This is a genomic window from Mesorhizobium loti (assembly GCF_003148495.1).
GTDB classification, from domain to species: Bacteria; Pseudomonadota; Alphaproteobacteria; order Rhizobiales; family Rhizobiaceae; genus Mesorhizobium; species Mesorhizobium loti.
On sequence record NZ_QGGH01000001.1, the window covers coordinates 62,986 to 118,052 of the forward strand.

Genomic DNA, 55,067 nt, shown 5'->3' on the forward strand with positions numbered 1-55,067 from the left:
CGGGAGACGCTCAATCTCCCGCATATGATGGGCTTGCCTAACCGCACCCTCGAACCGATCTCGAGAAGCTGGTCTTTTTGTGCCAATGACATCGAAGTTTGATCCCGCACAGGATCTGCTTCAGGCGGCAATTCCTTTGGAATTACGCGGATGCCAACCCCGAAAGGGAGAGGCTGAAGCGACAATCCTTTGGATTGCGCGGGTGGGCATTGGCAATGAGAACGATCAAGTGTCTTAAGGGCAATTGGTGGATGCCTTGGCATGCACAGGCGATGAAGGACGTGATACGCTGCGATAAGCTACGGGGAGGTGCGAATACCCTTTGATCCGTAGATTTCCGAATGGGGAAACCCACCTAAGGTACTTGGAAAATCAGAGCAGCCAGAAGGTCGCAAGGCCGACTTGCTGCTGTGGTTTCCAAGTATCGATAATAGGTAACTTACCCTGAATACATAGGGGTAAAGTGGCGAACGCGGGGAACTGAAACATCTAAGTACCCGTAGGAAAGGACATCAACCGAGACTCCGGAAGTAGTGGCGAGCGAACCCGGACCAGGCCAGTGGCGATTGAGAGACAAGCGGAACCTTCTGGAAAGTAGGGCCATAGTGGGTGACAGCCCCGTACGCGTAATGCAATCAATCGTCCTCGAGTAAGGCGGGACACGTGAAATCCTGTCTGAAATTGGGGGGACCACCCTCCAAGCCTAAGTACTCGTGCATGACCGATAGCGAACTAGTACCGTGAGGGAAAGGTGAAAAGCACCCCGACAAGGGGAGTGAAAGAGTACCTGAAACCGATTGCCTACAAACAGTGGAAGCCCAAGGTTCGTCCTGGGTGACCACGTACCTTTTGTATAATGGGTCAGCGACTTAGTGTGACGAGCAAGCTTAAACCGCTAGGTGTAGGCGCAGCGAAAGCGAGTCTGAATAGGGCGTTCAGTTCGTCGCATTAGACCCGAAACCGAGTGATCTAGCCATGAGCAGGTTGAAGGTAAGGTAACACTTACTGGAGGACCGAACCCATAACTGTTGCAATAGTTCGGGATGACTTGTGGCTAGGGGTGAAAGGCCAATCAAACTCGGAAATAGCTGGTTCTCCGCGAAATCTATTTAGGTAGAGCGTCGACCGAATACCCCAGGGGGTAGAGCACTGGATGGGCTAGGGGTCCTCACCGGATTACCAAACCTAACCAAACTCCGAATACCTGGGAGTACTAGTCGGCAGACACACGGCGGGTGCTAACGTCCGTCGTGAAAAGGGAAACAACCCTGACCTACAGCTAAGGTCCCCAAGTTATGGCTAAGTGGGAAAGGATGTGAGGATCCCAAAACAACCAGGATGTTGGCTTAGAAGCAGCCATCATTTAAAGAAAGCGTAACAGCTCACTGGTCTAAATAAGGGTCTTTGCGCCGAAAATGTAACGGGGCTAAAGCCATACACCGAAGCTTAGGGTTTGGTCCGCAAGGGCCAAGCGGTAGCGGAGCGTTCTGTAAGCTGATGAAGCCATACCCGTGAGGGGTGGTGGAGGTATCAGAAGTGCGAATGCTGACATGAGTAACGTAAGGGGAGTGAGAGACTCCCCCGCCGAAAGACCAAGGGTTCCTGCTTAAAGCTAATCTGAGCAGGGTTAGCCGGCCCCTAAGACGAGGCGGAAACGCGTAGTCGATGGGAACCACGTTAATATTCGTGGGCTTGGAGGTAGTGACGGATCATTGAGGTAGTCCAATCTTATCGGATTGAACGGGCTGCTGCGTGGTTCCAGGAAATAGCTCCTCCTTATAAACCGTACCCGAAACCGACACTGGTGGTCTGGTAGAGTATACCAAGGCGCTTGAGAGAACTATGCTGAAGGAACTCGGCAAATTGCACGCGTAACTTCGGAAGAAGCGTGACCCTTTTCTACGCAAGTAGAGGAGGGTGGCACAGACCAGGGGGTAGCGACTGTTTATCAAAAACACAGGGCTCTGCGAAGTCGCAAGACGACGTATAGGGTCTGACGCCTGCCCGGTGCTGGAAGGTTAAGAGGAGGGGTGCAAGCTCTGAATCGAAGCCCCAGTAAACGGCGGCCGTAACTATAACGGTCCTAAGGTAGCGAAATTCCTTGTCGGGTAAGTTCCGACCTGCACGAATGGCGTAACGACTTCCCCGCTGTCTCCAGCATAGACTCAGTGAAATTGAATTCCCCGTGAAGATGCGGGGTTCCTGCGGTTAGACGGAAAGACCCCGTGCACCTTTACTATAGCTTTACATTGGCATTCGTAGTGGCATGTGTAGGATAGGTGGTAGGCTTTGAAACCTGGGCGCCAGCTCAGGTGGAGCCACCCTTGAAATACCACCCTTATTACTATGGATGTCTAACCGCGGCCCGTTATCCGGGTCCGGGACAATGTATGGTGGGTAGTTTGACTGGGGCGGTCGCCTCCTAAAGAGTAACGGAGGCGCGCGATGGTGGGCTCAGAACGGTCGGAAATCGTTCGCTGAGTGCAATGGCATAAGCCTGCCTGACTGCGAGACTGACAAGTCGAGCAGAGACGAAAGTCGGTCATAGTGATCCGGTGGTCCCGCGTGGAAGGGCCATCGCTCAACGGATAAAAGGTACGCCGGGGATAACAGGCTGATGACCCCCAAGAGTCCATATCGACGGGGTTGTTTGGCACCTCGATGTCGACTCATCGCATCCTGGGGCTGGAGCAGGTCCCAAGGGTATGGCTGTTCGCCATTTAAAGCGGTACGTGAGTTGGGTTCAGAACGTCGTGAGACAGTTCGGTCCCTATCTGCCGTGGGTGTAGGAATATTGAAAGGATCTGTCCCTAGTACGAGAGGACCGGGATGGACGGATCTCTGGTGGACCTGTTGTGGCGCCAGCCGCATAGCAGGGTAGCTATATCCGGACGGGATAACCGCTGAAGGCATCTAAGCGGGAAACCCACCTTAAAACGAGTATTCCCTGAGAACCGTGGAAGACGACCACGTTGATAGGCCGGGTGTGGAAGAGCGGCAACGCTTGAAGCTTACCGGTACTAATAGTTCGATCGGCTTGATCGTTCTCATTCCTTATGCTCATCGCTCCAGAAATGGAGGATGACAGGCACGACAAAGACCAGCGAAAAGCTCCGACAGAGCCCCAGGCCTTACGCCTGATGCTATGTTGCGGCCAATCGCTAGAAACAGCTTCTCGAACAACGTGCGTTTTGCCGACCTGGTGGTTATGGCGGAGCGGCTGCACCCGATCCCATTCCGAACTCGGCCGTGAAACGCTCCAGCGCTGATGGTACTTCGTCTCAAGACGCGGGAGAGTAGGTCGCTGCCAGGTCTGCTAAACGCACGTTGGCTCACATCCAGGATCAATCCTGGATGGAGAGAAATCTTCTCTTTATGAACAAGGCCCGCCAATCGGGAAACCACGGGCCGCGTAAGCGGCCCTTTCAATTGGTGAGCCATCTACCTATTTGTAGGCCATCCTATTCGTAGGCCTCGGCTTACGTCCAATGGTGACGCGGGGTGGAGCAGCCCGGTAGCTCGTCAGGCTCATAACCTGAAGGTCACAGGTTCAAATCCTGTCCCCGCAACCAAATCCAATAGTCAAACGGCCCGCTTTGCGGGCCGTTTGCGTTTGGGGACGGACCATCGCCAGCCAACTGACCATCGCCAGCCAGCTGAACTCCTCGGCCCACAAAGAGGCCTCAGCTGACAAGGCACGACAAAACAAAGCCTCTCAACAAAAATCCAATTCAAAATAGCCCGCAGCCCGCGGGCCGTTTGCGTTTGGAGGGACTGGCTTCTCGGAGCACGCCGGAGCGCGCCATTGTTGATCAATCCTGGAGGCTTTAGGAGCCTTTGTCCTGAAAGCGGTTCCAGGCGTGCATGCGGTTGGCCACCTGCACCGCGATCGGATGGAACGGAACCGGCTTCATATTGGTGACCGGAAGCGACATCTGCTCATCCGTGCGCCGCCCTGCCGCCCAGCGGCCGATTTCCTGGCCAAGCGACATGGAGAGTGCCACGCCACGACCGGAATAGACGCCGCCAAACACAAGGCCGGGGGCGAGACGATAAAGGCGTGGCCTGCGGTCTGGCACCACCGCGAATGTCCCGTGCCAATATTCCACCATCTCCGGTTCGCCGCCAAACGCGGGAAAGGCCTTGCCCAGCATGCGCGAGACCTTGGTGCGGCCGCGATCGGCCTCGCCGAACCAGAACGTATGCGTCCCGCCGCTCACCAGCCGATTGTCGCGGTCATAGTGGAAGTAACGGATGTCGTTGCGCATGTCGGACACGGCCGGATTGCCGATAAGGATCTTGGCACGCATGTCCTCCGGCAGAGGGTTGGTCGCCGCCTGGAACACTTTTAGCGGCACCAGCGTCTTCTTGAGGCCCGGCCAGATGTCGCCGGTCAGCGCGTTGGTCGCCAGCACCACCTCCGGTGCGGTGACGCTTCCCGACGCGGTGAAGACGCGCCAGCCGCCCTCCACCTTCTCGATGCGGGTTGCGCGGGAGTTTTCGTGGATGGTCGCGCCTTCGCGCTCCAGCGCCGCGGCAAGGCCGATGGTCATGGCAAACGGGTTGATATGGCCCGAATTGTGCACCATCCAGCCGCCGAGATAGGGACTGCCGATGCGCGCGGTGGCTTCGTCACGGTCCAGGCTGGAGACATTGGCGCCGAAGGCTTTCCACTCCTCATAGAACTGGCGCGTGCGGGCAAGTGTCGCCTCGGTGTGCGCGGGCTGGATCCAGCCTTCCTGCACCTGATGCGCATCGATGTTGAAGCGCTGCATCAGGCCGAAGGCCACGCCGGCGGCATCGGCGACCATGCGGTTGTAGCGGGTGCCGACGGTCTTTCCGTATGCCGCCTCGAATTCCGAAGGCGATGCCTTGGAATGGTGGGAGATGACAAGGCCGTTGTTGCGGCCGGAAGCCGCCGAACCGATCTCGTTGCCTTCGAGCACAATGACATCGACGCCGCTGTCGCGCGCGCCGAGTGCAGCTGCCATGCCGGTGAAGCCGCCTCCGACGACCAGCACATCCGTCTTCAAATCGCCCTGCAGTGCCGGCGCCGTCTGGCGCAGATCCGCGGTCTTGCGCCACAGATGCGGCGTCTTCCAGTCGACTTCAAACATGAAGAACTTCCACGGTGGCGCCGCCGAGATAGTGCTCGCTCAAGGCGGAATGCTCGGCCATTTCCTGTGCGGGGGCGTGAAGCTTCACCTTGCCGGTGTTCAGCAGATAGGCGTAGTCGCCGCATTCAAGTGCTAGCTGCACATTCTGTTCGACGAGCAGGATGGAAATGCCGTTGCGCGACAGGTCGAGGATGATGCGGAAGATCTGATGAACGATCTTCGGGGCGAGGCCGAGCGATGGCTCGTCGAGCATCAGAAGTTTCGGCTCGGCCATCAGCGCCCGGCCAATGGCAAGCATCTGTTGCTGGCCGCCGGACATGCGGCTCGCCATACCGTTGCGCCGCTCCTTCAGCACCGGAAAGAGATCGAAGGCCTCGGCGCGCAGCGCTTCGAAGCTCTTGCCGCCGCGGCCAACATGGGCGGCGACTAGGTTTTCTTCCACCGTCAGGCGTTGGAATATCTGGCGGCCTTCCGGGCAATGGGTGATGCCCAGGCGCACGACCTGCTCCGGCCGCAGGCCGGTGATGTCGCGCCCTTCGAAGGTGATGCTGCCGGCGGTCGGACGCGCAACGCCGGAGATGGAGTTGAGCAGCGTCGTCTTGCCGGCGCCGTTCGGGCCGAGAACAACGACGATCTCGTGCGGATCGACGTCGACGTTTATGTCTTCAAGAACGCCGACGCGTCCGTATCCCGAGCTGAGCCCGGCGATCCTGAGCAGCGGCTCGGATGTCGTCGATGTCATTGGCGGTTCCCAGATAGGCGAGTTGGACGTCGGTGCTGGCCTGCACCTCGGCGGGTGTTCCCTGAAAAAGCAGCTTTCCGTGATGCATGACAATGATGTTGTCGCAGAGCGCCATCACCAGATCCATGTCGTGCTCGACGATGATCGTGATCCGGTCGGGCGAGCGCTGGGCGGCGAGCTTCGCGGTCAGATCCGCCGTCTCATGATGGTTCAGCCCGGCAGCGGGCTCGTCAAGCAGCAGCAGGCGCGGATTGCAAACCAGCGCGCGGGCGATCTCCAGCATGCGCTGGCGGCCATAGGGCAGGCTGCCGGCTTCCGCGTCGGCATGGCCTTGCAGATCGAAAAAACGCAAGATCTCCATGCATTTTTCGCGTCGGTGGTCGCGGCGGGCCGAGGCATAGGGCGGCCACACGACTTCTTTCCATGTGCCGCCGACGTCGCTCGGATAGAAGCAGACCTCGAGGTTTTCGAGCGCGGTCATCTGGTCGAAGAGACGGATGTTCTGATAGGTGCGGGCGACTCCCGAATTGGCGATCTGATATTTCTTGAGCTTGTCCAGGCGTTTGCCGTCGAGCGCTATCGATCCGGCCGAGACGGTGTAGGAGCCGGCGGTCATGTTGATGAGCGTCGACTTACCGGCGCCGTTGGGCCCGATCACACCGTGGATCAGCCCGGGGGCGAAGGAGGCGGTCACGTCATCGATGGCGACGACCTGGCCATATTCCTTTCGCAGTCTGTCGAAAACCAGGGTCATTTGCCGAACAGTCTCCGGATAAGCTTGTCTGGTCCGAAGCTGCGCGGAACGATGCCGGCCGGGCGTACGATGATCAGGAAGATCATCAACAGGCCGAGGAAAAGAATGCGCCATTCGGCGAATTCGCGCAGCACTTCCGGCAGCAGGATCAGGATTGCCGCACCGGCGACGATGCCGAGAATGTTGCCGATGCCGCCGATCACGATCATCAGCACGATCAGCACCGATTCCTGAAGCGTGAAACTCTCCGGGCTGACGAAGCGCTGGGAGGCCGCGAAGATTGCGCCCGCGATCGAACCGATCGTCGCGGAGGTGGCGAAGGCGGCAAGCTTGGCGTTGGTCGTGTTGATGCCGATGCCGCGCGCGGCATCCTGGTCTTCGCGGATCGCTGCCCAGGCCTTGCCGAGGATGGACCGCTCCAGCCGCCAGGCCACAAGGCCGGCCAGGAGCACGACGACAAGCAGGAGCCAGAAGAAATCGACCGGCCGGGCGATCTGGATGCCGAGGATCGAAGCCTTGTCGAGGCGGGCTATGCCTTTCGGCCCGCCGGTAAGCCAGTCGACATTGTTGATGATGATGCGCACGATCTCGCCGAAGCCGAGTGTGACGATGGCAAGATAGTCGCCGCGCAATCTCAACACCGGGATGCCGAGCAATATGCCGGTGATCGCACCAAGGCTGGCGGCTACCAGCAGAATGACCAGGAAGGGCAGGTGCAGGTCGAGCTGAGGGCTGGCAAGCAGTGCGTAGCTGTAGGCGCCGACCGCATAGAAGGCGACGAAGCCGAGATCGAGCAGGCCAGTATAGCCAATCACGATGTTCAGGCCGATGCCGAGCAAGATGTAGATCAGCAGGCTGTCGATGACACGGATATAGTAATTGGGCAGGAAGGGCGTCGCCGCGATCAGCGCGATTGCTACGGCAAAGACAAGGAACGCGACGGCCCGGCTTGAACGCGGCCTGGCAGCCGCGAGGCTCTCGGCGACGGACATCAGAACTCCCTCTTGTACACGATGCTTTCCTCGGACACGGCCTCGCCCAATATGCCGGCGGGGCGAACGAGAAGCACGAGTATGAGGATCGCGAAGGTGAGCACATCGCGATATTCGGTGCCCAGCACGCCATGGGTGATGACGGGCAGCAGCGCGGTTCCGCCGACTTCGACGAAGGCGAGGATGAAGGCGCCAAGCATGGCGCCGGGAATGGAACCGATGCCGCCGAGGATCGCCGCGGTGAAGGCCTTCAGGCCAATGACGGCGCCCATCGTCGGCGACATGATGCCGTAATAGCTGGCATAGAGGATGCCGCCGGCCGCGCCGAGCAGCGGGCCGACAAAGAACACCATCGAGATCGCGCCGTTGACGTTGATGCCCAGAAGCTGTGCGGTGGGGCGGCTTTCCGAAACGGCACGCACGATGATGCCGATACGGCTGCGGTTGACGAGGAAATGCAGGCCGAGCATCAACACGAAGGCGGCGACGAGGATGCCGATCTGCATCGAGGTGATGGTGCCACCCAGCACTTCATAGCGGACGACGGGAAAGAAGCTCGGAAAGGCGACCGGCTGCGGGCCGGCAAGAATCTGCATGCCGGTGACCAGCGAAAGCGAAACGCCAAGCGAGGACAGCATTGGCGCAAGCCGGGTAGAATTTCGCAACGGCTTGTAGGCAATGCGTTCAATGCCGACGCCGATGAAGCCCACCAGGAAGACAGCGACGACAAAGGCCACGGTAAGCGCAATCGCGCCCGCCATGCCGACATCGCCGACCAGCATGGAGAGGATCAGAAAGGCGACATAGGCACCGAGCATGAACATCTCGCCATGAGCGAAATTGATCATGCGCAGCACGCCATAGACCATCGTGTAGCCGAGCGCGATCAGCGCGTAGATCGAGCCGATGGTCAACGCGTTGACCGTCTGTTGAATGAGGTTTCCCAGCATGGGCCGGTGTCCTGTGCAATGGGTTCCCGATCGACGGTCCGTCGCACTCTTGTCAGGCGCGGCCGTCGACAGGCAAGAGGAGCCGCCTTTAAAAAGGCAGGCGGCTCCGGCGCCCGGCTGCTATTTCGAGCCGACAAGCTGGAACTTCGATCCCTCGACCTTGTAGAGGTACGATGGGGCGACTTTAAGTTCGCCCGTTTCGTCGAATTCCAGTTCACCCACGGCGGTCTTGACCTTGACCGCGTGCAGCGCCGTGTTTATGTCCTCGCGCGTCAGGCCCTTGGTCGTCTTCAGCACTTGTTCGAGGATCTGGCCTTGAACATAGCCATAGATCGAGTAAGGGCCGGCTTCTTCGCCGTACTTGGCCTTGTAGAGTTTGGCGAACTCGGCGATCTCCGGCGAGGCATCCATCGGCGGCACCTGGATGGCGACGAGCGTGCCCTGGACGTTGGGCTCGCCGGCCTGTTTGATCAGGTCCGGCGTATAGCCGCCGTCGGGTACGATCAGGGTGGCGGTGATGCCTTGCTCATGCATCTGTTTTGCAAAGAGCGCCAGCTGCGGCATGACGGCACCGAGATAGATGACGTCGGGCTTCTTCGGCTTGATCTGCGCCAGCACGGCGGCGAAGTCCACATCGCTTGGCGCGACCGAAATCGTGTCGATGACCTTGCCGCCGCCATTCTCGAAGTTCTTGGCGAAGATTTCGGAGATTCCCTGGCCGAAAACCTGCTTGTCGTTGACGACCAGCGCCGTCTTGGCGCCAAGCTTGCCGAGCGCGTATTCAGCCGGCAGCAGCGCGCCCGCCAGATCGTTCGCGACCGGGCGCACCATAAGCTTGTAGCCCTGCTTGGTCAGCGATGGGTTGGAGCCGAAGGTCATCGTCGGCAGCGAGCAATCCTCATAGATCGGCAAGGTGGACTGGGCGACGCCGGAATTGAAGTTGACGAGGCCGAGGACGACCTGGTCATTGTCGCAGAACTTCTGCGCCACGAGCGTTCCCTCGCGCGGATCTGCCTTGTCGTCTTCCTGTTCATAGGCGACGGTCACACCATTGACCCCGCCATCGGCGTTCAGCTTGTCGACATAGAGCTTGAAGCCATTATGCCATGTGGTGCCGAAATAGGCCTGCGGGCCGGAGAGCGGAGCGGATAGACCAATCGTGATCTGCTCGGCCATGGCCGGGCCCGCGAATAGCGATGCTCCGAGAAGGAGTGTGGCGATAAATTTTCTCATGATGGTTCCCCTTGGCTACTGGTCACAGCAGGAGCGGCCGTTCCGGTCTTCTCTCCCCTTGGAACCCATCGAAGCAGACAAAGAGACTGTCGTCAAGAAAGTGTCGACACTATTGCGTTCAATTTCGTGCTCAGATATCGATTATGCGTCGCGTGCCCTTCGCCGGCGCTTCAGATCAGCGCCGTTGCCGGGCGCGAACACCTTGAGCAGGGCGTCCTTGAGCGCCTGTTGCGTGGCGGAGACGGTCATTTCGATATGTTCGCGCAGCAGTTTCATGCCGTTTTCGGCATCCCGCCTGACGGCGGCATCGACGATGGCCGAATGGGAGGTGATCTGCGCCTTGTCATGCGAGGGATGTTCGATCTGGATGCGGCGGATGAAGCGGATGCGCGCATTGATGGAGCTGAGCTGGCCGACAAGTTCCGGATTTCCCGACAGTTCGGCAATGAGCAGATGGAAGCCTTCGTCCTCGGCCAGGATGACATCCGGCGGCTGGTCCGGGTAGGCGTCGACGATCGCTTCCCAGTAGCTCCGCAGCCGGTCGATTTCACTGTCGTCGGCGCGTTCGCACATCAGCTTGAAAGCAGCGCATTCGATGATCGAGCGGAACTCGTAGAGGTCGAGCAGGCCCTCGGTGCTGAGGCTTCTGACGAAAAAGCCGCGATTGGGCGTGAGCGAAACGAAACCCTCGGAGGCGAGCCGGTTCAGCGCCTCGCGGATCGGTGTGCGCGAAACGCCGAGGCTGCGCGAAAGCTGGACCTCATTGATGCGTTCCCCGGGCTTCAGCTTGAACTCCACCAGAAGCTTGCGGATGGTGTTGTAGGCGCGTTCGCTGCTGTCGGCAGCGCGGCGCGTTTCGGCCTCGGCGGCAAGGGACGGATCGCTATCGGCGCTGGTCTCGGCTCGTTCGGTCACGACGATTCTCATCTGATTTGTATGCAGGTTGTGTCTACACTTTGTAGAGCGCCTTTCTTTCCCAACTTCGTCTGAATGGCAAGCAGCAGGTTCAAATCCGGGGGACAACAATGATTGTAGGCATTCTTGGTGTCGGGCATCTGGCGGCGTCCATGCTGGCTGGTTTCCTGCGTTCCGGGCTCGATCCCGCAGCAATCGTGCTGTCGCCGCGCGGCAAGGCCGCTGCACTTTGCGCCCGGCATGGTTTTCGGTTGGCAACCGACAATCGCGATCTCGTCGAACGGTCCGATGTCGTCATTGTCGCCGTACGGCCGGCGCATGCGCCGGACGCGGTCGCTGGTTTGCCGTGGCGCAAGGACCAAGTGGTGGTTTCGGTTTGCGCCGGTGTACCGCTGTCGCGGTTCGCTGTCGCGCCTGCGCGCGCTGTGCGCGCCATGCCGTTCACGGCTTCCGAAATCTGTGCCAGTCCGACGATCTATTTCCCCGACATTGAGCAGGCGCAGGCGGTTCTCGACCGGCTCGGCCCCTCGATTGCGCTCGCCAGCGAAACGGACTTCGAGGTGGCGACGGTCAATGCCGCCGTCTATGGCTGGGTGCAGGATCTGATCCGCAAAACGGCGGAATGGTCGAGCACGCAAGGTCTCGATCCGGCAACTGGCCGCAGGCTGACGGCGCTGACATTCGTGGCCGCCGGGCGGCTGATTGAGGAGAAGGACCAGCCGATGGACCAAATGCTCGAGGAGCTGGTGACACCGGGCGGCATCACCGAGCGGGGCCTGCAGGTGCTTTCGGCGCGTGGTGTGCCTGCGGCCTGGGAGGAGGCTTGCACGGCCGTGCTCGACAAATTGATGGGACCAGACTGAGGCGCGGCGTCGCTGGCGCCACGCAGTCGCTCAGCGTTGCGGCCCGGGCGGATAGGTATGACCGCCGGGTGCCTGTTCGCTTGGCGCAACGATCAATTCGGCGATGTCGACATGGTCCGGCATCCGCAGCGCGGCAACAAGCACGGCGGCAATATCGGCCGGGCCGAGCGGCCGCTGTTGCGTGTACATGCGCTTGCGCAAGCCCTCGCGGTCGCCGTCGAACGCCTTCAAGTAGAAATCCGTTTCCACGCGGCCGGGGGCGATCTCGGTCAGCCGCACGCCGGTGCCCGCGAGATCGAAGCGCAGGATGCGGCCGGCCTGGGAAAGGCCGGCCTTGGCCGCACCGTAGGTCGTCGTGCCGGGAAAGACGCCGCTGGCCGCCGTGCTGGTCAGGTTGAAGATGTGGCCACGCTTGCGCGCGATCATGCCCGGCAGCAACAGGCGGATGAGCTGCAATGGCGCGGTGAGATTCAGCGCCACCACCTCGGCTGTTTCCTCCGCGCTCTGCTCATGCAGCGCGCGCACGGTCGCCAGACCGCCGGCGTTGTTGATCAGCACATCGATTTCCGCCCCACCGAGCGCAGCGGCGATCGCTTCATGATCGCGCACGTCGGCGACAAGCGGTTTTACATGTGGCCCGAGCTGTGCCTGCAGGACCTGCAGCGCGTCGCGGTTGCGCGCCAGTGCATGGACGGTCAATCCTTCCGCGATCAGGCTCTCGACGATCGCTGCGCCGATGCCTTTCGAGGCGCCGGTGACGAGGGCGGTGCGATAGGTCATGGCCATTCTCCTGAACCGTGATGATCAGAGCAATTCCAGGAAAAGTGTGAAACGGTTTTCCGTCCGGAATTGCGTCAAAACAAAGAGTTAGAGCGCGCCGTGTGCGGCCACCGTTTTCAAAATGCCGACGAGGCCAGCTTCGCGCGCGGCTTTCAGGTCTTCCTGGCTGCGCCCGCCCACCGCCGCATTTGTCGAAACCGTGATCGCGCGGATGGTCTCGTTGTCGAGCTTTGCGTCGAGCAGCGTGTCCCAGATCGCCTGATAGGTCGGGCCATATTTGCGCAGGAAGTCCTCGATGCCATCGGCATTGAGGCTGTTGGAAATGAACGAACCTTGCAGCGTCCATTTCGCGCCCGGCCCATACATGAAGGCACGATCCACGTCCTCGACCGAGGCGACGCCGTCGCGCACCAGCGCGATCGCCTCGCGCCACATGGCGCCCATCAGGCGCAAGGCGATGTGACCGGTCACTTCACGGTTGAGCGTCACCGGCTTCTTGCCGATGGCATCATAGATGGCGTGTGCCCGGGCGATCGCCTGCGGATCGGACGCCTTGCCGCCGACGATCTCGACCAGCGGCATCAGATGCGCCGGATTGAAGGGATGACCGAGCACGACGCGGCCGGGCTGGCGGCACTCGCCCTGCATGTCGGACACCAGCAGGGCCGAGGAGGATGAAGCGATCACGACCTCGTCGCCGATATGGTCTTCGATTTCGGCCAGCAGCCGGCGCTTGAGGGCCAGGTCTTCCGGACCGTTCTCCTGCACGAAATCGACGCCTTGGAGCGTCTCGGCGAGCGTCGGAAAAAGATGGATCGCGCCGGGCGCGTGCGAGGATCCTTTCAACGCATCGAGGTCGGCCATGAGTGCAGGCAGCACCTCATTGAAAGACGCTTCGCGCCGCTCTGTCGGATCGAACACGCGCACCGCGTGGCCGGCATGGGCAAAGCAAGCCGTCCAGCGCTGCCCGATCACGCCGAAACCGACAATGCCGATGGTCAGTTTTTGCATCACCCGGCCTTCCTTCCGTCAAGCGCTGCGCGGAAGGCCTCGTTGAGGTCATTCCACGGGATGAGGAGATCGAGCCAGGCGCCGATCCGTCCGGTAACCAGGATTGCCTCGTCGATCAGGGCGTCGAAAGGATATCGATCGTCCATCGCCGCCTTGAGGCGGAAAAGCAGGGCCGGCGTTTCCTCCATGTGGCAGAAGTCGCGCAGCCGGGTCGCGGTCTTGTCGAGTGCGATTGCTGCCGCCTGGCGCAGCACCAATTCGTCCTTCCTGCCGCGCTCGGCGCGGACCCACCACAGGAATTCGTGCAGCACCCGCGCTTCCGACTCCGCGGTGAAGACGGGACCTGCCGGGTGCATGATGGCGCGTGACGCGGTGACCCGGCTGATGTCGGCGGGACAGGACGCCCACAGCGCCTTGCGCGCGGCGATGATATCCTGCGGCAATGGCGACGGCGGCGATGGCTCGGACACGCTGCCATCCGACCGGCCTAGCGTGCCTTCCAGAATGCGGCGGCCCTGGTCCCGCTTCAGTGTCGCGGCAAGCTCGGCAATGCCTTCCACCGGCGCGTCGAGATGGCCGAGAACGGTGATCTCGGCATTTTCCGCCTGGAGCGGCGCGAAGGTGATTTCGAGGAACTGCCGCACCGGCCAGTAGATGAAGGCGCCGGCGGTCGCGGAAAGCACATGCGTAGCACCCTCGATATCCTCGACGATGGGAGCATGCCAATAGATATGGCTGCCAGCGATTTTGGGCGTGTGAAGCTGCAGACGCATGGGCAGGGCCAAAAGCAGCGCACGGCGCGTGCGCTCGGCATCGCCGGTCAGGCGCAGCGGCCAGCTGCGCCCTTCAGCCGAGAAGATCAGGTCCATCTTACTTTCCGGGATTGAAGAAGGAGACGGGTTTGAGGATCTGGTTGCGCATGTCGAGAAGATAGTCGGTCTCGATCACCTTGCGCCGATACGCCTGCCATTCGGGATCGGCCTCCATGCGGTCGCGCCGGTCCTCCCGGTCGGCCAGGCTTTCATATTTCCACAGATGCACGGTGCGCGACAGGTCGCCGATGTGCGTCTGGAAAAAGCCGAAGGGCTCGCCCAGATAATGCTGCTGCATCGGCAGGCCGACGTCTTCATAGAGTTTCAGGAAATGCGACAGCTTGTTCGGGCGGGCGGTATAGGTGCGATGGTCGAAAATCATATCGAGCACTCCTTCTGGCGTTCTGTATCCGGTGCCTTCGGCGCCGGCGTGATGGTCTTGTCGGCTCAGCCGGCGCTTCGCACCGTCTCGGTGATCAGCCGGGCTGTGAGCGCCGGTGCTTCAATCTGCGGTACATGGCCGACGCCATCGAGAAGATGAACAGCAGTGAAGCCTGGCGCGCGGACTGCATGAGCGACCGGGATGACGCGGTCGAGCCTGCCCCAGATGAACCGCGTCGGTACGGCGAGCTCGGCAAGCGCGCCCGCGAGATCGAAACCCTGCGTGCCGTCCGGGAACAGGCTTTCGGCCATCGCAGCGAGCGCGTCGCGATTGCCGATCTTTTCCATCTGCCTGAGCGCGGCCTGCGCATAGCCGACCGGCAAGGCCGATGGGTCGCCGACCATCACCGTCAGCCACCGCTCCAGGGCCTGCACCGTGGTCGCGCGGGCGAGACCGGCAATGAAGCCGGCATTGATCTCGGGGCCAAGCCCGCCAGGGGCAAGGAGCGTGACAGAGCGCACCGTAAGACGGCCAAGTCGGGCGAGCGCGAGAGCCGCCGCACCGCCGAGGGAATGGCCAACGAGATGGGCATTGCCGACGCCCATATCCTCCAGCCGGTCGGAGAGGAGGAAGGCGATCTCCTCGATGCTGCTTGCGGGTCTTGCCGCTTCCGCACCATGGCCGGGCAGGTCGAGGCTGATCGTCTCGATCCCCGGCCCGAGCAAGGGCACGACCTGCCGCCACACCGAGCGATCCGCCCCGAAGCCGTGGATGAGGACTACCGGCACCGTCTGCCGGGCCAGCGTCGGCGCGGCAACAGGCGATGCCTGGGCTGCAGCCGGCGTTCGCAGGACCGCGCCGTCATGTTCGTTCGAGCGGGCGGCCAGGATGGAATCGATGTCGCGCTTCTTGATGCGCCCATGCGGGCCGCTTCCCGAAATGGCGGCAAGGTCGAGCCCAGCCGCGGCGGCAAGCCGCCGGGCCAGCGGGCTTGCGACTGCACGGCTGCCGGGCGGCCGGATGGAGGAAGGCGCTTCGCTGGCCACAGGCTCGCGCGGATTGGATTCCACAGCTGTCGCCGTGGTCGGCGCTGTCGAAGCGGATTGGCCAGCGATCGGCTTCCCGCCAACTATCGGTTTCTCATCCGCGATCGTGCCGAGCACCGCGCCCACCGGCGCTTCCTGTCCCTCGGCGAAGAAGATTTCCGCCAGCCAGCCGTCGCGGTCGGCTTCGATTTCGGTTGCGGCCTTGGCCGTCTCGACGGTGACGAGAAGATCGCCGGCCTTGACCGCATCTCCTGATTTCACCGCCCAGCCGATCACCAGCACGGTTTCCATATATTCGCCGCCGGCGCTGTCGATGCTGATCGGATGGGTCGCCATCGCCGCCTCCGTCACTTCAGCGTCTTCAGCGCGGCCGTGCGGATCTTCTCGGCACTTGGCAGCATCGCCGTTTCCAGCGGTTCGGAATAGGGGATCGGCATATCCGGCAGCGTGACGCGCGCGACAGGCGCGTCCAATTCGTCGAAGGCGTGGTCCATGATCGTTGCCGAGAGCTCGGCGGCGTAGCCGCAGAAGCGCCAGCCCTCGTTGACCACCACGGCATGGTGCGTTTTCGCGATCGAGGCGACGATGGCGTTGACATCGAGCGGGCGCAGCGACCGGAGGTCGACGATTTCGGCTGAAACACCGTCTGCTGCGAGAAGGTCGGCGGCTTTCAGGGCCTCGACCACCATCTTGGAGGTGGCGAATATCGAGATATCGCTGCCCTCGCGCAGGGTTGCCGCCTTGCCGAGAGGCACGATCACATCGCCTTCCGGCACCTCGCCGCGGGTGTTGTAGAGCAGCTTGTGCTCAAGGAAGACGACCGGCTGGTCGTCGCGGATCGCGGCCTTCAGCATGCCCTTGGCATCGGCCGGCGTCGAAGGCGCGACGACCTTGATGCCGGGTATGTGGGCAAGCATGGAATCGAGCGACTTGGAGTGCTGTGCGCCCGCACCGGCGCCGCCGCCGCCCTGCGTGCGCAGCACGAACGGCATCTTCACCTGGCCGTTCCAGATATAGTTGTAGATCGAGGCCTGGTTGACCAGCGCATCGAGCGTCAGCGGCACGAAATCCGCATACATGATTTCAAGCACCGGACGGGTACCGGTCATGGCGGCGGTCACCGCCATGGCGGTCAGCGCCTGTTCGGAGATCGGCGTGTCGCGCACCCGCGTTTCGCCGAATTCCTCCATCAGCCCTTTCGTCACCTTGAAGACGCCGCCATAGCGGCCGATGTCCTCGCCGAAAACGAACACGGAAGGGTCGGCCTGCATCTCTTCGCGCAGTGCTGCATTGAGCGCTTCGGCGTACCGCATCATGGCCATGTCAGTGCGCCTCGCTGTAGGGGTTGCAGGCTTCGTCGAGCGAGAATTCGGGCATCGGGTCGGAGAGGGCGGCCGCGAATGCCTCGTCTACCTCGGCCTTGGCCGCGGCCTCGATCCCGGCAAGTTTCGCCTCGCCGACGTCGCCCAAGAGCGCCTTGCGCGAGACCAGCAGAGGGTCACGCGCCTTCCAGGCCGCAATGTCCTCCGGCTTCTGGTAGCCGCCCATGTCGGAGGTGGAAAAACCCTCGATGCGGTAGGTCTTGCATTCGACCATGCCGGGACCCTCGCCACGCCGGGCACGCTCGACCATGGTCGACACGGCGCGGTAGACGGCCACCGCGTCATTGCCGTCGACGATTTCGGCGGGCATCGCATAGCCGGCGGCGCGGATCGACAGATCCTCGACCGGCGACTGGACTTCTGAGGGAACGGTCAGGCCGAACTGGTTGTGTTCGAGCACGAAGACGACCGGCAGCTTCCACAGCCCGGCCATGTTCATGGCCTCGTGGCAGATGCCGGTCTGCGCGGCGCCGTCGCCGAAAACGCACATGGCGACATTGCCGGTGCCGAGGATCTGCATCGACAGCGCCATGCCGGTGGCGGCCGGAATGCCCGCGCCGACAATGGCGTTGCCGCCGATCACGCCCTTTTCGGCATCGGCCACCAGCATGTGGCCGGCGCGCCCGCCGCAGGCACCGGTGGCCCGACCGAAGATCTCGGCCACCACGGGGTGCACGGCCATGCCCTTGCCGATATAGACCGCGTGGCCGCGATGGGTGGTGGCAACCTTGTCGCCCGCCTCCAGCACGGCGGTCGCGGCGACACCGACGGCTTCCTGGCCATCGCAGCGATGGATCGGGCCGCGCGTGCGTCCCTCCTTGTGAAGCGCTCCAAGCCCCTCTTCCAGATGCCGCACCAGCAGCATCCGGCGATAGATTTCCAGATGTTGTTCGACGGAAGGAGTGTTTTTCACTGGTATCCCCGAGTTCGTGCCGAAATTAAATACAAAAGTGTCGACACTTTGCAAGCGCTTCTGCAAGATAGGGCAAAACAAGTTTGTGAAAAGGGGATCGATCATGCGTTTGAAGGGCAAGGCGGCCATCGTCACCGGCGCCGGCGCCGGTATCGGCGCAGCCGTCGCGGAACTGTTTGTGAAGGAGGGCGCGCGCGTTCTGGTCGTCGACCGCGACGGCGCGCGGGCCAGCGAGGTGGCCGACAGGACCGGAGCGCTGGCCTTTGAGGCGGACGTCTCGGACGAAGCCTCCGTGGCGACGATGGTGCGCCGCGCGCAAGAGGCATTCGGCCGGGTGGACATCCTGGTCAACAATGCCGGCTACGGCATACGCGGCTCGGTCGTCACCACTGCGGCGGCGGATTGGGACGCGCTCATGGCCGTGAACCTCAAGGGCGTCTTTCTCTGCTCCAAATACGTCATTCCTGTCATGGCCGCGGGTGGTGGCGGGGTGATCGTGAACACCGCCTCCAACGTGGCCCATGTCGGACTTGCCGATCGGGCGGCCTATGTCGCCTCCAAAGGCGGCGTCGCGGCGCTGACGCGTGCCATGGCGCTTGACCATGTTGCAGACAAGATCCGCGTCAACGCCGTGGCGCCGGGTGTTACCTGGTCGAGCTATTTCGAAACCATGCTGGAAACTCATCCCGACCCTCAGGGGTTTGTCGCGGCATTGAATGCGCGTTCGCCGATGAATCGCGTCGCGCAACCGACTGAAATCGCAAATGCAATCCTGTGGCTCGCCAGCGACGAATCTTCTTTCGCCACCGGCTCGATCCTGACGGTCGACGGCGGCATGAGCGCCTGGTGAGGCGCGCGCCAGTCGATGGCGGAAAACGAAGCCTGCCGCTTCAGGCAACAGGCCGGATGGAACGCAGGGCACTCAGCATCTCGTCGAGATCGGCGCAGGGCAGGCAGCCAAGGTCCGCTATATCCTTGGTCACGTCGACAGGCAGGCCCGAATTGGACTCCTTGGGCACTTCGTTCAATCGTCCGCCGATGAGCACCGGCAAGGCAAGTCCGCGTGCCGCCATCGCCGCTTTCACGGCCTGTGCATAACGCAGCGCCACGCCGTTGTAGGTGCTGACCGCGATGGCATCGGCCCCTGTTTCGGCGGCGCGGGCGACGAGCGTTTCCGGGTCGACAGCCACACCGGCATCGGCGATGACGATGCCCAGACCTTCGAGCGCCTGTTCGACGAGGTATTTGCCGTGCTCATGCACGTCGGTGGTGCCGATGCAGACGGTTAGGGGTTTAGGGCTTTCCAGCGGCTTTTGCGTTGCGACCCAGGCGACGGCCTTGTGGTTGAGCTCGCGTGCCCATTCGGCATGGATCAGCGGCGTGCGCCCGCGCATGCCGTCCGCGCCCGGGCCGAACAGCGCCTCCATGCGTTTCGGCCCCATGCGGCGGATGGCGAACATCAGCGCGGCCGGGTCTTCGGTATCCACCCCGCGCTCGGCCAGCCCCTTCATGACGGCATCGGCAAAACGGCGCCCGCCTTCGACCAGCACATCGGCCATTGCCTCCACCTTGGTCCAGTCGAAGACCGGATCGTAGAACGGTGCGTGCAGCGTGAGCCGGTGTGCGAAGGTCTGCGCATCGATGATCTCATCGACATCGGGAATGCGCTGGTTCTCGGTCACCGGCACCGGATTGATCGCATGGCCGGAGGGCCATCGCCCAACGGCGAGAATGTCGGCCAGGAGATAACTTGCCAGGCTGGCGTAGTTGCCCGCCGGGGTCGACTGATAGGAAACGGTGTTGCCGAAGATCATGGTGCCCGGCGTGTCGCTGACCCGCACCAGCGCGGAATGGAAAGCAGCGCGCGACAGCGGATCGCTGAAGTGGTGGCCGTAGCAATGGCCGAGCCGCGCGCCGATCAGATCCTCGACGATGTGCTTTTCGACCAGCACCATGCCGAGCGCGCAGGCCATGTCGATGAACAGCCCGGCGAAGCCGTCGTCGAGATTGGAATGGACAAGGATTTCGGCCTCCTGCGCGGCAATCAGGCCGAGCGCGGTGACGGTCGCTTCGGTGGTCGCCACATCATCGTCCCAATAGGGCAGCCGGAAGGTGAAATACTGTCCCAGATTGCCGATGGCCGTTGCCCCGGCGGCGATGGCGGCGCGGGTGTTTTCCACCGCGCCCGGCAGGCCGAGCATGAAGTCGCCGAAATGAGCGGCGGCCGGCGCGGCATTGGTGATGCGCGCGAAATCCTCGGGGCCGGTGAGCACGATGCCGGTGCCGCGCGCAGCCTTGGCGCGCATGGCCTGGGGATAACCCATCGACCAGTCGAGAGTGATGCCGAAACGGTCGACCGTTACGCCTGCCTTGCGGCATTGCTCATGCACCTCGCCGATCGCCGCCACGGTGCGATCGACGCTTCTGAAGCCGATATGGGCGTGCTGCATGACGCGCTTTTCGGCCGCCGCCTTGCGCTTCCACGCGGCCTCGGACGGCATCCCGGTCTCGGTAAGGAAGCGGCAGCTGCCGAGGCACCAGTCGCGCGCCATGGTGCGTCCTTCGGCGAGGAGGTAGGCGCCAGGCTTGAGGCGCGGGTCGATGAGTGCGGGGGCGATTTCAGCGGTCATGATGTTTGCTGTCGGCCTTGGCAATGAAACGACGAATGATGGCGGCAAAACCTTCGGGGTCGGCGAGGGGATGAAAATGCGCACCGGGAACTGAAACAAACCGGGCACCCGGTATCGCAGCGGCGATCGCCTCTGAAAGGGCTGATGGCGTCAGGATATCGCCGGCGGCCGCAATCACCTGGACCGGGGCGTCGATGCGCTGCAGATCGTCAAGGCGGTCGTGGTCGAGCAGCATGCGCACGCGCGCGGCGCTCACCGTCAACGGCGCCAGGGTGCGGGGGGCGGCGGTGACGGCAGCTTCAAGCTGCCCGGCGTTGGTATCAAGGTAGGACGGCTCGTGGCAGAGCACATGGCCTAGGCGCTGGTAGGTCTCGGCTAGGCCGGCCTCCAGCAGCTCGGCGCGGGCGCTGAAGAGCGTGCGGAAACGGCTGTCGGCGCGCGCCCAGGAACTACTGATCGTATAGCTCAGGCCGAGTTCCGCATGATCGAGCGCCAGCACCTGCGCGATGGCGCCACCGGTGGAATGCCCGACAATATGGGCGGGCCCGCCCGTCTGCACCAGGAGGCCGGCAATGTCGCTGGCGATCAGGGGAATGGAGCAGGGGCTTTCCGGGCGATCGCTGCGGCCGGCGCCGCGATGGTCGGTGACGATGATGCGATGGTCGGCCTCGAGCAGGCGTACCACACCAGCCCAGAATCTTCCGTCACCGCCGAGCCCCGGGATGAGGATGAGGCGCGGGCCATGGCCGCCTGATGTCTCGTAGTGGATGCGGCAGCCATCGGCGGCGGTGAAGAAGGGCATCAGTTGCGGCCCTCCCTGTCGAGCAACTCGCCAAGCGCCGCGACGAGGCTGAGCGCGGTCAGCGCCGAAGTCTTGGGATTGCCGGGCGAGGGCGCGTTGACGAGGCGGAAGGAAGCGCTGCCGGCGGAGCTCTCGACCTCGATTTCATGCGTGTTGCCGGTGGCTCTCGGATCGGCAACCACGCTAACGGTGACCTTGTCGATGCCTGCCGCGAGCGCCACGGCGAAGGCGGCGTTGAGGTTTTTCGGATAGAGTTTTGCCGCTTGCGCGGGCGTGCCCTCGAAGAGCGATACTGCTTCGTGCTCGGCTGACAGGCCAAGGGCGGCAAGCTCGGCTCTCCAGGCTGCCTGCGGCTTGCGCGAGGTGTAGCGCACCCGCGCCTCGGGAAGGGCCGCTATCGCCCTGAGATAGTCGAGGCCGCCCAACGCGCCTGACGGCAGGATCAAGCGCGCGCCGCTGTTGCGCGAAGCATCGGTCAATCGGGCGGCAAGTATCGGATCGGAGAACGCACCGATCGAAGCGATCATGGTCGGGATGCCGGCGTCGAGAAGCGCCGGCACATAGGCGGCGACTGCCTGCTGGCTTGCCGCCTCCACCACCGCCCTGGGGCGCGCCTCGATCAGCGCATCCAGCCGCGTGACAGCGCTGACATTCGCCGGCACTGCGGGGCGGGCGCCTTCGCGCGTCAGCGCTACCCAGCGACATGAGTCCTGCGGGAAAGCGGAGACGATCTCGCGCGCGATCGTGCCGAAGCCGATGAGGCCGAGCGTCACCATCCGAGGCTTCTTCAGGGGTTCTGTTTCAGAGGATCGAACTTGTCGGCGAGGTCTGCCCCGAACACTGTCTTGCGCTCGATTTCCAGGACGTTTTCCGGGCGCGGGAAATTGGAGGGCACACGGTCGCCGGGCTTGCGCGGCTTGCCGATCAGGCGAAAGAAGTCCTCAAGCCCGTTCGGCACGATCAACCAGATCCAGCGAAGGCGCGTATCGCCATCGTTGATGAACATGTGACGGACATTCTTCGGCAGGAACACAACGCTGTCCGGTTCCAGCGGATATTCCTTGCCGTCGATGACGGCGCGGCCATGGCCTTCGATGACGTAGACCGTCTCTTCGTTGCGGTCATGCGTGTGTTCGCGAACATAGCCGCCGGGCGCTACCGATTGCGTGCCCAGTGCGAAGGGGTGCTCCATGCCGACGATGTGCGGCGCGAGCGCGACGTCGATATGGCCGTTTGCCGGTACCGGCTGCCAGTAGCTTTCGCGCGTTTCGGTTCCGGAAACATGGATGCCTGTCGGCGCGGGTTGAAGGCGGGTGTCGTCCATGGCTCTGCCTCTCGAAAGGAGCTGCGAAGGTCGTGCGGGGCACGCTGCTGACCAAGAGAGGGTACAGCGCAAAAAGTGTCGACACAATAGTAGACAGATTAAATTTCCTGCCTCTATAGTGCCGTGATGATGATGGCAGGGGAATGCCGATGGGCGAGTACGACGTTCTGGTGATCGGTTCGGGATCGGCGGCCTGCTCGGCGGCGCTGCGGGCCGCCAAGGGCGGCCTCAAGGTGCTTGTCATCGAAAAGAGCGAATGGCTGGGCGGCACCTCGGCCATGTCCGGGGCCGGGGTCTGGATACCCGCCAACCATGTCGCGGCCGAAGCCGGCATCGCCGACAGCCGCGAGGATGCGCTCGCCTATCTGCGCGCGGTCGCGCCCGAAGGGTGGGAGCAGAAGGAAGATACGCTCTGGGGCGCGTTCGCCAAGGCCGCTCCGGACATGCTGCACTTCCTGTCCGTCAACACGCCGCTCGATTTTCGCCTGATCAACGAGCCGGACCCCTTTGCCGAAGCGCCTGGCGGCAAGCTCTACGGCCGCATGCTCTCGCCGAGGCCGCTCAGCCGCCGTATCCTGGGCAAGTTTGCACGGAGCCTGCGCCGCTCAACCCTTCCCCACAGTTTCACCTACCAGGAGATCGTCGACCTCGATCTTTATCACCATCCTATCCGAGCCGGGTTGAAGGTCTGGCCGAAGCTTCTATGGCGATGGCTGACGAATTCCGGCGGCCAGGGCACGGCTCTCATGACCGGGCTCATCAAGGGCTGCCTCGATGCCGGCGTCACATTTCAGCCGGGAACGCGTGCCGTCACCCTGCTCCAGGACCCGGACTCGCGCATCACCGGCGCGGAAGTGGAGAGCGAGGGCCAACATACGAAGATCGTCGCGCGTCGCGGCGTCGTGATCGCAACCGGCGGCTTCGAATGGGACGCCGAGATGCGTGCGCGCCACTTCCCCGGCGCCTTCGACCGGATCGGCAGTCCGCGCGGCAATGAGGGCGACGGCCAGAAGCTTGCGGCTTCCGTTGGCGCGCAGCTGGACCGCATGGATCAGGCGAACGTCTATCCCTGCCTGCCGACGCGCTACCAGGGAAAATCGCACGGCTTGCCGATGACCTTCCAGGCCGAGCCGCACTCGATCGTCGTCGATCGCGATGCAAAGCGCTTTGTCAGCGAAAACGCGTTCAACATCGGCGAGGCGATCGATGCGCGCGGGCCGGACGGCGCGCCGATCCATCTGCCCTGCTATCTCGTTGGCGATCATCGTTTCCTGAAAACGTCGCTGCCTTTCCGCTGGTATGCCTCCTACGAGCGCGATTGGATCAAGAAGGCCGATACGATCGCTGGCCTTGCCGCCAAGCTCGGACTGCCGGCAGCGGCGCTTGAGGAGACAATCGCCCGCTGGAACGGCTTTTGCGCGAAGGGGCACGATGCGGACTTCCAACGCGGCGACAACGGTTGGGAGGCATACAAGGCGCATGGCCCCGAGAATCGGCTGAAGCCGATCGACAAAGCGCCCTATGTCGGCATGACGATCAATCGCTCGATCCTCGGCACCAAGGGCGGCGCTCGCACCAATGAGCGCGCGCAGGTGTTGAGGCCGGACGGTTCGATCATCCCCGGCCTCTATGCGGCCGGGCTTGCCATGGCCAACCCCATCGGCACCCGCGCCGTAGGAGCCGGCACGACGCTGGGGCCCAATCTGACATGGGGCTTCATCGCCGCCGAGACGATCCTGCATCAAAACCGGTAATCGCGGGGCCTCGCGCACCATAAGGAGCGCGCTCATCGCCACGATCCGCTGATGTCCCGTAACCAAAGCTGCAGGACGTATCCAGGCCCTGCGGCATGGCTCGATGACGCGCAACAGAATGGCCACGCGCGAGCCGGCTTCCACAGTATCGCCGGCTGGCACGGCCGAGCACATCTGCTGCGTGCGCGGTTCGAGGGCGTCGCCTTCGAGCACAAGCGCCATGTCGAGACTTTGCACAAAGCGGGCGTCGATTTCGACCAAGTGGTGCTGTCTGGCGGCGGCTCGCGCAGCACGGTCTGGCCGCAGATATTCGCCGATGTGCTGGGCGTGCCCGTTACCGTGGCACGCAGCCGGGAAACCGGAGCCCTGGGAGCGGCGATCGCTGCAGGCGCCGGCGTCGGCATCTTCGCGGACTACAGTGCCGGTGCCGCCGCCGTGACAGCGGCCGCTCGACACTTTGTGCCTGACGAGGCAGTTGCCGACGCATATGCACGGCGGTATCGACTGTACGGCGAGATCAACCAGGCGATGACCCCGATGCGGGAGCGCATCGCCGGACAGCAGGCACGCACGTGACCGAAGCTTCACCGTCCCCGTTCGGCAGTTACGACTACGTCATCGTCGGTGCTGGCTCCGCCGGCTGCGTGCTCGCCAACCGGCTTTCGGCCGATCCGCGCAACAATGTGCTGCTGCTCGAGGCCGGCGGCAGCGACCGCTATCACTGGGTCGATATCCCGATCGGCTACCTCTTCTGCATGGGCAACCCGCGCACCGACTGGATGATGAAGACCGAGCCGGAAGCAGGTCTCAACGGACGCAGCCTCAACTATCCGCGCGGCAAGGTGCTTGGCGGCTGTTCATCGATCAACGGCATGATCTACATGCGCGGCCAGGCCGCCGACTATGATGGCTGGCGTCAGGCCGGCAATGCTGGCTGGGGCTGGGACGATGTCCTGCCCTACTTCCTCAAATCGGAAGACTTCCATGGTGGCAAGAGCGCCATGCACGGAAGCGGCGGCGAGTGGCGGGTCGAACGGCAGCGGCTGTCATGGCCGATCCTCGACGCCTTCCGGGACGCGGCCGAGGAACTCGGCATCCCCCGCACCGACGACTTCAACACCGGCACCAATGAAGGCTCGGGCTATTTCGAGGTCAACCAGAAGAAGGGCGTCCGCTGGAACACATCGAAGGCGTTCCTGCGCGGCATAGCGGCGCGCAAAAACCTGCGCGTGGTGCTCGGCGCGGAGACTGAACGGCTCGAATTCGATGGCCGGCGCGTCATCGGACTCGTCTTCCGCCAAGGCGACCGCCTGCACCAGGTTCGCGCTGGACAGACGATCCTTGCAGCCGGCGCCATCAACTCGCCGAAGCTGCTCGAACTCTCTGGCGTCGGCCGCCCCGACCTGCTTTCGAGCATTGGCGTGGATGTCCGTCACGCCTTGCCGGGCGTCGGTGAAAATCTGCAGGACCATTTGCAGATCCGCACCGTCTTCAAGGTCGCCAATGCCGCGACGCTCAACCAGCGCTACCACAATCTGGTCAGCCGTGCGTCGATGGGGCTGGAATACGCGCTCAAGCGCAGCGGGCCGCTGTCGATGGCGCCAAGCCAGCTCGGCATCTTCGCCAGGAGTGATCCGCGCCTTGCAACGCCCGACCTCGAATATCATGTGCAGCCACTGAGCACCGACCGGCTGGGCGAGCCGCTGCATCGCTTTCCAGCCGTGACAGTGTCGGTCTGCAATCTACGACCGGAAAGCCGGGGCACCGTACATATGGGTTCATCCGATGCACGGGAGGCGGCGAAGATCCGACCGAACTATCTTTCCACCGAGGGAGACCGCACCGTGGCCGTCGCCTCGTTGCGCCATGTCCGCAGTCTGATGAAGGCCCGCGCCGTGGCGCGCTTTGCGCCCGAAGAAATGCTGCCCGGCACGCAGTATGACAGCGACGAAGACCTCATCCGCAAGGCCGGCGATATCGGCACGACGATCTTCCACCCCGTCGGCACCTGCAAGATGGGTTCGGATAACATGGCGGTGGTCGACGATGGCCTGCGTGTTCACGGGCTTGCCGGACTGCGCGTGGTCGATGCCTCGATCATGCCGACAATCGTTTCGGGCAACACCAACTCGCCGGTCGTCATGATCGCGGAGAAGGCAGCCGAGATGATCCTGCAAGAGGCCCGCTGACCGCTATCGGCTTCAAGCCATGGCAACGCCGCGCGATCGCCTTTTCTCCGCGGCCGCGAGCAGGTCGACGAAGGCGCGCACCTTGGCGGGCCGGAACCGGGCCGGTGGAAAGACGGCGTGGATGCCGCCGGTGGGCAAGCTCCAGTCGGCAAACACCGGTACCAGCCGCCCTTCGGCGATATCGTCGCTGACGCTGTAGTCCGGAAACACGCCGAGCCCGATACCGGCGAGCACGCAAGCCAGGGCGGCCGGGCTCTTGTCGCACATGATGATTGGATTGAGCTCGGTCAGCACCCTCTCATTGTCCCTGGAAAACAGCCATTGGCCGATGCCGCGCAGCTGGGCGTTGCCGACCCAGGCCAGCGATCTTGCCTGGCGCGGCGTCACGTCGGGCGGCAGGCTTGCCGCGAAGCCAGGGCTCGCCACCACGGTCTGCCGGATCGTACCCAGGCGCCGCGCCTGGTTCGAGGAGTCGGTGAGCCAGCCGACACGGATACCGAGATCGATCTGCTCGTCCACCAGATTGCTGACCGCGTCATCGAATATGGCATCGACGCGCATGTGCGGATAGGTTCTGAGATAGGCCGCCATGACCGGAGCCACCATCTTGGTGCCGTAGTCGAGCGGCGCGGTCAGTCTCAGCGTTCCGCTCGGTTCGACGCCTCCGCGCGAGATTTCGCCATAGGCCGCCTCCGCTTCCCGCAGGATGATCATCGCGCGGTCATAGAAGAGGCGACCCTCCTCGGTCGGTGTGACACGCCGCGTCGTGCGCTGCAGCAGCGTTGCGCCGAGTTCCTCTTCGAGCTTACCGATCTGATGGCTGACCACGGCCTTGGCGACGCCAAGCCGGTCCGCCGCCGCGGTGAACGAGCCGGTTTCCATCACCGTGGTGAAGTAGGCCAGCCGATTGAGGTTCAGAAGTTCAGCCAAGGTGACAGTCTTTGTCTGATTGAATCAGACAGTTTGTATTATTGGGCGCCATTTATCGCAAGACCCCCGCCTGCCACATAGGAGCCAAGGCATTCGACGAGGCCAGCAGCCGGACCAGGGATGGCAGCGATTATGAGCAATTCAGAAGTGACCTATCTTTTCGATCCACTCTGCGGCTGGTGCTATGGCGCCACCCCGATGCTCGACAGGCTGTCGGCCACCGGCGTGCGCATCGAGCTGCTGCCGACCGGCCTGTTCTCTGGTGCCGGCGCGCGTTCGATGGATGAAGGTTTTGCCGCCCACGCCTGGTCGAACGACCAGCGCATCGAGCGCCTGACCGGACAAGTGTTCACGCCGGCCTACCGGCACAATGTCCTCGATATCAGCGGGACCCTGCTTGATTCGCATGCCGCCACGCTCGGCATCAGCGCCGCTGGCCTGGAAGATCCCAGCCGCCGGCTTGCCGCGCTGAAGGCGATCCAGCGGGCACGCTATGTCGACGGCAGCGATGTCGTGACGACCAGCGGTGTCGCCGAGGTGCTCGCCGCCGCCGGCATGGCGGACGCCGCCGAGATGCTTAAGGCGCCGACCGAAACATTGCTGACGGCCCACCGCGAGCTGGTCGGCCGCGGCCGTGCGCTGTTCCAGCGCCTGCATGCCGATGGCGTGCCTTCGCTGGCGGTCATCCGCAACGATGCCCCCCGGCTCATCGGTTCCAACGCACTGTTCGGCAGCTTCGACAATCTCGTTGCCCATATCGCGGCGGCGTGATCCCGTCCTCCAGAAACCTCCAACAAGGAATAAGGAAACAGACATGGCAAAAGTCGCTCTCATTGGTGCATCGGGTGCTGTCGGTTCGCGCCTACTCAGAGAACTTTCCGATCGCGGCCATACCGTCACCGGCATTGCGCGCAACCCGGAAAAGATCGTCTCGCTTCCGGGCGTGACGGCCAGGAAGGGCGATCTCTTCGACGAGAAGGGTCTGGCTGGCCTGCTGCGCGGCCATGATGTCGTGATCAGCGCGGTGCATTTTCTGGACAGCGATGCCGATAGGCTGATCGCCGCGGTGCGGGCCTCCGGCGTGAAGCGCTATCTCGTCGTCGGCGGCGCCGGCAGTCTCGAAGTCGCGCCCGGCAAGCGGCTGGTCGATACCCCCGAATTCCCGGCGATCTACAAGGCCGAAGCGCAGAAGGGCGCCGACTTCCTGGACAGATTGAAGACGGTCGGCGACCTCGATTGGACGTTCCTGTCGCCATCCGCCATGTTCGTTCCGGGCGAACGCACCGGAAAATTCCGCCTCGGCAAGGACACGCTTCTCGCCTCGGACAAGGGCAGCAGCATTTCCTTCGAGGACTACGCTATCGTCATGGTCGATGAGATCGAGAAGCCGGCCCACATCAGGCAGCGCTTTACCGTCGGCTATTGAGTGGGCGAGTGGTGGCGGCCGAGCCTCAATCGAGGCCGGCCGACGCCAGCCGCATCAGCGCTTCGCGGACGCCGGCGCGCCGGTAGGTCTCGGTGACGAGGCCGTCCTGTCTCAGCGCCTCGCGGCGGCGTTCGACAAAGGCGCGTTCCTCGCTGGTCAGGTCGTGCTCTCGCTTGCGCAGCCATTCCTGGTAGGACGGATCGACTTCCTTGACCGGCTTGGCTGCCGTCGAAACCGAAGCCGGCCGGTTGTCGGTATAGCGGGGCCGCAAGGCGCTGTTGGGGTTGTATTCAGTTCGCCTGTCGTTGCCTGAAATGACGAGGTCGGGATCCGAAACCCGGCCCGACGGGCTGTAGACGAATGCCGACACGATCCGGTCGAGCGCCGCGTCGACTTCCTTCGGCCGGTGCACGACTTCTCGTGGCTGGCGATCGGGGACGGCAAGCCGGGTGATGCCACGATCATTGATGGCGTCGAGCACCTCACGGTGATCGCGCGAGGTGATGACTTCGCGCCGGGCCGGCCAGAAATCATAGGGCGCATGCGCGCCATAGCCCTTGCCGATGTGGAAGGCATAGATTTCCGGATAGACCGTCAATTCGGTGCGGCGGCTTGGCTTGACGTCGTAGAACGAGGTGATGGCGATCTGCAGCAGATGGGTCGCGCCGATGCCGCCAAGCGCGTCGTCGATCACCAGGCCGAAACGGTCATGCGGGTTCCAGTCCGGCAAGGCCTCGGCGATCGAAGCGGGCTTGCCGTCGATCTCGACATCGAACATGTTCGCTTTCAACAATGTCACGACATGCATTGGGCTCTCCTGACGGCCGTCTTTCGATTCGACAAGGCTTCCGATTCGCCAAGTCTTCATCAGACCAGCCATGAACACGCTTGTCAGCCCATATCGGGTTTGGCCCCCTCCTTCCGCACCGGTGCCCGTATCGCTCTAACTCTTTGTTTTGACACAATTCCGGACAGAAAACCGTTTCACACTTTTCCTGGAATTGTTCTAATGTCCTCGACTCGCGGAGGATTGATCATGGAGCATAGCCGGCTGTCGAAGAAGGAGCGGCATGAGCTCATCCTGTCGGAAGTGCGCCGGTCGGCCTCGATCCGTATCTCCAGGCTCGCCATACGCCTTGGCGTCGCCGGCGAGACGATCCGTCGCGACCTTATCGAGCTTGGCGATGCGGGGCTGCTCAACCGAACCTATGGTGGCGCAACGATCTCGCTTGTGACATCCGAGCCGGTGATTGCCGAGCGCAGCCAGACCATGGTCGAGGAGCGTACCCGGATCGGGCGTGGCGCGGCCGGACTGGTCAAGAAAGGCCAGATCGTGATGATCGACGGAGGCTCGACAACCTACGAGGTGGCGCGCAATCTCTCGCAGTTGAGGCGCGACCTGACCGTCATCACCAACTCCATCGGGGTGGCCTCGGTAGCCGGCGCCAATCCGACTTTCCGGGTTGTCCTCTGCCCCGGCACCTATGACAGCCGCGAAGCCAGCGTGTTCGGCGAGGATACGGTCGAATTCATCAGGCGCTACAATGCCGACATTGCCATCATCGGCGCCTCAAGCCTGTCCGCGGATGGGCCCAGCGACATGATCTCGGGAGCAGCGGCGGTCAAGCGGGCGATGATCTCGCGAACGTTGTCGACAGCGCTGGTGGTGACCAACGACAAGTTCGGCCGCAACAGCCTCGAGCGCGTGTGCGGCCTCGGCGAGCTTTCCGACATCGTCACCGATCGCGAGCCGCAGCCGGCGCTGCGCGCCGTCATTGAAGCGGGCGGAACGGAACTTCACGTCTTTGGCGGCGGCTGAGCCTATCAGGCATCCCGGTTTGTCAGCGCGATATGACAACAGCCGGAGCCATGGCCCGGAGTCCAGGTGACATTGTCGAAACGCACGCCGGTCGCCTCGAACAGGCCTCGGTCGAAGGCGCCGGCAATGCGGCAGAGCGTGGCGAGTTTCTCATCTCCGACGCCGGCCTCGACCCAGGCGTCTTTCAGCGGGCAGCGTTTCACCTTGAAGGCGATATGGTCGTCGCCGCGTTCGACATCGGCCGGATACATCAGGCCGCCATCCGGGCTGACCGCCAGGAAGGCCTCGCCGATCGCGCGAGCGTCGTTAGCGCCGAAGCTGGCGAAAGCGACCGCCGCGACTTCCTTGCCGCGCTGTTCGATGGCGCGGATCATGATCGCCTCGGCCTGTTTGGCGCCCAGCTTCCCGGTCAGTTCTTCGAGGAACAGGCGGTATAGATCGGCTCGGTTGCGAAAAGCGGAATCGAGTTCGCGCGACAGTTTCTCGGCTCTGGCTTCGGAGTCGGTCATGATGCGTCTTGTGTGGTCCGGTTCAATCTCGGTGCGGCCGCCACCAGCGCCTTGCCGATGGCTGATTGCGGCGCGTCGATGACGGCGCAGGCATCGCCACTCTCGGCAATCCGCCCGGCATCGAGAAGGACGACGCGGTGGGCGATCGCCCTGATAACGCCGAGATCATGTGAAATGAAGAGATAGGCGATCCGTTCCTGGCGTTGCAGGTCAAGCAAAAGGTCGAGGATCTGTCCGCGCACGGAAACGTCGAGCGCCGACACCGCCTCGTCGAGCACGATCAGCGACGGCTTCGTCGCGACGGCGCGGGCAATGGCGACGCGCTGTCGCTGGCCACCGGAGATTTCGTGAATGGCGCGCGGGGCGAGATCAGCCGTCAGCCCGACCCGCTCCAGCAAGGCGGCGATGCGGCGCGGGCGCTCGGTGCGGGAGGCGATGCCATGAATGCGCAAGGGATCGTCGAGCACGCGCGCCACCGTGGCGCGCGGGTTGAAGGCGGCCAACGGGTCCTGGAACACCATCTGTAGGCTTGCGCGTCGCGCTCGCAGTGCTGCGCTGCGCAAGGCCAGGAAATCGTCGCCTTCGAAGTCGATGCGTCCGGCGTCCGGCTCGATCAATCGCAGCACCAGCCGCGCGATCGTCGACTTGCCGCTACCGGAGGGCCCGGCCAGCGCCAGCGTTTCGCCGGGGTCGATGTGAAAAGAGACATCGTCGACGGCTGCGATGGTCTTGTCGCCTCGACGGTAGCGTTTGGTGAGATTGGACACCGCCAGCAGGCTCATGCGTGGAGCCCGGCTCGGTTCAGCAATGGCTCTGCGTCGAGGCCGATATGGGCGTCGAGCAATGCGCGCGTATAGGGCTGGGTTGGGGCGCCGACAATCTGCGCAGTCGTCCCAAGCTCGACCAGTTGGCCATGACGGAAAACGGCAATGCGCTCGGCAAGCTCGGCCGCCAGCGCAATGTCATGGCTGATGAACAGCAGCGTCATGCCGTCCTCGGTCACCAATCGTCGGATCAAGGCAACGATCTCAGCCTGCACGATGGTGTCGAGCGCGCTGGTCGCCTCGTCGGCGATCAGCAATTTCGGACCGGCCGCAATGGCTGCGGCGATCGCCACACGCTGCTTCTGGCCGCCGGAGAGCTGGTGCGGGAAGGCGCGCAAGGCTGAGTCCGGGTCCGGCAGGCGGACCCGCTCGAGCAGGTGCTTTGCCTTCGCAAACGCCTGTGCCCATGTGAGGCCGAGATGAGTGCGCGCGACTTCGGCGATTTGTTTGCCGGCTGTCATGACAGGATCGAGGCTGGCGGAAGGGTCCTGAAAGACGAAGCCGATGTCGCGACCGCCGAGCGGCGCGTGGGCAAGGCCGGGCCACTCGATTCTTCCGCTGACCGCCGAAGACGCCGGCAACAGCCCGGCAATGGCCAGCGCCAGCGTGCTCTTGCCCGAACCGCTTTCGCCGATGATGGCGAGGCGTTCGCCACTGGCGATGCCGAGGTTGATACCCTTCAGCGCCGTCACCTCGCCGCCGTCGCGGCGGTAGGTCACCGTCAAGTCGCGGATCGTAGCCAGGGCGGTCACGACAGGCCTCTCCTGACCGCCGTCGTCTCGACGATGCCTTCACCGGCGAGATAGACGCCGAGCACGGTCAGCACCAGCGCTATGCCCGGGACGATCGACAGGAAGGGTGCGGTGCGCAGGACAGTGCGGCCTTCGGCGATCATGCCGCCCCAGGTGACCCGGTTGGGATCTCCCAAGCCGAGGAAGGACAAGGCCGCTTCGGTGAGGATCGCGGCGGCGACGATCACCGATGACATCGCCAGCACCGGAGGCAAGGCATTGGGCAGCACCTCGCGAAAGGCGATCGCCAGCGGGTGCATGCCGATGACCCTGGCCCCGGCGACATAATCGCGTTCGCGAATGGAGAGGACTTCCGCGCGGGCCACTCTGGCAGGTCCGGTCCAGGTGCCGAGCGCGATGGCAATCACGACGATGCCGAGCGACGGTCCGACGACGCTGACGAAGGCCAGCGCCAGCAGGAAGCTCGGCACGGTCTGGAAGGCGTCGGTGATGCGCATCAGCACCTCGTCGACGATGCCGCCGGCAAAGCCGGCCAATGTGCCGACCACCGCGCCGACGACAAGTGCGGCGGCCGCAGCCGTGAGCCCGACGGCCAGCGATGTGCGGGCGCCATGAAAGAGCTCGGCTAGCACGTTGCGGCCAAGCCGGTCGGTGCCGAGCGGCAGCGACCAATCCTGGAACGGCGGCAGCATTGCCGGTCCGGCGATGGCCTGCGGATCGCCGGGGAAGAGCAATGACGCCGACAGCGCCATGGCGATCAGCGCCGCCAGGAGGATGGCGCCGGCGAACGCCTCGGGCGTGCGCAGAAAGCGGCGGAGCGGGCTCATGCGTCAGCCTCGCTAGCGCCGACGCGCGGATCGAGGAAGACATAGGCAATGTCGACGGCAAGGTTGATGAAAATGACCAGGACGGCGCTGGTGAGAATAATCCCGAGCAGCAATGGGGTGTCCCGCGCGGCCACCGCTTCCTGCGCCAGTCGACCGAGGCCGGGTACGGAAAAGACGCTCTCGATGACGACGCTGCCGCCGAGCATCTGCGCAGACTGCAGGCCGAGCATGGTGACCAGCGGCAGCAGTGCGTTGCGGGCGACGTGGGCTAGCACGATGCGACGGCGTGACAATCCCTTGGCACGGGCGGCCAGCACGAAATCCAGGCGCCAGACCTCGGCCATGCCGGCGCGCATCATGCGCAGATAGAGCGCCAGATAGATGAAGCCGAGGGCGGAAACGGGCAGGACGAGATGGATGGCAATGTCGGCTGCGCGATCAAGGCCGGTCTTGTCAGAGGCTAGGGTTTCGATGCCGCCGATCGGCAGCCAGCGCAGGTCGACGGCAAAGACGACGATCAGCACCAGGCCGAGCCAGAAACCCGGTACGGCATAGAGCGCCAGCGAGCCGATCGACAGGAAGCGATCGCGGAAACTGCCTGGCCGCGCGCCGGCATAGATGCCGAGTGCCGAACCAAGCCCGAAGGAGAGCGCGGTGGCGCTGACCATCAACAGCAGCGTGTTGGGCAGGCGTTCGAGGATGACGTCGCGGATCGGTCGGGAGAACGTCACCGACTGGCCGAGATCGAGATGCAACAGAGCCCAGAGATAGTTGGCCAGCCGCGTCAGCTCCGACTGGTCGAGGCCCCAGCGATGGCGCAACAGCTCGATCATGCCGGCGTCGCCGCCGGTCGAGACGATATAGGCATCGACCGCGTCGCCCGGGGCCGCTTCGAGCAGCAGGAAGGTGCCGATGACGACGGTCAGCAGCACGAAGATGCTGCCGACGAGGCGACGGCGGAGCAGGGTCAGGGTCATGGCCGCCTTACCCTCCCCACAAGGGGGAGGGCAAAGCCGATGCCGCTATCCGGCAGGACAAGAGGGGGCGCGAAGGAACTCTCATTGTCGAACCTGAGCACCCGGACCGCTGATCTGCAAGTCTGGCGGTCAACCCGCCAGATACGTATCCGCCCAGTTCGACACCGCCCAGCGCGGGTTGTTGGCGATGTTGCCGACCGTGTCGCGGGCAACGCTGATAAAACTCCATTCGGCGACGTTGATCAGCGGCAGGTCGGTGGCCACCTCCTTCTGGAACTCCTTGTAGAGGTCGGTGCGGGCAGTGGTGTCGAGCGTCTCCGATGCCTTAGCGATCAGCGCATCGAGCGCGTCGTTCTTGTAGCCGCCCTGGTTGGAGAACGGCACGCCGTCCGGAATGCCGCTCTGCACCAGAATGGTGGTGGAGATCGCCGGGTCGCCGCGGAACACCGGCGGGCCGACCGCGAGGTCGAAGGCATGGTCGGTGTAGACCGCCTTGATGTGCGCGGCCGAGTCGTTGTTGACCAACTGAGCGTCGATGCCGATGGCGGCGAGCGCCTGGCGCAGATAGTCGCCGAACTGCTTGGTCTCGTTGAAATAGGGCGCCGGCAGCAGTTTTAGCGAGAATCGGTTGCCATCGGCACCTTTCTTGTAGCCGGCCTCGTCGAGCAGCGCGTTGGCCTTGGCGACGTCGAAGGCATAGGTCGGCACGTCGGCCGTGTAGAATTGCGGATCGTTCTTCGGCACCGGACCGGTGGCTGTCGCGGCATAGCCGAGGAACACCGTCTTGACGACGAAATCCTTGTCGATGGCGTGCGCGATCGCCTGGCGCACCTTCACGTCGGCCAGTTCCTTGCGACGATGGTTGATCTCGACGACGAGCTGATAGGTCAGCCCTTCATAGCCCTTGGAGATCACCTTCAGGCCCGGCACTTTCGAGATGCGGTCGAGGTCGGCCAGCGGCACGGCGGAGAAGGCTGCGAGCTGGATCTCTTCAGCCTCCAGCGCGCTCGCCGCGGACGTGCGATCCGGCAGCACCTGATAGATGATCTCGTCGAGATAGGGCTCGTCCTTGCTCCAGTAATCCGTGTTCTTCGCCAGCCGGTAATACTGGCCGGCCTTGTACTCGCCGAATTTGAACGGCCCGGTGCCGATGGGCGCGTTGTTGGCCGGGTTGTCCTCGATCTTGCCCACCTCGTAGATGTGCTTCGGCACCACGCTGCTTAGCGCCGGCAGCGCGTTGCGGATCAGCTGGAAGGGCGTCGGCTTGGCGAACTTGAACACGGCGGTGAGATCGTCCGGGGTGTCGACGCTGGCCAGATCCTTGAACACGGTGCGGCCGAGATTCTGCAGCGGCTTCCAGATCTGCAGCGCCGAGAAGGCGACGTCGGCCGAGGTGAACGGTTTGCCGTCATGCCATTTGACGCCGTCGCGCAGTTTGAACGTCACTGAGAGCCCGTCGGCAGCACCCTCCCAACTCAGCGCCAGCCGTGGAACGAGCCCGTCCTTGCCGTCGAAGGAGGCTTCGGCCAGCGTTTCGACGATCTTGCTGGAGATGAAGAACACGCCGTTGGAGGCGACGATCGCCGGATTGAGGTTGCGTGGTTCGGAATCGGCGGCAAGCACCAGGCGCCCGCCCTTCTTCGGCGTCTGCGCCCAGCCCGAAGTCGGCATGGCGGTGGAGGCCAGCAGCATTGCCGAGCCTGCCAGCATCGTGCGTCTGGAAATCGTGAAACCTGACATGATCGAACTCCGTCCTCTCCGCGACCCGGTCGGGTGCGCCAATACCCCTCAGACGCCGGCAAGCCCGCCGGCATCCTTGCGGCGGCGATTATGAGCCTTGCCGAGGGTTTCGCCAGAGACGGAATTGGCGCATCCTTGCTTGGCTTTGAAATTTTCGTCCGCTGGACCAGTTTGGAGGAAGTGGCTCAATTCGATCAGCCTGGTAGGACCAGATTGATCCGATATGCGACGGATGACGATATGGTGACATCGAGCGATGCCGTTTTTCCTATTTCTGGCTGGACCAGAATGGGCAAAATGGTGCAGGTTTGAGCCATAGCCAAGGGATCGGGAGCAGAACAGCCGGCGATCCCAGGCAATTCAGGGAGAGAAAAGATGAACATTGCTCCGGGCAAGAATGCCGTCGGCAATATCCCGTTCGACGAGGCAAGGGTCGACCGGCTGATGGAGGAGGCGGGCATCGATGTGCTGCTCGCCACCTCCAAGCACAACACGCAATACCTGCTGGGCGGCTACAAGTTCATCTTCTTTGCCGCCATGGATGCGATCGGCCACAGCCGATACCTGCCGATCGTCGTGTACGAAAAGGGCGGGCCGGACCATGCCGCCTATATCGGCAACCGCATGGAAGGCGGCGAGCATCAGAACAACCCGTTCTGGACGCCGACACTGCACGCCGCCTGCTGGGGCACGCTCGACGCTGCCAACCTCGCCGTCGAGCATCTGCAGAAGATTGGCAAGGCGGGCGCCCGCATCGGCATCGAGCCCGGCTTCCTGCCGTCGGACGCCTATACGTTGATCCGCAAGGCGTTGCCGGACGCCAGACCGATCGATGCGACCGGCATGCTTGAGAGCATGCGTGCCATCAAGACCGATGCCGAGCTGGAGAAGCTGCGCACCGCCTCCGAACTGATCACGGAATCCATGCTGGCGACCATTGCCGGGGCACGCGAAGGCACGACCAAGAGCGAGATCATCGAGCGGCTGCGGCGCGAGGAAACCAATCGCGGCATCCATTTCGAATATTGCCTGCTGACGCTGGGTTCCAGCCACAACCGCGCCGCCTCACCGCAGGCGTGGAAGCAAGGCGAGGTGCTGTCGATCGATTCCGGCGGCAACTATCACGGCTATATCGGCGACCTCTGCCGGATGGGGATTCTCGGCGAACCGGATGCCGAACTCGAAGATCTGCTGGCCGAGGTCGAAACGGTGCAGCAGGCAGCCTTCTCCAAGGTCAAGGCGGGCATATTGGGCGGCGACATGATTTCACACGCGGAGGGCGTGCTGAAAGCCTCGAAGGTCGCGGCCTACACGGATTTCTTCGCCCATGGCATGGGGCTGATCACGCACGAGGCGCCGTTCCTGATGACCAACCATCCAGTCACCTACGAAGGCACTTATGCGGCAAAGCCGCTGGAGAAGAACATGGTGTTGTCGGTGGAGACAACCATGCTTCACCCGACGCGCGGCTTCATCAAGCTGGAAGATACGGTTGCCGTGACTGACACCGGCTATGTGATGTTCGGCGACCGTGGCAGGGGGTGGAACAGGGGTGCGACCGCCTAGCTGGTACTGAGGCTGCTGCCCCCTCACCCGGATTGCCATCCGAATTGCGAAGAGCAATTCGGGGCAATCCAACCTCTCCCCAAGGGGAGAGGAGGGAGCCGGCGATGATGCTCGTCTCTTCTCCCCTTGGGGAGAAGGTGGCCGCGAAGCGGTCGGATGAGGGGGCCTCCCAGCAAACGCGGGACGGAGGAAGATCACTGCCCCGCCGGGATCAGCCTGAAATCCGGCAATTCCCGCAGGACCAGCTCCGGGCCGGCCGGCGAATAGACGACGAAAAGCTGCATCGGCCCGTCACCGGTGTTGAGCGTCGAATGAAAGCGGCTTTCCGGCACGTAGATAGTGCAGCCGGGGCCGACCTTCTCGACCATCGGAATGCCCTTCTCGTCCTCGACCATCTGTTCGCCATGGCCTGAGATGACGAAGATGATTTCTTCCGCGCCCGGATGGTTGTGGCGCGTGTGGCCCTTGCCCGACGGCAGGTCGACGACCCCGCCGGAAAACCGGGTCGCGCCATTCATTTCAGGCGCTACCGTCAGCGCCAATTTTCCCCAGTCGAAGCCGAAGGCGCTGACGTCCTTCGGGTAGACAAATATCTTGCTCTTGTCGGTCATCGTCTCATCATCCCTTCTTTTTCTTCGTGGCCGTCTCGCTGCCAAGTGTCACCGCCTTGAAATCGGCCGTCTGCTTGGCGATCGCCGCCTCGGCCGGCAGCCGTTCCATCGAGCTGGCGCCATAGAAGCCATGCAGGCCCTTGGCATGGGAGAGAATGTAGCGGGCGTCGTCGGGCATCGAGATCGGCCCGCCATGGCAAAGCAGGATGACGTCCTTGCGCACCGAGCGTGCCGCATTGGCAATGGCGTCGATCTCGAGAACGCAGTCGTCGAGCGACTTGGCGGAGGTGGCGCCAATCGAGCCGCCTGTCGTCACGCCCATATGGGCGACGACGATGTCGGCGCCGGCCTTGGTCATGGCGCGGGCCTCATCCGGGTTGAAGACATAGGGCGTGGTCAACAGGTCGAGCTTGTGCGCCTCGGCGATCATGTCGACCTCGAGCCCGAAGCCCATGCCGGTCTCTTCGAAGCTCTGCCGCATCTGGCCGTCAAACAGGCCGATGGTGGGAAAATTCTGCACGCCGGAAAAGCCCATTGTCTTCAGCTCTGCCAGCAGCAGCGGCATGATGACGAAGGGATCGGTGCCGTTGACGCCGGCCAGCACCGGCGTCTTCTTGACCACCGGTAGCACCTCGTAGGCCATCTCCTTGACGATCTCGTTGGCGTTGCCATAGGCGAGCAGGCCAGCGGCCGAGCCGCGCCCGGCCATGCGGTAGCGGCCGGAATTGTAGATGATGATGAGGTCGATACCGCCGGCTTCCTCCGCTTTGGCCGACAGGCCGGTGCCGGCGCCGCCGCCGACGATCGGCACGCCCTTGTCGATCATTCCCCGGAACCTCTTCAGTATGTCCTTGCGCGGTATGGCGGGCATTTTTTGGGATCTCTCACTGTCTGGCGATGTCGAGGAAGGCCGATGTTGCAGCCTTTGCGAATTCCGGGTCGTTGATGTGGAGCGGAAGGCGCGTCACGCGCCGCAGGTCATTCGGCCTGATGGTGCGCTCGATGGCTTCGAAGAGAACAGCGTCGGCTTCCGGGTCGAAGAAGGCGCCGCCTTCGATGTCGAGCGCCGAGACGCCTTTTTCTGGAATGAGAAAATGCACTGGCCCCTCGCAGCGAGCGAGCCTGGTGCCGATCCATTCGCCGATCGCACGGCATTCCTGCGCCGTGGTGCGCATCAGCGTGACGTTGGGATTGTGCTCGTAGAACAGCCGGTCGCGATGGTGTTCCGGGATGGTCGAAGGCGCCCAGAAGTTCACCATGTCGAGCGCGCCGACCGAACCGACATAGGGCAGCCGGGTGCGGGCGATCGCGCCAAAACGGTCCTCGGTTGCCGGCAGGACGCCGCCGAACAGGAGATCGCAAACTTCGGTCGTGGTGATGTCGATGATCCCGGACAGCAGGCCGCTGTCGGCCAGCTTCTCCATGCTGCGGCCGCCAGTGCCGGTGGCGTGGAAGACCATGCAGTCGTAGGCAGAACGGAGCTGGTCGGCGATGGCCGTCACGCAAGGCGTGGTGACGCCGAACATGGTGAGGCCGATCGACGGCTTGCCGTCGGGCGGCGGCGCCGGGCTGGCCGCCATGCCTGATATGGCTCGAGCCGCGTTGTGCAAGACAACGCGGGAGAGCCGGTTCAGTCCGGCCATGTCGGTTACAGCGGGCATCATGATGATGTCGGAGACATCGACGTAGGGAGCGGTGTCGCCGGAGGCAAGCGTCGAGACCATGATCTTGGGCAGGCCGAGCGGCAGCGCGCGCATGCCCGACGTGATGATCGATGTGCCGCCGCCGCCGCCAATGCCGATCATCCCGCCGATATCATTGCGCGATTGAACGAAGCGGGCGAAGGCGACGCCCATTGCGGCAATCGCGGTGCCGCGGTCGTCGATATCAAGCACGGCGCCGCGACCGTCGGGGTGGTGGCCGGCAATTTCCTTTGCGGTGATGTCGACGGGAATGGTTGCGTCGCGCGTCCCGACATCGACGCGGGACACCGCTGCGCCCGCAGCAGTGATCGCATCGGCCAGGAAGGCAAGTTCTTCGCCCTTGGTGTCGGCGGTGCCCACCACATAGATGCGCTTCATCGCGTTTCCCTGCCGGCTGTTTGCCCGGCCTTTCCGCAAGCGAAGGCCATTGCAATTTTTTGAGACGCGCGTATCGTATTGATATGGATGTCTCACGTCAACAATCCACGGCGAGCGACGACACTGAGCGAGGAAACGGCCAGGCGATAGAGCGCGGGCCGCGCGCACGCACGAAACGGCTGATGCTGGAGACAGCAACAAGGCTGATGCAGGCGGGCGTCACGCCCTCGGTCAGCGAGGTCGCCGAGGCGGCTGAGGTTTCCCGTGCCACTGCCTATCGTTATTTCCCGAGCCAGGCCGCGTTGGTGCAAGCGGTGGTCGACGAGGGACTGGGGCCAATCCTGACCTGGCAATCGACCTCCGCCGATGCCGAACGACGGGTCGCCGAGCTGTTCGACACGGCCATGCCGCGCATCGAGGCCTTCGAAGCCACGTTCAAGGCAGCGCTGAAGCTGTCGCTCGATCAATGGGCGCGGCGTCAGGCCGGCACGCTGGGTGGCGAGCCGGCTTTCACGCGCGGCCACCGCATCGACTTGCTGAAAGAGGCGATCGCGCCCCTCAAGGGCCGTTTGCCGCCGCGAGACTTCAAGCGGCTGGCGCAGGCGCTGTCGCTGATGTTCGGTGTCGAGGTGCTGATCGTGCTCAAGGATATATGGGGGCTGGACAGTCGCCGGACGATGTCGGTCGCGCAATGGGCGGCCGGGGCGCTGGTGCGTGCGGCGGTCGCGGAATCGATCGGCGACGAACACAGCATCGATCCGACGGCAGCCATGAAATAGCCCTATCTGGTTCGACCAGATTTGCATGTCGACTACTGATCTTAACCGCAGTGCGGGGTACCGGACAACACCCACGCGTATCACTGAGTAGGAAAATCTTGGTAAAACAGGCAGATAAAGCCGGAATCCGATAGCAATGGGCAAGTCGAGCTGCCAAGAAAGGGCTTGACGCGCATGCAGAATTGGTAATACCAGATCAGACAAGAAAAGCGGATCGAAAGTGAGGGCTGCGATCCATTTTCCGGCAGGGCGAGGAGGCTCGGAACCGGAAAGGTGCGATCACGGGAGGAACTACCAGGGCCGGCCCCGTTGCCGGCTCGCATGACAAGGTAGAATGCGCACAAGGGAGGAAATCATTATGCGCAAGTTAGTGACCAGCGTACTTGCTGGTATCGGCTTAACGCTTGCCTGCGGAACGTCCGTTTACGCGCAGGAAAAGTCACTCACCATCTTCTGGGCCGAATGGGATCCGGCCAACTATCTGCAGGAACTCGGCAACGAGTACGAGAAGGAAACCGGCGTCAAGATCACGGTGGAAACCACACCTTGGTCCGACTTCCAGACCAAGGCCTTCACCGAGTTCAACGCCCATGGCGACGCCTACGATCTGGTCGTTGGCGACTCGCAATGGCTCGGCGCCGGCTCGACCGGTGGCCACTATGTCGACCTGACAGACTTCTTCAAGAAGCATGACCTCGGCAATGTCATGGCACCGGCGACGGTGAAATATTACTCCGAGTATCCCGGCAACAGCGGCAAATACTGGGCAATCCCGCTCGAAGGCGATGCGGTCGGCTGGTCCTATCGCAAGGACTGGTTCGAGGATCCCAAGGAAAAGGAAGCCTTCAAGGCCAAGTATGGTTACGACCTCGACGTGCCGAAGGATTTCAAGGCACTGCGTGACATCGCCGAATTCTTCTACCGGCCGGATCAGAAGAAATACGGCATCGCCATCTATACCGACAACTCCTACGACGCGATGGCGATGGGCTTCGAGAATGCGCTGTTCTCCTATGGCGGCGATCTGGGCGACTATTCGACCTACAAGGTCGACGGCCATATCAACTCCGAGAAGGCCGTGGCGGCGCTCGACGCCTACAAGGAACTCTACAAGTTCACCCCTCCGGGCTGGGCCAAGTCGTTCTTTGTCGAAGACAACCAGGCGATCACCGAAAACCTGGCCGCGATGAGCATGAACTTCTTCGCGTTCTTCCCCTCGCTGATCAACGAGGCGTCGAACCCGAACGCCAAGAACACCGGCTTCTTCGCCAATCCTCCCGGCCCGAACGGCGATCAGTTCGCCGCGCTCGGCGGGCAAGGCATCTCCATCGTCTCCTACTCGCAGAAGCAGGAAGAGGCGACGAAGTTCCTGGAATGGTTCATCAAGGACGAGACCCAGAAGAAGTGGGCGGCACTCGGCGGCTACACCTGTAGTGCGGCCGTGCTGAAGTCGGCTGAATTCCAGAATGCCACGCCCTACAACAAGGCCTTCTATGAGACCATGTTCAAGGTGAAGGATTTCTGGGCGGTGCCGGAATATGCCGAACTGCTGCAGCAGCTTAACCAGCGCGTCTATCCTTACATGATCGGCGGCGAAGGCACCGCCAAGGAAACGCTGGACGCACTGGCTGCCGACTGGAACGCGACCTTCAAGAAGTACGGCCGCGGTCAATAATATCGTGTCTCACGGAGGGGGCGTTGGTGCCTCCTCCGTTTCTTTTTCTGCAAACGGGAGCAGGGTCTTGGCGACCACGATGATCACCACACTGGACAGGTCTTCAAGAGCGGCCGCACGCGGCCTCAGCGACATCTCGATCCGCAACCTCTTCATCATTCCGACGGTCCTGTTCCTGATCGTCTTCAACATCTTTCCGCTGATCTATTCGCTCGGCTATTCCTTCACCGATTTTAGAGCGTCGACCAACGCGCCGGCGAACTTCGTCGGGCTGCAGAACTATCGCGACCTGCTCAACGACCCGTTCGTGTGGAACAATTTCGCCATCACGGCCAAATACGTCATCGTCTCGGTCGCCGGCCAGTTGTTCGTCGGCTTCGGTGTGGCGATGCTGCTCAACCGTGACATTCCCTTGAAGGGATTGCTGACGACGCTGCTTTTGCTGCCGATGATGCTCTCGATGGCCGTCGTCGGCCTGTTCTGGAAACTGCTCTACGATCCGTCATGGGGGGTCATCAATTATTTCCTCGGGCTCGGCAACTTCGAGTGGCTCGCGGACCCCAAGATGGCGCTCTACGCCGTCGCGCTCACCGACATCTGGATGTGGTCGCCCTTCGTTATGTTGCTGTCGCTGGCCGGCCTCTCGGCGGTGCCGAAGCATCTCTACGAAGCCGCCGCGATCGATCGGGCCGGGCCGTTCTACACCTTCTTCCGCATCACGCTGCCACTGGTGGCGCCGATCCTGATGATCGCCGTCATCTTCCGTACCATGGAAGCGTTCAAGACATTCGATCTTGCCTACATCCTGACCAGCCAGCCGACAGCCGAGCTGATCTCGATCCGGCTCTACAAGATGGCGTTCCAGGAATGGCAGACTGGGCGCTCCTGCGCGCTCGCCTACATCGTGCTGATCATGGTGCTGGCCATCACCAACATCTACGTCAAATACCTCAACAAGGTGAAGGAGCGCTGAGATGGCCGCCGTCCGCACTTCTTCCGAAATCGGTCTCAATCGCGTCGCCATCGTCGCGGTGCTGGTGGTGACGATCATCTTCCTGGCGCCGATCTACTGGATCGCCTCGACGGCGTTCAAGCCGCGCAATCTCGCCACCACCATCCCACCGACGGTCGTCTTCCAGCCGGAAATATCGCCGTTCGTGAAGCTGTTCACCAAGCGCTCGCAAATGCGCAGCCCGCCGACACCGGAAGAGTATGCGGCCGCCCCGTGGTGGGAGCGCGTCGTCTTCGACGGCGGCGAGAAGATCGTACGCGACGGCAAGGGCCAGGTGCAGTGGTCGGGATATCCGAGCCGTTTCCTGAACTCGCTGATCATCGCCATCACCTCGACCGTGCTGGCGGTCGGCATGGGAACGTTCACCGCCTATGGCTTCTCGCGCTTCAAGGTGAAGGGCGAGGCGGACCTGCTCTTCTTCATCCTGTCGACACGCATGCTGCCGCCGGTGGTGGTGGCGATCCCGATGTTCCTGATGTACCGGGCGGTCGGGCTCAACGATTCCCATATCGGGCTGATCATCCTCTACACCGCCTTCAACCTGTCCTTCTCGGTGTGGCTGATGAAGGGCTTCATGGACGAGATCCCGAAAGAGTATGAAGAGGCGGCCCTCGTCGACGGCTACACGCGCATGGAGGCCTTCTTCAAGATCGTGCTGCCAGAGGCCGCCACAGGTATCGCCGCCACCGCCGTGTTTTGCTTCATCACGGCGTGGAACGAGTATGCTTTCGCGCTGATCATGACCAACCGCCGCGCCCAGACGGCTCCGCCGTTCATCCCCAGCCAGGTCGGCTCCGGCCTGCCGGACTGGACGGTGATTGCCGCCGGAACCTTCCTGTTCCTGTTGCCGGTCGCGATCTTCACCTTCCTGCTTCGTAATCATCTGTTGCGCGGCATGTCCTTCGGAGCAATCCGCAAATGAGCTTTCGCGCCATCAATCAGAAGTATCTGGAGCCGGGTTCGCAGGTGCTGATGGTGCTCGGCATCATCGCGCTCTGCCAGCCCTGGAACCTGCTGTTGCATACCTACGGTCTGACCATCACCCTGATCGGCTTGATCGGCTTCAACATCACCTCGAAGATCGCGCCTGAGGAGAAGGCCGGCACCGGCCAGGTGCGAAATCCGGGAGCACAGCATTGACCCAGATCGAGCTTCGCGGCGTCCAGAAATTCTTCGGCGCCGTCCAGGTCATCAAGGACCTCAACCTGAAGATCAGCGACAACGAGTTCATCGTTCTGCTCGGCCAGTCGGGCTGCGGCAAGACGACGACGCTGCGCGCCATCGCCGGACTGGAGACGATCGACGAAGGCGACATCCTCATCGACGGCAAACCGATCCAGCATCTGAAGGCCGCCGACCGCGACATCGCAATGGTCTTCCAGTCATTCTCGCTCTATCCGCATATGAGCGTCTACGAGAACATCGCCTTCCCTTTGCGTGCCACGCGCAAGAGCAAGGCCGAGATCGAGCAGGAAGTGCGTTCGGTCGCCAAGACGCTGCAGATCAGCGAATTGCTCGACAAGAAGCCGTCGGCGCTTTCGGGCGGCGACATGCAGCGTGTGGCCATTGGCCGGGCGCTGGTGCGGCGGCCGAAGGCGATGCTGATGGATGAACCGATCGGCGCGCTCGACGCCAAGCTGCGCGAGGAGATGCGGGCGGAGATCAAGCGGCTTCATATCAAGCAGGGCTCGACGACCATCTATGTCACGCACGACCAGATCGAGGCGATGAGCCTCGCCGACCGCATCGTCATCATGCATGAAGGCGTGCTGCAGCAGGTCGGCTCGCCGGACGAGGTCTATTCGCGTCCGGCAAACCTGTTCGTGGCGCAATTCGTCGGCAGTCCGGTGATGAACGTCGCCGATGCGGCGGTGGCAGAGACAGCGTCCTCGGTCTCGGTGATGGTCGGCGGGGCTGCCGCCGGCTTCGAGTTCCCGCGGGCGCTGCTGTCGAAGCTCAATGGCCATGCCGGCGGCCAGCTGGCGCTCGGCATCCGGCCGGAAGGCGTGCTCATCCGCCGCGATGCGGCCGACGGGTTCCTGCCGGTCGAGACGCAGATCGTCGAGCCGCTTGGCTCCTTCGACATCGTCGACCTCAAGGTCGGCTCCAAGATGCTGCGCGCGCGCACCAAGAGCGGCTTCGTCAGCGGTCCCGGCGAGAAGGTGTTTGCCAGGATCGATCCGGCCCAGGCGCATTTCTTCGACACGGCAAGCGGCAAGTCGCTGGGGGTGAGACTCTGATGGCCCATATCCAGCTGAAAAACATCTCGAAGACCTTTGGCAACCACACCGCCTTGACCGGGCTCGATCTCGACATAGCCGATGGCGAGTTCTTCGTGCTGCTGGGCGAGACGGGCGCCGGCAAAACGACGACATTGCGGTTGATCGCCGGGCTGGAAAAGCCCAGCGAAGGCCAGGTCTTCATCGATGGCGTCGACGTTGCCGACTGGGGTGCGGCCGAGCGTGACGTGGCGCTGGTGCTGCAGCAATATTCGCTCTATCCGCGCTACACGGTGCGCGAAAATCTCGAGTTCCCGCTGAAGCCGAAGATCCGCCGGCTGCCCGACGCCGAGATCAAGGATCGCGTCGACCGCGCCGCCCGCACGCTGAGGATCGAGCATCTGCTCGATCGCAAGACCGACAAGCTGTCCGGCGGCGAGATGCAGCGCGTCTCCATCGGCCGCGCCATCGTGCGCAAGCCGCGCGTGTTCCTGATGGATGAGCCGCTGTCGGCGCTCGACGCCAAGCTGCGCGAGGCGCTCCGCACGGAACTGAAGAACCTGCAGATGCAGCTCGGCGCCACCTTCCTGTTCGTCACCCATGATCAGATCGAAGCGATGTCGATGGGCGACAAGGTTGGCGTGCTCAACCATGGCCGTATCGTCCAGACCGGCACGCCGCACGAGATCTACAACAATCCGCGCGACACCTATGTGGCAAGCTTCGTCGGCTCGCCGCCGATGAACCTCATCGACGGCAAGCTAGTCAACGGCCGCGCGGTGATGGCGCCGTTGAATTTCGAACTGCCTTTTTCGGGGGCTGCGAAGGCGAGTGCGGCGACCGATGGTCGCCCGCTCGTCTTCGGCATTCGTCCCGAGGACGTCTATCTCGAGAGCGGCGCGCCGGTGGAGGCGCGCGTCCACGATGTCGAGAACCATGGCGTCGAAAAGATCCTGACGCTGCGCGTCGGCGACGCGACGCTGCGTGCCACCGTGCCGGCCAGGACCGATGTCGCCATCGAGCAAGCGGTGCGCTTCGCCTGGAACCCGGACAAGGTGGTGCTATTCGACAAGGGCAGCGGCGTCAGCTTGCGGCACGCGTCATAGGCCCGCCTATTTCGGCAGGTAGGTTTCGTAGGGCGTGTCGTTGATCAGCAGGATCACGCATTCGGTGTCGGAGAGGCAGGCATCGTCATGCATCTCATTGGCCTTCTGGGTCCAGTAGGATCCCGGAGGCAGTTCGACCTTGGTCGCCTCGCCGCCATCCATCTGCCAGTGCGCCCACAGGCCCTGGATGACCACTGCGCGGTAGTCGGCGGTGTGCGCGTGAACCGGCGCGCGCCAGTTGCCCGGGACTTTCAGCAACGTTCCCGCCGGGCCCTTGGCCCTTTCGCCCCATAGCGGCCCGAGGCGCTGCGGCTGGTCCGGTGCCTCGGCGACATAGGGGATCTTGTCGGTCGGCAGGTAGCTGTCCTCCAGGGCAAAGGCGCGCCCGGAGGCCACGAGCATGGCGGCGAACGCCAGGACCTTCAGATGATTTGGCATAGGTTCTCCTCTCGGGCCGACTTGCCGCCGACCTCTCACTTGCTTGGCAATGGCAAGCTATTGCATGCAACCGGCCCGGCAATGACATTGCGTCCGGAAGGCTTGGCAATTCATCCAAATCCGGCAATCCACGGCAGCCGGGCCGGGATGGTCTCAGCGGTCTTCGGAGGTGCCGTCGACGGTGCGCAGATGGCTGGGCGCGATGCCGACGATCCGCTTGAATGCCCGACTGAACGACGCTTCGGAATCGTAGCCCAGCCTTGCGGCGACCGTCGAAACCCGCATCCGATCGTCGATCAGCCACTGTCGCGCCTGATGCATGCGCACAAGGGCAACATATCTTGCCGGCGTCTCGCCAACGATGGCCGTGAACCGTTCGGCGAAGGCCGAACGCGAGGCGCCCATCTCGTGGGCGAGCGCTTCGACGGTCCAGGTCTTCTCGGGCTGCAGATGAATGGCCGCCAGCACGCGACCGATGTCCCGATCCCTGATCGCCGCGATCCAGCCGCTGGTGTCGTCGCCGCTGTTCTCTACCCATGAACGGATGATGCTTGCGGCCAGCACATCAGCCAGTCGCGCCAACATGCCGCCGGAGCCGGCCCGATTCATGGTCACTTCGCCAGCCATGGCTTCCAGCAGGTGTGGGATGCCGGGCTCACCCGCCATCAATTCCCCGGCGCGCATCATATCCGGCATCATGCCCAGCAAGGGGTGCGATCCGTCCAGGTTGAAGTGCATGCTGCCGCAAAACAGCAAGGTCATCGGGCCGCGGCCTCCGTTCGAGACATTGAAAACGTTGTCCTGCAAAGGCTCGACACTGTAGCGTTCGATCGGCACGGCAGGGATGCCTGGCGCGCTGGCAAGGACATGCTCGGGGCCGCGCGGCAAGAGCAATGCATCGCCGGCCTTCAGTTCAATCCATTCCCCGGAGCGCGAAAACAGCCAGCATCCGCGGCGACCGATGAAGTGAAACCGCGCCGCCTTCTGAGCTGGAAACAACACCGCCCACGGCTCACCAAGTTCGCAGCGGCCGTAGTCGACGCCATCAAGCCGCAATCCGCGCAACATGTCAGTCAGCGGACCGCCTGGGGCCGGCAAGATAGTCTTGGAAGAGGTGAAAACCATGCCGATTTCTAGCTTGGAATCACCAGCCCGTCACGGCCTCCATGCGTTAGTTGGCTTGACGGATATCAGCCTGTTCCTCGGCGCGTAGGTGGCTAGGCGCCGAGCCGATGACGCGCTTGAAGGCGCGACTGAAGGCGGCGTCCGATTCATAGCCGAGACGCGCGGCAACAACGGAGATCTTCATCCGGTCGCGGATCAGCCATTGTCGCGCCTGATGCATTCTGACCTGGGTGACATATTTTGCCGGCGTTTCGCCAACGATGGTGGCGAAGCGCTCGGCAAATCCCGATCGTGAGGCGCCCATCATTCGGGCCAGCGACTCGACGGTCCAGTCGTGGTTCGGTTCGAGATGGATGGCGGCCAGCACGCGGCCGATTTCGCGGTCCCTGACCGCGGCGATCCAGCCGGACGAGTCACCACAGCCGCGTTCGACCCATGAGCGGATGACGGTGGCGGCAAGCACGTCAGCCAGCCGCGCCAGGATGCCGCCGGAGCCGACGCGTTCCATCGTCACCTCACGCGCCATCGATTCCAAAAGATGCGGAATGCCGGGTTCGTAGGCTTCCAACTCATGTGTGCGCATCACATCCGGCATCATGCCGAGCAAGGGGTGCAAGCCGTCAAGATTGAAGTACATGCTGCCACAAAACAACAGGGTTCCCGGCCGGCAACACTCCGACATGCCTTCGTTCGACATGCAGTAGACGTCCTTGCAGACCTCCTCGACTTCGTAGCCATGGATCGGCCAGGCCTGGGCGCCGGGTTCGCTGGCAAGCACATGGGCCGCACCGCGCGGCAGCAGGATCGCATCGCCTGCATTGAGCTCCACCCATTCGCCGGACGGCTGCTTCAGCCAGCAGCCTTTGCGGCCGATGAAATGAAACCGCGCCGCGGGCTGGGCCGGGAACTGGATGCCCCAAGGCTCCTTCAGTTCGAAGCGGCCGTATTCGACGCCATCGAGACGCAGCCCCCTCAAGATGTCGGTCAGCGGGTCGCCAGTGATTGGAATTTTGGACGAATGGTCAAACATGATGGGGTTTCTAGCATGGAAACTCCAGGCGGTCACTCCCTATATGTTGCATTGCAGCCAAATGCTGCGCTGCAACACATCGGAGACTGACCATGGCCGAACCCGCGACAGGCGTCATCGACGCCATACTTTTGAACCCCGCAGATTCCGACGAACGAACCGAGCCGGCCTGGGGTGCCGTGGTCTCGCTGGCACTTGGGGTGTTTGGTCTGGTGACGGCGGAATTCCTGCCCGCCAGCCTGCTGACGCCGATGGCGCGCGATCTTGGCGTCAGCGAAGGCGTTGCCGGGCAAGCGGTGACGGCCACCGCGATCGTCGCGGCGGTCGCCGCGCCGACCATGGCGATCATCACAAGGCGCATGGACCGCAGGCTGGTGATGTGGATGCTGACAGGGTTCCTGATCCTGTCCAACCTTCTGGCCACCTTCGCCTCGACGCTTACCGTGCTTCTGCTGGCCCGCGTCGTGCTCGGCGTTGCACTCGGCGGCTTCTGGGCGATGTCGGCGGCGATGGCGTTGCGGCTGGTGCCGATGCGGCTGATGCCGCGCGCCATGTCGATCATCCTGACGGGCGTTTCACTGGCGACCGTCACGGCCGCTCCAGTGGGCGCCTATGTCGGCGATATCTGGGGCTGGCGCATCGCGTTCATGATCGCGACAGTTGTCGCTGCGCTGGCGCTGCTGGTGCAGGTAGCCGCCATTCCGAAATTGCCGCCGGTGGGTGTGGCTAGCTTCCGCACCTTGCTCGACGTGCTGGAGCGTCCGTCGATCAGGGTCGCCCTGCTGGTCGTGCTGCTGGTCGCTTCCGGGCACTTTGCTGGCTTCACCTATGTCCGCCCCTTCCTCGAGAAGGTGCCCGTGCTCGACATCGAGACGATCTCGCTGGTGCTGCTGGCCTATGGCATAGGCGGCTTCTTCGGCAATGTCGCCGGCGGCATCCTGGCCGAACGCAGCCTCAAGGCAGCCGTTGCGCTGGCACCCCTGCTGATTGCGCTGGCCGCCGCCTCGATGCTGGTTTTCGGCGCTTCACCCACGGTCGCCGCTGCCGCTGTTGCGGTCTGGGGTTTTGCCTTCGGCGCGGTGCCGGTCGGGCTGCAGAGCTGGCTGGTGCGGGCCGCGCCCGATCAGGCCGAAAGCGCCGGCGGACTGATGGTGGCGACGTTCCAGGTGGCGATTGCGCTCGGCGCCGTCTTCGGCGGCCTGCTGGTCGACCATGCCGGCGTCGCCAGCGCCTTCGCCTATTGCGGCGCGGCGACGCTGCTGGCGGCCATCGTGGTGTTCCTGCGCGGCCCGAAGCGCGCCGAGTAGCCTGGGCGCAAATCAGGCTTCCCTGACACTGCGCGTCGGCCCGGGAACCATCACGGTTCTCGGGCCGACGCCGTTGTGATGGCAGCGACGAAGCGGTTCAGGCTGTCCTCGACATAGGCGGCCAGTTCGATCGCCGGGTCAAAGCTCCACCACAGCAACGAGCCTTGCCAATGCGAGGCCATCAGCAGGCCGATGTCGCGTGGCGGGTTGGGCGTTTCAGCAAAACAGGCTGCAAGTGCGTCGCACAGGAACGCCTTCCAGGCGGCACCGCGCGCCCTGAGCACCGGATCGCGCAGATCCTCGCGCAGCACAAGCAGGCCTTCGGCATAGGATTCGATGCCGCCATAGCCTTGCGACAGCGCCACCAACAGCGCGACCGCGCCGGTGGGGGTTCTGGGAACAGTGGCTGCCAGCGTCCTGGTGTTCTCGTCGAGACCGTCCCAGGCGTGCAGCAAGGTGCGCTGTTTCAGCTGCGCCTTGTTCTTGAAGCGCTGCACCAGCGTTGCACCGGAGAGACCACAAGCCTTTGCCAGGCGCTCGAAGGTGAGTGCTTCCGGACCATGCTCGTGGATCAACCGGTGCGCGGTCTCCAGCACCTGCTCGTCGGACTGGGTTTTTGGGCGAGTCATCTTGACATCCTGATATAACCGAATGATCATTTATATATGATGTAAGCAGCACAGACCAGCCCGTGTCTGATCGATGAGTGCGTTTTTGGGAGAGTTCAATGACGTTGCAAGGAAAAGTTGCCCTGGTCGCCGGTGGGACGCGCGGCGCCGGACGAGGCATAGCGGTCGAACTCGGCGCTGCCGGTGCCACAGTCTATGTCACCGGGCGCAGCACGCGCGCCCAACAATCCGAATATGCCCGGCCCGAAACCATCGAGGAAACTGCGGAACTGGTCTCGGCGAACGGAGGCAAGGGCATCGCCGTGCAGGTCGACCATCTGGTGGCCGATGATGTGCGCAGACTGGTTGAGCGCATCCGCAGTGAACAGGGCCGGCTCGACATACTGGTCAACGACATTTGGGGTGGCGAAAAGCTGTTCGAGTGGAACAAGCCGGTCTGGGACCACAATCTGGACAATGGTCTGCGCATGCTGCGGCTTGGCATCGACACGCATCTGATCACAGCACACCATGCGTTGCCGCTGCTGATCGAACGTCCGGGCGGGCTGCTCGTCGAAGTCACCGACGGCACGGCCGAATACAATGCCGACCACTACCGGCTGTCGCCCTTCTACGACCTTGCCAAGGTCGCGGTGACGCGCATGGCATGGGCGCACGCCAAGGATCTCGCAAAATACGACGCAACGTCTGTGTCGCTGACGCCCGGCTGGCTGCGTTCGGAGATGATGCTGGAAGCCTTTGGCGTGAGCGAGGACAATTGGCGCGACGCCACCGCTGAGGTGCCGCATTTCGTCATTTCCGAGACGCCACGCTTCGTCGGCCGCGCCGTTGCGGCTTTGGCGGCGGATGCGGATCGCTCGCGCTGGAACGGGCAGTCGCTGTCCAGCGGCGGGCTCGCGCAGGTCTACGGCTTTACCGACCTCGACGGCTCACGGCCCGACGCCTGGCGGTACGTTCCTGAGGTCCAGGATGCCGGCAAGCCCGCCGATGCGACGGGCTATCGATAGGTAATTTGATTCCTGCGCAATTCCGGACTGAAAACCGCTGCGCACTCTGGAATTGCTTCACGCCGAACGCCCGTCGAAATCGAAGACCGACAGGGTCGAGGGGTCGAGATCGGCCACGCAGTTGATGTTGATGTAGGCACTGCGTTCACGGCCTTCACGGACATCCTCCGCAAAGGGATGGATGCCGCAGGCCCGGCAGAACCGGTGTGCGATGGCATGGTTGCCGAATGTGTAGGTGCCGAGATCGTCGCCCCAGGCCAGGACCTGCAAGGTCCCGTGCGGGATGGCACACAGCAGGGCGCCCTTGCGCGAGCATATCGAGCAATTGCACCGCACGGCGCCGGTCAGTTCGGCCTTGAATTCGAAGGCGACTTTGCCGCAGTGGCAGCTGCCTTTGTAGAGCATAGGATTTCCTCGCATTCGACAGGGTGCAAAACTGCTTGCGCCGGGTTAAGTCTCGGCAAGCCATGCCTCAAGGACGTTCAAGGCGTCTGGAGTCCGACACCGAAAATGCAATCAGTCCGTGATCGACTGGAAATCATCCTCGCGCGGCTCGCTGCCCATGCGGGTGAAGAGCGCGTGTTCACGAAGCTCTATGCCGAAGCCGCGCGAGCGGCGGCTGATGCCAGCGATGCCCGCAAGCGGGCAGGGGTGAGGCTCGGGCCGCTCGACGGTACCATTGTCTCGATCAAGGATCTGTTCGATGTCGCCGGCGAACCAACCACGGCCGGCTCGCTGATGCGCAAGACCGCCGCGCCCGCCTCGCACGATGCCGCCGTCGTCAGCCGGCTGCGGCAGGCCGGCGCGGTCATCATCGGCAAGACCAACATGACCGAATTCGCCTTTACCGCGATCGGCGACAATCAGCATTTTGGCACGCCCGGCAATGCCGTTGACGCCAGTCGCATTCCGGGCGGCTCTTCCTCGGGCGCCGGCGTTTCCGTCGGCGAGGGGACGAGCGAGATATCGATCGGTTCCGACACCGGCGGTTCGATACGCATTCCGGCTTCACTCAATGGTGTTGTCGGCTTCAAGCCGACAGCGCGGCGCGTGCCGCTCGCCGGCGCGTTCCCACTGTCCGCCACGCTGGACTCGATCGGTCCGCTTGCCCGAACCGTTGCCCAGTGTGCCGCCGCCGCCGCCGTGATGGCCGGCGAGGTGCCGACCGCGCTGACGCCGATTGCACTTGCTGGGCTCCGCATAGGCATTCCGCGCGGCGTCCTTTTCGAAGAGACGGAAGGTGAGGTCGCGGCAGCGTTCGAGCGCTGTCTCGGCAAGGCCGAACGGGCCGGCGCACAGACCGCGGATTTGTCGATCGATGATCTGCTTGCCGACATGCGCGCGGCCACCAAGCGTGGTTCGATCGCCGCGATGGAAGGGGCCGAAGTGCATGCCGACTGGCTGGCGACAGGGGCACCGGTGCCGGTAGACCCGCACGTCAGCGGGCCTTTGTCGCGGGCAGCAATGCTGCCAACCCCTATATACATCAGGGCGCTGCGCCGTCGCACAGCGCTCGTCGCTGCGATGGATGAGCGGCTGGCATCGGTCGATGTGCTGGCCCTGCCGACCACACCGGTGACAGCGCCGACCATCGTCTCGATGACTGAAGATGCCGAACTGCGCGACCGTATTGAAGGCCTGCTGCTGCGCAACACGCAGGTCGCCAACCAGTTCGACCTTTGTGCGATTTCGCTACCGATGCAAGGCACGGCGCTGCCTGCCGGATTGATGCTGGTGGCGCGCAACGGGCATGACCGGCGCCTGCTGCGGATTGCGGCCGAAATAGAGGCGCTGCTTGGCGCGTGACCAGGGCTGAACTGACTATCAGTGCGACGAACAGTGCTTGCGTTCGCTGTCCTTGGCGGTCCGTATGATGCGGGTCGCGACCAGCCATGGCAGGCTGTACTCGTTGCCGGTGATGGTCTGGGTGCGGTGCTCGATCGAGCCCCTGACGACGATCTTTCCGCTGTAAAGCACGTCGGACTGATCGATTATCGCCTTGTCGGCCTGCGGCAATCCGCTGGCGTCGATCGACACGCCCTTGATGATCGTGCCGGTGGCAAGGTCGAGCGCGCTGTTCGACGGGC

Annotated in this window: 54 protein-coding genes, 1 tRNA gene, 2 rRNA genes and 1 pseudogene (1 of these 58 running past the window's edge); 23 read left to right on the forward strand and 35 right to left on the reverse strand. The window is 63.2% G+C overall.

What is annotated here, in order from left to right:
• Positions 1–223: 223 nt before the first annotated feature.
• From C8D77_RS00330 to C8D77_RS00340, 3 genes are all read left to right on the forward strand, one after another.
• Positions 224–3,045: ribosomal RNA gene (locus tag C8D77_RS00330) — 23S ribosomal RNA — on the forward strand.
• A 153-nt stretch (positions 3,046–3,198) separates the two neighbouring features.
• Positions 3,199–3,313, forward strand: a 5S ribosomal RNA gene (gene rrf, locus C8D77_RS00335).
• 182 nt (positions 3,314–3,495) lie between these two features.
• Positions 3,496–3,572, forward strand: a tRNA-Met gene (locus tag C8D77_RS00340).
• A gap of 255 nt (positions 3,573–3,827) precedes the next feature.
• Here C8D77_RS00340 and C8D77_RS00345 read toward each other — a convergent pair.
• The 7 genes from C8D77_RS00345 to C8D77_RS00375 all read right to left on the reverse strand — a co-directional run bounded on the left by C8D77_RS00345 (position 3,828) and on the right by C8D77_RS00375 (position 10,703).
• Positions 3,828–5,117 carry an NAD(P)/FAD-dependent oxidoreductase gene (locus tag C8D77_RS00345; RefSeq protein ID WP_109658633.1) on the reverse strand — a complete coding sequence of 430 codons (1,290 nt, stop codon included), beginning with the start codon at positions 5,115–5,117 and terminating at the stop codon, positions 3,828–3,830.
• The gene (locus C8D77_RS00350) at positions 5,110–5,859 is read right to left on the reverse strand and encodes an ABC transporter ATP-binding protein (RefSeq protein ID WP_109658634.1); all 750 of its coding nucleotides are present in this window, start codon (positions 5,857–5,859) and stop codon (positions 5,110–5,112) included. The genes C8D77_RS00345 and C8D77_RS00350 overlap by 8 nt, the downstream gene beginning before the upstream one ends.
• Positions 5,783–6,613 carry an ABC transporter ATP-binding protein gene (locus C8D77_RS00355; RefSeq protein WP_109658635.1) on the reverse strand — a complete coding sequence of 277 codons (831 nt, stop codon included), beginning with the start codon at positions 6,611–6,613 and terminating at the stop codon, positions 5,783–5,785. Before C8D77_RS00355 ends, C8D77_RS00350 begins: the two co-directional genes overlap by 77 nt.
• Positions 6,610–7,605, reverse strand: coding sequence for a branched-chain amino acid ABC transporter permease (locus C8D77_RS00360; protein WP_109658636.1), 996 nt, complete (start codon positions 7,603–7,605; stop codon positions 6,610–6,612). Before C8D77_RS00360 ends, C8D77_RS00355 begins: the two co-directional genes overlap by 4 nt.
• The gene (locus C8D77_RS00365; RefSeq protein ID WP_245951589.1) at positions 7,605–8,555 is read right to left on the reverse strand and encodes a branched-chain amino acid ABC transporter permease; all 951 of its coding nucleotides are present in this window, start codon (positions 8,553–8,555) and stop codon (positions 7,605–7,607) included. The genes C8D77_RS00360 and C8D77_RS00365 overlap by 1 nt, the downstream gene beginning before the upstream one ends.
• A 120-nt stretch (positions 8,556–8,675) precedes the next feature.
• Complete coding sequence (locus C8D77_RS00370) at positions 8,676–9,788, reverse strand: branched-chain amino acid ABC transporter substrate-binding protein (RefSeq protein ID WP_109658637.1); 1,113 nt, start codon at positions 9,786–9,788, stop codon at positions 8,676–8,678.
• Between the two features lie 141 nt (positions 9,789–9,929).
• Positions 9,930–10,703 (reverse strand): GntR family transcriptional regulator, encoded by a 774-nt coding sequence (locus C8D77_RS00375; RefSeq protein ID WP_164548788.1) that lies wholly within the window; start codon positions 10,701–10,703, stop codon positions 9,930–9,932.
• A gap of 110 nt (positions 10,704–10,813) precedes the next feature.
• Here C8D77_RS00375 and C8D77_RS00380 point away from each other — a divergent pair, with 110 nt between their 5' ends.
• Positions 10,814–11,566 (forward strand): pyrroline-5-carboxylate reductase family protein, encoded by a 753-nt coding sequence (locus tag C8D77_RS00380; protein WP_109658639.1) that lies wholly within the window; start codon positions 10,814–10,816, stop codon positions 11,564–11,566.
• Positions 11,567–11,596: 30 nt separating this feature from the next.
• On the opposite strand, the gene C8D77_RS00385 is transcribed toward C8D77_RS00380, so the two are convergent.
• From C8D77_RS00385 to C8D77_RS00415, 7 genes are all read right to left on the reverse strand, one after another.
• Entirely contained in the window at positions 11,597–12,346 is a 750-nt protein-coding gene (locus C8D77_RS00385) for an SDR family oxidoreductase (protein WP_170136638.1), read from the reverse strand.
• Positions 12,347–12,433: 87 nt separating this feature from the next.
• Positions 12,434–13,357 (reverse strand): 3-hydroxyacyl-CoA dehydrogenase NAD-binding domain-containing protein, encoded by a 924-nt coding sequence (locus tag C8D77_RS00390; protein WP_109658641.1) that lies wholly within the window; start codon positions 13,355–13,357, stop codon positions 12,434–12,436.
• The gene (locus C8D77_RS00395; RefSeq protein ID WP_109658642.1) at positions 13,357–14,226 is read right to left on the reverse strand and encodes a hypothetical protein; all 870 of its coding nucleotides are present in this window, start codon (positions 14,224–14,226) and stop codon (positions 13,357–13,359) included. Before C8D77_RS00395 ends, C8D77_RS00390 begins: the two co-directional genes overlap by 1 nt.
• Position 14,227: 1 nt before the next feature.
• A complete protein-coding gene (locus C8D77_RS00400; RefSeq protein WP_109658643.1) occupies positions 14,228–14,551 on the reverse strand; it encodes an NIPSNAP family protein in 324 nt (107 codons plus the stop codon).
• Between the two features lie 65 nt (positions 14,552–14,616).
• The gene (locus C8D77_RS00405; protein WP_146211738.1) at positions 14,617–15,933 is read right to left on the reverse strand and encodes an acetoin dehydrogenase dihydrolipoyllysine-residue acetyltransferase subunit; all 1,317 of its coding nucleotides are present in this window, start codon (positions 15,931–15,933) and stop codon (positions 14,617–14,619) included.
• 11 nt (positions 15,934–15,944) lie between these two features.
• Positions 15,945–16,919, reverse strand: a complete 975-nt coding sequence (locus C8D77_RS00410; protein WP_109658645.1) for an alpha-ketoacid dehydrogenase subunit beta — start codon at positions 16,917–16,919, stop codon at positions 15,945–15,947.
• A 1-nt stretch (position 16,920) separates the two neighbouring features.
• The gene (locus C8D77_RS00415; protein ID WP_170136639.1) at positions 16,921–17,892 is read right to left on the reverse strand and encodes a thiamine pyrophosphate-dependent dehydrogenase E1 component subunit alpha; all 972 of its coding nucleotides are present in this window, start codon (positions 17,890–17,892) and stop codon (positions 16,921–16,923) included.
• 103 nt (positions 17,893–17,995) lie between these two features.
• On the opposite strand from C8D77_RS00415, the gene C8D77_RS00420 reads away from it, so the two are divergent.
• Entirely contained in the window at positions 17,996–18,742 is a 747-nt protein-coding gene (locus C8D77_RS00420; protein ID WP_109661099.1) for an SDR family oxidoreductase, read from the forward strand.
• A 40-nt stretch (positions 18,743–18,782) separates the two neighbouring features.
• On the opposite strand, the gene C8D77_RS00425 is transcribed toward C8D77_RS00420, so the two are convergent.
• Genes C8D77_RS00425 through C8D77_RS00440 form a run of 4 tightly spaced genes read right to left on the reverse strand, consistent with a single transcriptional unit; the run spans position 18,783 to position 22,648 of the window.
• On the reverse strand, positions 18,783–20,522 hold the full coding sequence (locus tag C8D77_RS00425; protein ID WP_109658647.1) for a cobalamin-dependent protein: 1,740 nt from the start codon (positions 20,520–20,522) through the stop codon (positions 18,783–18,785).
• On the reverse strand, positions 20,512–21,324 hold the full coding sequence (locus C8D77_RS00430) for an alpha/beta fold hydrolase (RefSeq protein WP_109658648.1): 813 nt from the start codon (positions 21,322–21,324) through the stop codon (positions 20,512–20,514). Before C8D77_RS00430 ends, C8D77_RS00425 begins: the two co-directional genes overlap by 11 nt.
• On the reverse strand, positions 21,324–22,100 hold the full coding sequence (locus C8D77_RS00435; protein ID WP_109658649.1) for an aspartate dehydrogenase: 777 nt from the start codon (positions 22,098–22,100) through the stop codon (positions 21,324–21,326). The genes C8D77_RS00430 and C8D77_RS00435 overlap by 1 nt, the downstream gene beginning before the upstream one ends.
• Positions 22,101–22,111: 11 nt before the next feature.
• Positions 22,112–22,648, reverse strand: coding sequence for a cupin domain-containing protein (locus C8D77_RS00440; protein WP_109658650.1), 537 nt, complete (start codon positions 22,646–22,648; stop codon positions 22,112–22,114).
• Between the two features lie 149 nt (positions 22,649–22,797).
• On the opposite strand from C8D77_RS00440, the gene C8D77_RS00445 reads away from it, so the two are divergent.
• From C8D77_RS00445 to C8D77_RS00455, 3 genes and pseudogenes are all read left to right on the forward strand, one after another.
• Positions 22,798–24,402 (forward strand): FAD-dependent oxidoreductase, encoded by a 1,605-nt coding sequence (locus C8D77_RS00445; protein ID WP_215732029.1) that lies wholly within the window; start codon positions 22,798–22,800, stop codon positions 24,400–24,402.
• 96 nt (positions 24,403–24,498) lie between these two features.
• Positions 24,499–24,978 (forward strand): annotated as a pseudogene (locus C8D77_RS00450) (FGGY-family carbohydrate kinase); the annotation flags it as partial.
• Positions 24,975–26,591 carry a GMC family oxidoreductase gene (locus tag C8D77_RS00455; protein WP_109658652.1) on the forward strand — a complete coding sequence of 539 codons (1,617 nt, stop codon included), beginning with the start codon at positions 24,975–24,977 and terminating at the stop codon, positions 26,589–26,591. The pseudogene C8D77_RS00450 and the gene C8D77_RS00455, both read left to right, overlap by 4 nt.
• A 12-nt stretch (positions 26,592–26,603) precedes the next feature.
• Here the strand turns inward: C8D77_RS00455 and C8D77_RS00460 are convergent, their stop codons facing one another.
• Positions 26,604–27,521 carry a LysR family transcriptional regulator gene (locus C8D77_RS00460; protein ID WP_109658653.1) on the reverse strand — a complete coding sequence of 306 codons (918 nt, stop codon included), beginning with the start codon at positions 27,519–27,521 and terminating at the stop codon, positions 26,604–26,606.
• Between the two features lie 132 nt (positions 27,522–27,653).
• Here C8D77_RS00460 and C8D77_RS00465 point away from each other — a divergent pair, with 132 nt between their 5' ends.
• Positions 27,654–28,292, forward strand: a complete 639-nt coding sequence (locus C8D77_RS00465) for a DsbA family protein (RefSeq protein WP_109661101.1) — start codon at positions 27,654–27,656, stop codon at positions 28,290–28,292.
• A gap of 43 nt (positions 28,293–28,335) precedes the next feature.
• Positions 28,336–28,947, forward strand: a complete 612-nt coding sequence (locus tag C8D77_RS00470; RefSeq protein WP_109658654.1) for an NAD(P)-dependent oxidoreductase — start codon at positions 28,336–28,338, stop codon at positions 28,945–28,947.
• 25 nt (positions 28,948–28,972) lie between these two features.
• On the opposite strand, the gene C8D77_RS00475 is transcribed toward C8D77_RS00470, so the two are convergent.
• Entirely contained in the window at positions 28,973–29,755 is a 783-nt protein-coding gene (locus C8D77_RS00475) for a hypothetical protein (protein ID WP_146211739.1), read from the reverse strand.
• Positions 29,756–29,983: 228 nt separating this feature from the next.
• On the opposite strand from C8D77_RS00475, the gene C8D77_RS00480 reads away from it, so the two are divergent.
• Positions 29,984–30,766 (forward strand): DeoR/GlpR family DNA-binding transcription regulator, encoded by a 783-nt coding sequence (locus C8D77_RS00480; RefSeq protein WP_109658656.1) that lies wholly within the window; start codon positions 29,984–29,986, stop codon positions 30,764–30,766.
• Positions 30,767–30,771: 5 nt separating this feature from the next.
• On the opposite strand, the gene C8D77_RS00485 is transcribed toward C8D77_RS00480, so the two are convergent.
• From C8D77_RS00485 to C8D77_RS00510, 6 genes are all read right to left on the reverse strand, one after another.
• On the reverse strand, positions 30,772–31,275 hold the full coding sequence (locus C8D77_RS00485; protein WP_109658657.1) for an L-2-amino-thiazoline-4-carboxylic acid hydrolase: 504 nt from the start codon (positions 31,273–31,275) through the stop codon (positions 30,772–30,774).
• Positions 31,272–32,057 (reverse strand): ABC transporter ATP-binding protein, encoded by a 786-nt coding sequence (locus C8D77_RS00490; RefSeq protein WP_109658658.1) that lies wholly within the window; start codon positions 32,055–32,057, stop codon positions 31,272–31,274. The genes C8D77_RS00485 and C8D77_RS00490 overlap by 4 nt, the downstream gene beginning before the upstream one ends.
• On the reverse strand, positions 32,054–32,851 hold the full coding sequence (locus C8D77_RS00495; protein ID WP_170136640.1) for an ABC transporter ATP-binding protein: 798 nt from the start codon (positions 32,849–32,851) through the stop codon (positions 32,054–32,056). The genes C8D77_RS00490 and C8D77_RS00495 overlap by 4 nt, the downstream gene beginning before the upstream one ends.
• A complete protein-coding gene (locus C8D77_RS00500; protein ID WP_109658659.1) occupies positions 32,848–33,678 on the reverse strand; it encodes an ABC transporter permease in 831 nt (276 codons plus the stop codon). The genes C8D77_RS00495 and C8D77_RS00500 overlap by 4 nt, the downstream gene beginning before the upstream one ends.
• Positions 33,675–34,655: an ABC transporter permease gene (locus C8D77_RS00505; protein WP_109658660.1), complete on the reverse strand. Its 981-nt coding sequence runs from the start codon at positions 34,653–34,655 to the stop codon at positions 33,675–33,677. Before C8D77_RS00505 ends, C8D77_RS00500 begins: the two co-directional genes overlap by 4 nt.
• Before the next feature lie 129 nt (positions 34,656–34,784).
• On the reverse strand, positions 34,785–36,395 hold the full coding sequence (locus C8D77_RS00510; protein WP_109658661.1) for an ABC transporter substrate-binding protein: 1,611 nt from the start codon (positions 36,393–36,395) through the stop codon (positions 34,785–34,787).
• A gap of 90 nt (positions 36,396–36,485) precedes the next feature.
• Here C8D77_RS00510 and C8D77_RS00515 point away from each other — a divergent pair, with 90 nt between their 5' ends.
• Together C8D77_RS00515 and C8D77_RS00520 are read left to right on the forward strand one after the other, a co-directional pair.
• Entirely contained in the window at positions 36,486–36,707 is a 222-nt protein-coding gene (locus C8D77_RS00515; RefSeq protein ID WP_126070600.1) for a hypothetical protein, read from the forward strand.
• A 63-nt stretch (positions 36,708–36,770) separates the two neighbouring features.
• On the forward strand, positions 36,771–37,961 hold the full coding sequence (locus C8D77_RS00520) for a M24 family metallopeptidase (protein ID WP_109658663.1): 1,191 nt from the start codon (positions 36,771–36,773) through the stop codon (positions 37,959–37,961).
• Between the two features lie 194 nt (positions 37,962–38,155).
• On the opposite strand, the gene C8D77_RS00525 is transcribed toward C8D77_RS00520, so the two are convergent.
• The 3 genes from C8D77_RS00525 to C8D77_RS00535 are packed head-to-tail and all read right to left on the reverse strand — an operon-like array spanning position 38,156 to position 40,653.
• The gene (locus tag C8D77_RS00525) at positions 38,156–38,572 is read right to left on the reverse strand and encodes a cupin domain-containing protein (protein ID WP_109658664.1); all 417 of its coding nucleotides are present in this window, start codon (positions 38,570–38,572) and stop codon (positions 38,156–38,158) included.
• 7 nt (positions 38,573–38,579) lie between these two features.
• Positions 38,580–39,443 (reverse strand): phosphoenolpyruvate hydrolase family protein, encoded by an 864-nt coding sequence (locus tag C8D77_RS00530; protein ID WP_109658665.1) that lies wholly within the window; start codon positions 39,441–39,443, stop codon positions 38,580–38,582.
• 13 nt (positions 39,444–39,456) lie between these two features.
• Positions 39,457–40,653, reverse strand: a complete 1,197-nt coding sequence (locus tag C8D77_RS00535) for a Tm-1-like ATP-binding domain-containing protein (protein WP_109661106.1) — start codon at positions 40,651–40,653, stop codon at positions 39,457–39,459.
• An 83-nt stretch (positions 40,654–40,736) separates the two neighbouring features.
• On the opposite strand from C8D77_RS00535, the gene C8D77_RS00540 reads away from it, so the two are divergent.
• The 7 genes from C8D77_RS00540 to C8D77_RS00570 all read left to right on the forward strand — a co-directional run bounded on the left by C8D77_RS00540 (position 40,737) and on the right by C8D77_RS00570 (position 47,444).
• Entirely contained in the window at positions 40,737–41,432 is a 696-nt protein-coding gene (locus C8D77_RS00540; RefSeq protein WP_109658666.1) for a TetR/AcrR family transcriptional regulator, read from the forward strand.
• Between the two features lie 358 nt (positions 41,433–41,790).
• On the forward strand, positions 41,791–43,107 hold the full coding sequence (locus tag C8D77_RS00545) for an ABC transporter substrate-binding protein (RefSeq protein WP_109658667.1): 1,317 nt from the start codon (positions 41,791–41,793) through the stop codon (positions 43,105–43,107).
• A 67-nt stretch (positions 43,108–43,174) separates the two neighbouring features.
• Positions 43,175–44,080 carry a carbohydrate ABC transporter permease gene (locus C8D77_RS00550; RefSeq protein ID WP_109658668.1) on the forward strand — a complete coding sequence of 302 codons (906 nt, stop codon included), beginning with the start codon at positions 43,175–43,177 and terminating at the stop codon, positions 44,078–44,080.
• A 1-nt stretch (position 44,081) separates the two neighbouring features.
• On the forward strand, positions 44,082–45,041 hold the full coding sequence (locus C8D77_RS00555) for a carbohydrate ABC transporter permease (protein ID WP_109658669.1): 960 nt from the start codon (positions 44,082–44,084) through the stop codon (positions 45,039–45,041).
• Positions 45,038–45,259 carry a hypothetical protein gene (locus C8D77_RS00560; protein ID WP_109658670.1) on the forward strand — a complete coding sequence of 74 codons (222 nt, stop codon included), beginning with the start codon at positions 45,038–45,040 and terminating at the stop codon, positions 45,257–45,259. The genes C8D77_RS00555 and C8D77_RS00560 overlap by 4 nt, the downstream gene beginning before the upstream one ends.
• Complete coding sequence (locus C8D77_RS00565) at positions 45,256–46,359, forward strand: ABC transporter ATP-binding protein (RefSeq protein WP_109658671.1); 1,104 nt, start codon at positions 45,256–45,258, stop codon at positions 46,357–46,359. The genes C8D77_RS00560 and C8D77_RS00565 overlap by 4 nt, the downstream gene beginning before the upstream one ends.
• Positions 46,359–47,444 carry an ABC transporter ATP-binding protein gene (locus C8D77_RS00570; RefSeq protein WP_109658672.1) on the forward strand — a complete coding sequence of 362 codons (1,086 nt, stop codon included), beginning with the start codon at positions 46,359–46,361 and terminating at the stop codon, positions 47,442–47,444. Before C8D77_RS00565 ends, C8D77_RS00570 begins: the two co-directional genes overlap by 1 nt.
• Positions 47,445–47,450: 6 nt before the next feature.
• On the opposite strand, the gene C8D77_RS00575 is transcribed toward C8D77_RS00570, so the two are convergent.
• The 3 genes from C8D77_RS00575 to C8D77_RS00585 all read right to left on the reverse strand — a co-directional run bounded on the left by C8D77_RS00575 (position 47,451) and on the right by C8D77_RS00585 (position 50,037).
• Positions 47,451–47,882, reverse strand: coding sequence for a DUF4437 domain-containing protein (locus C8D77_RS00575; RefSeq protein ID WP_109658673.1), 432 nt, complete (start codon positions 47,880–47,882; stop codon positions 47,451–47,453).
• A 153-nt stretch (positions 47,883–48,035) separates the two neighbouring features.
• Complete coding sequence (locus tag C8D77_RS00580) at positions 48,036–49,007, reverse strand: AraC family transcriptional regulator (RefSeq protein WP_109658674.1); 972 nt, start codon at positions 49,005–49,007, stop codon at positions 48,036–48,038.
• A 46-nt stretch (positions 49,008–49,053) separates the two neighbouring features.
• Entirely contained in the window at positions 49,054–50,037 is a 984-nt protein-coding gene (locus tag C8D77_RS00585) for an AraC family transcriptional regulator (RefSeq protein ID WP_109658675.1), read from the reverse strand.
• Between the two features lie 92 nt (positions 50,038–50,129).
• Here C8D77_RS00585 and C8D77_RS00590 point away from each other — a divergent pair, with 92 nt between their 5' ends.
• Complete coding sequence (locus tag C8D77_RS00590) at positions 50,130–51,344, forward strand: MFS transporter (RefSeq protein ID WP_109658676.1); 1,215 nt, start codon at positions 50,130–50,132, stop codon at positions 51,342–51,344.
• 50 nt (positions 51,345–51,394) lie between these two features.
• On the opposite strand, the gene C8D77_RS00595 is transcribed toward C8D77_RS00590, so the two are convergent.
• Positions 51,395–51,973, reverse strand: coding sequence for a TetR/AcrR family transcriptional regulator (locus tag C8D77_RS00595; RefSeq protein WP_245462926.1), 579 nt, complete (start codon positions 51,971–51,973; stop codon positions 51,395–51,397).
• Between the two features lie 98 nt (positions 51,974–52,071).
• On the opposite strand from C8D77_RS00595, the gene C8D77_RS00600 reads away from it, so the two are divergent.
• On the forward strand, positions 52,072–52,980 hold the full coding sequence (locus C8D77_RS00600) for an SDR family oxidoreductase (protein ID WP_109658678.1): 909 nt from the start codon (positions 52,072–52,074) through the stop codon (positions 52,978–52,980).
• Between the two features lie 57 nt (positions 52,981–53,037).
• Here C8D77_RS00600 and C8D77_RS00605 read toward each other — a convergent pair whose 3' ends face one another.
• A complete protein-coding gene (locus C8D77_RS00605; protein ID WP_109658679.1) occupies positions 53,038–53,385 on the reverse strand; it encodes a GFA family protein in 348 nt (115 codons plus the stop codon).
• A gap of 105 nt (positions 53,386–53,490) precedes the next feature.
• On the opposite strand from C8D77_RS00605, the gene C8D77_RS00610 reads away from it, so the two are divergent.
• Positions 53,491–54,786, forward strand: a complete 1,296-nt coding sequence (locus C8D77_RS00610) for an amidase (protein ID WP_109658680.1) — start codon at positions 53,491–53,493, stop codon at positions 54,784–54,786.
• Positions 54,787–54,804: 18 nt separating this feature from the next.
• Here C8D77_RS00610 and C8D77_RS00615 read toward each other — a convergent pair whose 3' ends face one another.
• Positions 54,805–55,067 carry the 3' portion of a hypothetical protein gene (locus tag C8D77_RS00615; protein WP_109658681.1) on the reverse strand. Its footprint extends 121 nt past the window's final position, so only the last 263 of its 384 coding nucleotides appear in the window; its start codon lies beyond the right edge, outside the window; the stop codon is at positions 54,805–54,807.

What these genes read in the sequence shown, in the direction of transcription:
- C8D77_RS00345 (WP_109658633.1), bottom strand. Translation starts at nt 5,117, where the DNA reads ATGTTTGAAGTCGACTGGAAGACGCCGCATCTGTGGCGCAAGACCGCG.
- C8D77_RS00350 (WP_109658634.1), bottom strand. Translation starts at nt 5,859, where the DNA reads ATGACATCGACGACATCCGAGCCGCTGCTCAGGATCGCCGGGCTCAGC.
- C8D77_RS00355 (WP_109658635.1), bottom strand. Translation starts at nt 6,613, where the DNA reads ATGACCCTGGTTTTCGACAGACTGCGAAAGGAATATGGCCAGGTCGTC.
- C8D77_RS00360 (WP_109658636.1), bottom strand. Translation starts at nt 7,605, where the DNA reads ATGTCCGTCGCCGAGAGCCTCGCGGCTGCCAGGCCGCGTTCAAGCCGG.
- C8D77_RS00365 (WP_245951589.1), bottom strand. Translation starts at nt 8,555, where the DNA reads ATGCTGGGAAACCTCATTCAACAGACGGTCAACGCGTTGACCATCGGC.
- C8D77_RS00370 (WP_109658637.1), bottom strand. Translation starts at nt 9,788, where the DNA reads ATGAGAAAATTTATCGCCACACTCCTTCTCGGAGCATCGCTATTCGCG.
- C8D77_RS00380 (WP_109658639.1), top strand. Translation starts at nt 10,814, where the DNA reads ATGATTGTAGGCATTCTTGGTGTCGGGCATCTGGCGGCGTCCATGCTG.
- C8D77_RS00385 (WP_170136638.1), bottom strand. Translation starts at nt 12,346, where the DNA reads ATGACCTATCGCACCGCCCTCGTCACCGGCGCCTCGAAAGGCATCGGC.
- C8D77_RS00390 (WP_109658641.1), bottom strand. Translation starts at nt 13,357, where the DNA reads ATGCAAAAACTGACCATCGGCATTGTCGGTTTCGGCGTGATCGGGCAG.
- C8D77_RS00395 (WP_109658642.1), bottom strand. Translation starts at nt 14,226, where the DNA reads ATGGACCTGATCTTCTCGGCTGAAGGGCGCAGCTGGCCGCTGCGCCTG.
- C8D77_RS00400 (WP_109658643.1), bottom strand. Translation starts at nt 14,551, where the DNA reads ATGATTTTCGACCATCGCACCTATACCGCCCGCCCGAACAAGCTGTCG.
- C8D77_RS00405 (WP_146211738.1), bottom strand. Translation starts at nt 15,933, where the DNA reads ATGGCGACCCATCCGATCAGCATCGACAGCGCCGGCGGCGAATATATG.
- C8D77_RS00410 (WP_109658645.1), bottom strand. Translation starts at nt 16,919, where the DNA reads ATGGCCATGATGCGGTACGCCGAAGCGCTCAATGCAGCACTGCGCGAA.
- C8D77_RS00420 (WP_109661099.1), top strand. Translation starts at nt 17,996, where the DNA reads ATGCGTTTGAAGGGCAAGGCGGCCATCGTCACCGGCGCCGGCGCCGGT.
- C8D77_RS00425 (WP_109658647.1), bottom strand. Translation starts at nt 20,522, where the DNA reads ATGACCGCTGAAATCGCCCCCGCACTCATCGACCCGCGCCTCAAGCCT.
- C8D77_RS00430 (WP_109658648.1), bottom strand. Translation starts at nt 21,324, where the DNA reads ATGCCCTTCTTCACCGCCGCCGATGGCTGCCGCATCCACTACGAGACA.
- C8D77_RS00435 (WP_109658649.1), bottom strand. Translation starts at nt 22,100, where the DNA reads ATGGTGACGCTCGGCCTCATCGGCTTCGGCACGATCGCGCGCGAGATC.
- C8D77_RS00440 (WP_109658650.1), bottom strand. Translation starts at nt 22,648, where the DNA reads ATGGACGACACCCGCCTTCAACCCGCGCCGACAGGCATCCATGTTTCC.
- C8D77_RS00445 (WP_215732029.1), top strand. Translation starts at nt 22,798, where the DNA reads ATGGGCGAGTACGACGTTCTGGTGATCGGTTCGGGATCGGCGGCCTGC.
- C8D77_RS00465 (WP_109661101.1), top strand. Translation starts at nt 27,654, where the DNA reads ATGAGCAATTCAGAAGTGACCTATCTTTTCGATCCACTCTGCGGCTGG.
- C8D77_RS00470 (WP_109658654.1), top strand. Translation starts at nt 28,336, where the DNA reads ATGGCAAAAGTCGCTCTCATTGGTGCATCGGGTGCTGTCGGTTCGCGC.
- C8D77_RS00475 (WP_146211739.1), bottom strand. Translation starts at nt 29,755, where the DNA reads ATGCATGTCGTGACATTGTTGAAAGCGAACATGTTCGATGTCGAGATC.
- C8D77_RS00480 (WP_109658656.1), top strand. Translation starts at nt 29,984, where the DNA reads ATGGAGCATAGCCGGCTGTCGAAGAAGGAGCGGCATGAGCTCATCCTG.
- C8D77_RS00485 (WP_109658657.1), bottom strand. Translation starts at nt 31,275, where the DNA reads ATGACCGACTCCGAAGCCAGAGCCGAGAAACTGTCGCGCGAACTCGAT.
- C8D77_RS00490 (WP_109658658.1), bottom strand. Translation starts at nt 32,057, where the DNA reads ATGAGCCTGCTGGCGGTGTCCAATCTCACCAAACGCTACCGTCGAGGC.
- C8D77_RS00500 (WP_109658659.1), bottom strand. Translation starts at nt 33,678, where the DNA reads ATGAGCCCGCTCCGCCGCTTTCTGCGCACGCCCGAGGCGTTCGCCGGC.
- C8D77_RS00505 (WP_109658660.1), bottom strand. Translation starts at nt 34,655, where the DNA reads ATGACCCTGACCCTGCTCCGCCGTCGCCTCGTCGGCAGCATCTTCGTG.
- C8D77_RS00510 (WP_109658661.1), bottom strand. Translation starts at nt 36,395, where the DNA reads ATGTCAGGTTTCACGATTTCCAGACGCACGATGCTGGCAGGCTCGGCA.
- C8D77_RS00515 (WP_126070600.1), top strand. Translation starts at nt 36,486, where the DNA reads ATGAGCCTTGCCGAGGGTTTCGCCAGAGACGGAATTGGCGCATCCTTG.
- C8D77_RS00520 (WP_109658663.1), top strand. Translation starts at nt 36,771, where the DNA reads ATGAACATTGCTCCGGGCAAGAATGCCGTCGGCAATATCCCGTTCGAC.
- C8D77_RS00525 (WP_109658664.1), bottom strand. Translation starts at nt 38,572, where the DNA reads ATGACCGACAAGAGCAAGATATTTGTCTACCCGAAGGACGTCAGCGCC.
- C8D77_RS00530 (WP_109658665.1), bottom strand. Translation starts at nt 39,443, where the DNA reads ATGCCCGCCATACCGCGCAAGGACATACTGAAGAGGTTCCGGGGAATG.
- C8D77_RS00535 (WP_109661106.1), bottom strand. Translation starts at nt 40,653, where the DNA reads ATGAAGCGCATCTATGTGGTGGGCACCGCCGACACCAAGGGCGAAGAA.
- C8D77_RS00540 (WP_109658666.1), top strand. Translation starts at nt 40,737, where the DNA reads ATGGATGTCTCACGTCAACAATCCACGGCGAGCGACGACACTGAGCGA.
- C8D77_RS00545 (WP_109658667.1), top strand. Translation starts at nt 41,791, where the DNA reads ATGCGCAAGTTAGTGACCAGCGTACTTGCTGGTATCGGCTTAACGCTT.
- C8D77_RS00555 (WP_109658669.1), top strand. Translation starts at nt 44,082, where the DNA reads ATGGCCGCCGTCCGCACTTCTTCCGAAATCGGTCTCAATCGCGTCGCC.
- C8D77_RS00560 (WP_109658670.1), top strand. Translation starts at nt 45,038, where the DNA reads ATGAGCTTTCGCGCCATCAATCAGAAGTATCTGGAGCCGGGTTCGCAG.
- C8D77_RS00570 (WP_109658672.1), top strand. Translation starts at nt 46,359, where the DNA reads ATGGCCCATATCCAGCTGAAAAACATCTCGAAGACCTTTGGCAACCAC.
- C8D77_RS00575 (WP_109658673.1), bottom strand. Translation starts at nt 47,882, where the DNA reads ATGCCAAATCATCTGAAGGTCCTGGCGTTCGCCGCCATGCTCGTGGCC.
- C8D77_RS00580 (WP_109658674.1), bottom strand. Translation starts at nt 49,007, where the DNA reads ATGGTTTTCACCTCTTCCAAGACTATCTTGCCGGCCCCAGGCGGTCCG.
- C8D77_RS00585 (WP_109658675.1), bottom strand. Translation starts at nt 50,037, where the DNA reads ATGTTTGACCATTCGTCCAAAATTCCAATCACTGGCGACCCGCTGACC.
- C8D77_RS00590 (WP_109658676.1), top strand. Translation starts at nt 50,130, where the DNA reads ATGGCCGAACCCGCGACAGGCGTCATCGACGCCATACTTTTGAACCCC.
- C8D77_RS00595 (WP_245462926.1), bottom strand. Translation starts at nt 51,973, where the DNA reads ATGACTCGCCCAAAAACCCAGTCCGACGAGCAGGTGCTGGAGACCGCG.
- C8D77_RS00600 (WP_109658678.1), top strand. Translation starts at nt 52,072, where the DNA reads ATGACGTTGCAAGGAAAAGTTGCCCTGGTCGCCGGTGGGACGCGCGGC.
- C8D77_RS00605 (WP_109658679.1), bottom strand. Translation starts at nt 53,385, where the DNA reads ATGCTCTACAAAGGCAGCTGCCACTGCGGCAAAGTCGCCTTCGAATTC.
- C8D77_RS00610 (WP_109658680.1), top strand. Translation starts at nt 53,491, where the DNA reads ATGCAATCAGTCCGTGATCGACTGGAAATCATCCTCGCGCGGCTCGCT.